Consider the following 56,197-nt stretch of genomic DNA (forward strand, 5'->3'; position numbering starts at 1 on the left):
AGGCCGGGGTATAAAATTGGCATTGAACATAGTGCACGCTGTTGAGTTCTCAAGAATCGGACACATCCCGCCTCCACACCAGAACGGTGCTTCACAACGAAAGTGATCGAAGTTTGCTGTACGAGGGCGTGAGCCACTCGATTTGTCTTGCTTGCCGAGACCGGTTAGGCTTGTCAGAACCGAAGTCCCGATCGCCTCCGTGGCAACTCGACTAACTTAGCACATCCGCAGGCCGTGTCAAGTCCGGCTTCTTCGTGGTGTTCGCTGCACGATCGAGGACCGCACCGCTGCACCGGGCTCGGCCGTGAGGCCTTGCAACGAAGCCGGGACCGTGTCCCGTGGAGGCTTTGCATCTTACGCTCGCGATCCCGCAGTCTTCAAGAGACGAATCTCTAACAGGCCTGGGAGCGAGGGGATGGTCCCCGCTTGAGGTGGGCCAGCTGGTCTCGACGCTCTGCGCCTGACTCCCGCTTGCCGCTCCTTTGGGGTGACGAGGAGTTACATTACGTCGGGCCTCGGCCGAGCGGCAAATCGCCTGCGTCCCGGGCGTGTCGCGATTCAGGGGCCGTGCGTCGCTGAGTGTCCGACTCGGTACCCGACACCGGCTACCTGCTACCGGCCACCGGCCACCGGCCACCGGCTACCGGCCACCGGCCACCGGCTACCGGCTACCGGCTACCGGCTACGGGACACGGGACACCGTGTTGATGAGACCGCCGACGCCGTCATCGTCCGCGTCCGCTCGAGGAGAGCGGGCACGCGGTCAGCGGACGAAGGCCCCGGCGAAGCTCTTCTTGCCGCGACGGAGGACGGCGATCCCGTCGATCAACGGGAGCTCGCCGAGCGTGACGGTCTCGGACGGGAGGGCGGTGTTGTTCACCGAGAGCCCGCCCTGGGCGAGAGCCCGCCGCGCCTCCCCCGTGCTGGCGACGAGTCCGGTCTCGACGAACGCCTGCAGCGCCGGCGTCTCCGGGGTCGCCTCCATCGAGGGCACCGCCTCGAGCGCGCCGCGGAGGATGACCGGGTCGATCCCCTCGAGCGAGCCCTTGCCGAAGAGCGCGGCCGAGGCGTCGATCACCGACCGCGTCGCCTCCGCTCCGTGCACCAGCGACGTAACCTCCCAGGCGAGCGCGCGCTGCGCCTCCCGGCGGAACGGCTCGTCGGCGGCGGCCTTCTCCAGGCGCTCGATCTCCGTGCGCGGCAGGAAGGTGAAGATCCGCAGGCGGTCGGCGACGTCACGGTCGTCCGTGTTGACCCAGAACTGGTAGAACGCGTACGGGCTGGTGAGCTCGGAGTCGAGCCAGACGGCGTTGCCCTCGCTCTTGCCGAACTTGGTGCCGTCGGAGTTCATCACCAGGGGTGTGCCGATCGCGTGGACCGACACGCCCTCCGTGCGGTGGATCAGGTCGGTCCCGCTCGTCAGGTTGCCCCACTGGTCGCTGCCGCCGGTCTGCAGGACGCACCCGTACTGCCGGTAGAGCTCCAGGTAGTCGAGTCCCTGCAGGATCTGGTAGCTGAACTCGGTGTAGCTGATCCCCGCGTCGGAGTTGAGACGGGCGCTGACCGCGTCCTTCTTGAGCATCGTCCCCACACGGAAGTGCTTCCCGATCTCCCGCAGGAAGTCGATCGCCGACAGCGGAGCGGTCCAGTCGAGGTTGTTGACCAGGCGCAGCCCGTTGTCGCCGCCCGCGGGAACGAACCGGGACACCTGCGCCTGGAGGCGCTCGACCCACGCCGTCACCGTCTCGCGCGAGTTCAGCGTCCGCTCGGCCGTTGGACGCGGATCCCCGATCAGCCCGGTCGAGCCGCCGACGAGCCCGAGCGGCCGATGCCCGGCCAGCTGGAGCCGGCGCATGACGATCAGCTGCACCAGGTTCCCGAGGTGGAGGCTGGGCGCGGTCGGGTCGAAACCGCAGTAGTAGGTGATCGGCTCCCCCGACAGCAGCTCGCGCAACGCTCCCGCATCGGTCGACACGTGCACCGAGCCTCGCCAGACCAGCTCGTCCCACACGGAGTCGAAGGCGGGGTCGAGCTGCGGGCTCGTCGCGGACCCGGGGAGGTGCTGGTCGATCACCCGACCAGGCTACCGCGGCAGGAAGGAGCCGGTCTCCGGGAGTCAAGCGCACAGGCTTGATCCCGGGCGATCAAGTGCCGATACTTGATCGAGGAGGTCCGATGTTCGTCATCACCGCGGATCAGCGCGACAGCAGGCACGACCACGACCGCGTGGACCAGGCGATCGCGCGCCTGATCGACGACGGTCGGGCGTCGTTCGTCCTGCCCCCGGAGCGGACGGCGGGCGACGAGTTCCAGTGCGTGCTCGACCGGGCCGATGCCGTCGTCGCGCTCGTGCTCGAGCTGCACCGGACCGGCCACTGGAGCATCGGCCTCGGGATCGGCCCCGTCGACCGGCCACTCCCCGCGACCACGAGAGCGGCGACCGGGGAGGCGTACTTCGCGGCGCGCCGGGCGGTCGAGGCGGCGAAGGGCCGGCCGACGCGCTTCTCCCTCGATCCGGACGCACCGGGAACGGCGGCGCCGGCACCGGCGGACGTCCAGGCGCTGATCGATCCGCTCCTCCTGCTGCGCGACGCGCGCTCCGAGGCCGGCTGGCAGATCGTCGACCTGCTCGAGAGCGGCCTCTCCCAGAAGGATGCGGCCGAGCGCCTCGCCGTCAGCCCGCAGGCGGTCAGCCTCCGGGTCCGCGCGGCGAGTGCTCGAGTCGACGCTCCCGCCCGTGATGCGCTCGCGCGCCTGCTGACGGTGGTCGACCGTACGCTCGACCCCACCGACGAGAGGACTCCCCGATGACGGCACCCCCCGGATCCCCCGCCCTGCTCCTCGCCTCCGCGCTGCAGTCCGCCTCGTGGACGGGCGTGGTGCTCGTGCTGCTCGCCGGACTCGCCGGTGCGATGCTGGCCGTGCGCCTGCGCCGTCCGCAGCTCGCCTGGATCCCCCTCGCGGCGGCGGCCGCCGCCTTCCTCCTCACGGCGGTCGCCGGACCGTCCGCGCCCCCGATCCACTCCGTCCTGGTGGCGGTGCTGGCCTTCGCGCTGGCGGTCGCGGGCGGCGGGCCGATCGTGCTGCTCACCCTCCGGCTCGCGACGGCCGATTCCCGCAGCGGCAGCCACGGCGGCATCATGGTCGCCGGATCCTCCCGCCCCGCCGCCGGGAGCGCGCCCTCGGCGATCGGCCAGCCGATCGAGGTGCTCCGCGGCGGGACGACGATAGGGGTCCTCGAGCGGATCGCGACGGCCGGCGCACTGATGAGCGGTCTCCCCGAGGGGATCGCGGTCGTGGTGGCGATCAAGGGCGTCGGCCGCTTCAGCGAGCTCGCCTCCCCGGAGGCGCGCGAGCGGTTCATCATCGGCACGCTGGCGAGCCTCGCCTGGTCGGCGGCTCTCGGCGTGCTCGCCCGGCTCTACCTCGCGGGCTGAGCTCCGGGCCGCCGCCGGGGCACTGCTCTCCGGTAGGGCGAGACGGTGGGGTCGCCCGGGATGCTGAAGCGCCACGGGAAGTCGTCCCCGCCACCCGGGCCCGAGACGCCGGTGCGCGGGCCCGCCGCCACGGAGGACGGCCTCTTCCCCGGCAGCAGCTCGAACGCCGCCTCGAGCGGGTCGCCCGACTCGGTGAGACGGACTCCGAGGGCCTTCGCCAGCCGTGCGGGTCCGCGGGCCAGATCCCGGCTGCGAACGGGTCCGCGCCGGATCATCGCGAGATCCTCCCCCGATACGACCTCGCCGGCGCGCAGCAGCACCGCCGACGCCGTGCCCGCCGGGGAGCAGACGATGTTCACGCAGGTGTGCATCCCGTAGGTGAAGTACGCGTACACGGACCCGGGCGGACCGAACATGGGAGCCGTCCGGGGTGTCGGTCCGCGGTGCGCATGCGAGCCCGGATCCTCACCGGTTCCGAGGTACGCCTCGACCTCGGTCAGCCGGACGCCGACCACGCCCTCCGGCGTGCGGTGCAGGAGGACGCGGCCGAGCAGCTCCGGTGCCACCTCGAGGGCCGAGCGCGCGAGGTCGGGGAGGTCGGCGCTCAGAAGAAGCTCTGGCCCGACACGAGGGTGATCACGATCACCGCGACGATGACGACTGCGGCGACGAGCACCAGAGTCCGCTGCTGCCAGGGGCGCAGCGGCGGACGGCCGTCGTCGCCCGGCGCTCCTCGAAGAGTCACGGGCGTTCCCCTCGGAGGGATCCGCGCACGACCCGGACGCGCTCGGTCAGCCGGGCGAGCTGCTCCGCGACGCGGTCGGGAGCCGTGCCGCCGACACCGTCCCGGCTCGCCACCGATCCCTCGATGCTGAGGACGGACCGCACGTCTGGAGTGAGCAGCGGCGACACCGAGGCGAGCGCGGCGTCGTCGAGATCCTCGAGCCCCCTCCCCTGCGACTCCGCCAGCTTGACCAGCTCACCGGTGATCTCGTGGGCGTCCCGGAAGGGCACGTGCTTCTTCACGAGCCACTCGGCCACGTCGGTCGCGAGGGAGAAGCCCTGGGGCGCGAGCTCCGCCATCCGGTCGGTGTGGAAGGTGAGGGTCGCGATCATGCCGCTGAACGCGGGCAGCAGCACCTCGAGGGTCGTCACCGAGTCGAAGACCGGCTCCTTGTCCTCCTGCAGGTCGCGGTTGTAGGCGAGCGGCAGCGCCTTGAGGGTCGCGAGCAGCCCGGTGAGGTTGCCGATCAAGCGGCCGGACTTCCCCCGGGCGAGCTCGGCGATGTCGGGGTTCTTCTTCTGCGGCATGATCGAGGACCCGGTCGAGTAGCCGTCGTCGAGCGTGACGAAGGCGAACTCCCGCGTGTTCCAGAGGATGACCTCCTCCGCGATGCGCGAGACGTCGATCCCGATCATGGCGGTGACGAAGGCGAACTCGGCGACGAGGTCGCGGCTGGCCGTCCCGTCGATCGAGTTCGGCACGCTCGACGCGAAGCCGAGATCGCGGGCGACCGCCTCGGCGTCGAGGCCGAGGGTCGAGCCGGCGAGAGCGCCCGAGCCGTAGGGCGAGACGTCCGCCCGGACGGCCCAGTCCCGCAGGCGCTCCAGATCGCGCAGCAGCGCCCAGCCGTGGGCGAGCAGATGGTGCGCGAGGAGCACGGGCTGAGCGTGCTGGAGGTGGGTGCGCCCGGGCATGATCGCCGTCGGGTGCGCCGACGCCTGCGCGGCGAGGGCGTCGATGAGCTGCACCACCAGCTCCGAGACGAGCGCCGCGTGGTCGCGGAGGTACATCCGGACGAAGGTGGCGATCTGGTCGTTGCGCGAGCGCCCCGCGCGGAGCTTGCCGCCGAGCTCGGGACCGGCTTCGAGCATCAGGCCGCGCTCGAGGGCGCCGTGCACGTCCTCGTCCGACTCGTCGGCGGCGAAGCTCCCGTCGGCGACGGCAGCCTCGAGCCGGTCGAGCGCCGCGAGCATCGCGGTGAGCTCGGCGTCGTCGAGGTAGCCCGCTCCGGCGAGCGCCCGGGCGTGGGCGCGGGAGCCGGCGAGGTCGTAGGGGGCGAGCTGCCAGTCGAAGTGGGTCGACCTCGAGAGCGCGGCGAGCTCGGGCGAGGGGCCGCCGGCGAAGCGGCCGCCCCAGAGGGCTCCGGCCTCGCCCGCGCGGGCGGAGGGTCGTTCCGTCATGGTTCTCCTCGGGTTCGGCTGTCGAGTCTACTGAGCGGCGTCGGCGGTGCCGGCGCGCTCCAGGAGCCACACGAGCAGGGCCTTCTGCGCGTGCAGGCGGTTCTCCGCCTCGTCCCAGATCACGCTCTGCGGGCCGTCGATCACGTCGGCGGTCACCTCGTAGCCGCGATCCGCGGGCAGGCAGTGCAGGAACAGCGCATCGGGAGCGGCGGCGGTCATCGTGGCCGCGTCGACCCGGTAGGCGCCGAAGGTCGCGACGCGCGCCGCCTTCTCGTCCTCCTTGCCCATCGACACCCACGTGTCCGTGATCACGATGTCGGAGCCGGCCGCGCCCTCGTCGGGGTCGGTTGTGGTGATCGCCGATCCGCCGGTGGTCGCGGCGATGCGCTGCGCATCGGCCAGGACCGCCGCGTCCGGCGAGTACGACTCCGGAGAGACGATGCGGACGTGCATGCCGGCCGTGGCCCCCGCCAGGAGGTACGAGTGCGCCATGTTGCTCGCTCCGTCGCCGAAGAACGTGAGCGTGAGGCCGGCGAGGTGACCGCGGTGCTCGCGGATGGTCAGCAGGTCGGCGAGGAGCTGGCACGGGTGGAACTCGTCCGAGAGCGCGTTGACGACCGGCACGCGAGTGCTGCGTGCCATCTCCTCCAGGCCCGACTGCGCGTAGGTGCGCCACACGATGGCGGCGACCTGGCGCTCCAGCACCCGCGCCGTGTCGGAGGCGGTCTCCTTGCCGCCGAGCTGGCTGCTCGCGGTCGAGATGATCAGGGGGCTGCCGCCGAGATCGGCGATGCCGACCGCGAAGGAGACACGGGTGCGCGTGGAGGACTTGTCGAAGATCACGGCGACGGTCTGCGGCCCGGCGAGGGGCTTCCGGGAGAAGCGGTCGCGCTTGAGATCGAGGGCGAGGTCGAGGATCTCGGCCTGCTCGGCGGGAGTGATGTCGTCGTCGCGGAGGAAGTGGCGGGTCACGGTGCTGGTCGCTTTCGGTGGAGGTACGGGGTCAGAGGGTCTGCAGTGCGCGGCCGAAGCGCTCGGCGAACTCGGCGACGTCGGCGGCGGTCACCACGAGCGGAGGCGCGAGCCGGATGCTCGAGTCGTTCGCCGCGTTCACGATCAGGCCGGCGTCGAGGCAGGCGGCGGCGAGCTCGGCGGCGACCGGCCGGGTCAGGGCGATGCCCAGGAGGAGGCCCGCGCCGCGGACCCCTCCGATCAGGGGCGAGTCGAGAGCGGTCAGCGCGTCGACGATCTGCGCCCCGCGCTCCCGCGCGTTGCCGAGAAGGTCGGCGCGCTCGATCTCGGCGAGCACGGCTCCGGCCACGGCGGTCGCGAGCGGATTGCCGCCGAAGGTGCTGCCGTGGTGGCCCTTCTGCAGGAGGTCGGACGCCTCGCCGAAGGTCACCAGCGCTCCGACGGGGAAGCCTCCGCCGAGCCCCTTGGCCAGGGTGACGGCGTCGGGCAGGATCCCCGCCTCCTGGTAGGCGAACCAGCGTCCGGTCCGCCCGACCCCGGTCTGGATCTCGTCGACGATGAGCAGCGCGCCGTGCTCGCGGGTGAGCTCCCGCGCGCGCTCGAGGTAGCCGGCCGGCAGCGGGATGACGCCCGCCTCCCCCTGGATGGGCTCGACGATCAGCGCGGCGACGGACTCGTCGAGAGCCGCCTCGAGGGCCTCGATTCTCGCCTCGAGGTGCTCGACCCCTCCCGGCATCGGCTCGAACGGCGCGCGCATGGCCGCCTTGCCGGTCAGAGCGAGCGCGCCCATCGTCCGCCCGTGGAACGCGTTCTGCAGCGCCAGGACGCGGTGCCGGCCGCCGGCCGCGTTCAGCCGCGCCAGCTTGAAGGCCGCCTCGTTGGCCTCGGTGCCCGAGTTGGCGAAGTAGACGCGGCCCGTCTCCCCGGCCCCGGTGAGGCGGCGCAGGGTCTCGGCGAGCTCGATCTGCGGGGCGGTCGCGAAGTAGTTGGAGACGTGGGCGAGCGCACCGGCCTGGCGCGTCACGGCCTCGACGAACACGGGATGCGCATGGCCGAGCGAGTTGACGGCGATGCCGCCGAGGAAGTCGAGGTACTCCCGCCCGTCGACGTCCCAGACCCGGCAGCCCTCGCCGCGCTCGAGCACGGCGAGCGGCGGCGCGAAGGTCTGCATCATCGCGGCGGAGTAGCGGTCGCGCGCCGAGCCGGTGCGGGACGCGGTCGTGGGGATGGACATGGTGGCCTTTCGATCGGAGCGGTCCGGCCGCGAGGGCCGACGGTGCGCGCGTCCCGGACGGGACGGGCGCTCGGAGCCGGGGCCGCTGAGGATCAGCGGCCCGACATTCGCTCCCGGTCGCGGGGGTCGAGCGAGGCGACGACCTCGGTGCCGATGCCCTCCGAGGTGAACACCTCGAGCAGGATCGAGTGCGGGATGCGGCCGTCGATGATGGCGGCCTTGGGCACTCCCCCGCGCACGGCGTCGAGGCAGGCGGTCATCTTGGGGATCATGCCCGATTCGAGCGAGGGCAGCAGAGCCGCGAGGTCGTCCGAGCGGATGTGCGAGACGAGCGACTCGCGGTCGGGCCAGTCGGAGTAGAGGCCGGCCACGTCGGTGAGGACGACGAGCTTCTCGGCGCCGAGCGCGACGGCCAGCGCGGCGGCGGCGGCGTCGGCGTTGACGTTCAGCGACTGCGTGGGGTCGTCCGAGTCGGGGGCGATCGAGGACACGACCGGGATCCGGCCGGCCTCGAGCTGAGCGAGGACGGCGGCGGGGTCCACGGCGATCACGTCTCCGACGAGTCCGAGGTCGTGCTCCTCGCCGTCGATCACGACACCGCGGCGGCGGCCGACGAAGAGGCCCGCGTCCTCACCGGAGATGCCGGCGGCGAGGGGGCCGTGCTCGTTGATCCGGCGGACGATGTCGCGGCTGATGCTGCCGGTGAGCACCATCCGCACCACCTCCATCGCCTCGGGGCTCGTGACCCGGTAGCCGCCCCGGAACTCGCTCTCGATCCCGAGCCGGTCGAGCATCCGCGAGATCTGGGGCCCGCCGCCGTGGACGACCACGGGGCGGATCCCGGCGTAGCGCAGGTAGACCATGTCCTGGGCGAAGGAGCGCTGCAGCTCCTCCGACACCATCGCGTTGCCGCCGAACTTGATCACCATCGTGCGCCCGTGGAAGCTCTGCAGCCAGGGCAGCGACTCGATGAGCGTCGCGGCCTTCCCGGGCGCGGCGTCGCGCTCGGCGCGGCTCTCGGCCGAGAGGGTGGTGTCGTCACTCATGGCCGCCTCAGCTCGAGTACGCGGAGTTCTCGTGCACGTAGTCGTGCGTGAGGTCGTTGGTCCAGATCGTGGCCGTCGCGTCGCCGGCGTGCAGGTCGATGTCGACGGCGACCTCCCGAGGGGCGAGGTCGACGAGGTCGCGGCTCTCGTGCGGCTCGCCCGCGAGGCAGACCTGCACCCCGTTCATCGCGACGTCGATGCCGTACGGGTCGAACTGCGCATCGGTCGTGCCCACGGCGGCGAGGACGCGGCCCCAGTTGGGATCCTTGCCGAAGATCGCGGCCTTGAACAGGTTGCTGCGGGAGACGGCGCGGGCGACGACCACGGCCTCGTCCTCGGTCGCGGCGTTCAGCACGCGGATCGCGACGTCGTGGGCGGCGCCCTCCGCGTCGGCCTGCAGCTGCAGGGTGAGGTCGCGGCAGACCGCGGTCAGGGCCGCGGTGAACTCGTCGGCGTCGGCCTCGACGCCGCTGGCGCCGCTCGCGAGCAGTGCGACGGTGTCGTTCGTCGACATGCAGCCGTCCGAGTCGAGGCGGTCGAAGGTGACGCGGGTCGCGGCACGCAGGGCGGTGTCGAGAGCGGCGGACTCGAGGGCCGCGTCAGTCGTGATCACGACCAGCATCGTCGCCAGACCCGGCGCGAGCATCCCGGCGCCCTTGGCCATGCCGCCGATGCTCCAGCCCTGCTCGGAGCGGACCACCGCCTGCTTCGGGACCGTGTCGGTGGTCATGATCGCGCGGGCGGCCGCCTCGCCCGCCTCGGGTCCCCCGGCGAGCTCGGCGGAGGCGCCGGTCACGCCGGTGGTGAGCTTCGCGAGGTCGAGCTGGTCGCCGATCAGCCCGGTGGAGCACACCAGCACGTCGCCGGCGGACACCTCGAGGCTCTCGCCCACGAGCTCCGCGGTGCGGTGGGTGACCTGGAAGCCCTGAGCACCCGTGTAGCAGTTGGCGCCGCCGGAGTTGAGGACGATCGCCGAGACGACGCCGTCGCGCATCACCTGCTCGCTCCAGAGGACGGGGTTCGCCTTGCAGCGGTTGCTCGTGAAGACCGCGGCAGCGCTCTGCAGCGGGCCGAGGTTCTGCACGAGCGCGACGTCGCGCGCTCCGGTCGACTTCAGCCCGGCGACGACTCCGGCCGCCCGGAACCCTGCGGCTGCGGTGACGCTCACGGCGCGACTCCGTTCACGCTCAGGCCGAGGGACTCCGGGAGTCCCAGGGCGATGTTGGTGGACTGGACGGCCGCGCCCGCGGTGCCCTTGACCAGGTTGTCGATGGCCGAGACGACCACGACGCGGCGGGCCCGCTCGTCCACGGCGAGTCCGATCAGAGCGGTGTTCGCCCCCACCACGTCGGCCGTCCGGGGGAAGGAGCCCTCCGGGAGCAGCTGGACGAAGGTCTCGTCGCCGTAGGCGGTCTCCCACGCGGCGCGCACGTCCTGCGCCGAGACGCCGGGGGCGAGGCGCGCGGTCGAGGTCGCCAGGATGCCCCGGGACATCGGCACGAGGACCGGCGTGAACGAGATCGAGACGGGTCCGGCTCCGGCGAGCAGGAGATTCTGCCGGATCTCGGGATTGTGACGGTGCGCTCCGCCGAGGCCGTAGGCGTGCGCGGAGCCGAGGAGCTCGCTGGCGAGGAGGTCGGTCCGCAGGCTCTTGCCCGCACCCGAGGGGCCGACGGCGAGGACCGCGACGAGGTCCGACGACTCGATCACTCCGGCGTGCAGACCGGGGGCCAGGCCGAGCGTGATCGCCGTGACGTTGCAGCCGGGGACGGCGATGCGCCGCACTCCGGCGAGCGCCTCGCGCTGCTTGCGTCCGCCGCCGCCGATCAGCAGCTCCGGGAGCCCGTAGGGCCAGGCCCCGGCGAAGTCGCCCCCGTAGAAGTCGGCCCAGTCCTGCGGGTCGGTCAGGCGGTGGTCGGCGCCGCAGTCGACGACGAGGACGTCCTCGGGGAGGGTCGCGGTGATCTCGCCCGACTTCCCGTGCGGGAGGGCGAGGAAGACGACGTCGTGCCCGGCGAGGTTCCCGGTCGTCGTGTCGACGAGGACGAGGTCGCGGAGCGAGCGGAGGTGCGGGTGCACGGCGATGAGGGGCTGACCCGCGTTGGCGTGCGCCGTCACCGTGCGCACCTCGAACTCGGGGTGGTCGGCGAGCAGTCGCAGCAGCTCGCCGCCCGCGTAGCCGCTCGCACCGGCCACCGCCACGGAGAAAGTCATGCCCGAGAGCCTAGCCGGTGCGGGTGCGGGGCCCCGCCCGGCCGAGCCGGACGGGACCCCCGGCCTCACTCGCGGAGTCGGGCGCCGAAGCGCTCCGCCGCGACGGCCACGCCGCTCTCCTTCGCGGCCGTCGCCTCGGCCGCGGTGAGCGTGCGGTCCGGCGCACGGAAGCGCAGCGCGAACGTCAGCGACTTCGTCCCCTCGGCGAGCCCGGTGCCGCGGTAGTCGTCGACCAGGCGGATCGCCTCGAGCAGCTCGCCCGCCCCCTCGGCGACGGCGGCGCGCACCTCGGCGGCCGCGGTGCCGACCGGCACGACGAGCGAGAGGTCCTGGGTCGCGGCGGGCAGCGCGCCCACCGGACGGGCCACGACGACCCTCCCGGCCCGCGCGAGCAGCGGCTCCAGGTCGAGCTCGACCACGGCGACGCGGCGCGGGAGGTCGAGCTCCTCGGCGAGCGCCGGGAGCAGCTCCCCCGCGTGGCCGATGACCGCGCCGTCGAGGACGACCTCTGCGGTGCGGCCCGGGTGCAGCGCGGCGTGGGCCCCCTGGCGCAGCACCAGCTCGGTGCCGGTCGCCGCGGAGACCTCGCGGACCACGTCGAGGGCGTCGCGCCAGTCGACGTCACGGCCGGCGACACCTGGCTGGCGCACGACGGCGGCGCCCGTGAGCAGCGCCGCGAGGTGCCGCGGCTGCGGTGGGATGCCCGCGTTCAGCTCGGCCTCGACCTCCGCGGACGGACGCGCCCCGCCCGCAGGGAGCGTCCCGGACCCGAACGGGCGGCCGGCGACCGGGAGGAAGACGGAGCCGAGCTCGTAGACCGCGAGATCCGTCAGGCCGCGCGAGCGGTTGCGGGCCGCGACCTGCACGAGACCCGGCAGCAGCGAGATGCGCAGCTGGCCCGCGGTCGCGTCGAGCGGGTTCGCGAGCGTGATCTGCTCCTTTGGCTCCCCGTCGACCGAGCCGAGCCGGTCGTTGATCGAGCGCGAGAGGAACGGGTACGAGAGCACCTCGGTCAGGCCCGCGGCGGCGAGCGCCTGGGCGAGAGTGCGGCGCAGCCTCTGGCCCGGGGTCAGACCGCGGCCGGGAGGCGCGACGGGCAGGATCGCCGGGATGCGGTCGTACCCGGTGATGCGGGCGACCTCCTCCGCGAGCGAGGCGCGGTCGACGAGGTCCGGGCGCCAGCTCGGCGGAGTCACCAGCAGGCCCGCTCCGCCGGCCTCGACGGAGGCGCCGATCTCGACGAGCGCGCCGCGGATCTCCTCCGGGGTGTACTCCACCCCGATGAGGCCTGCGACGTAGCCGTCCGGCAGCTCGACCGGCTCCGCCGTGCGCGGGTCGGCCAGGACCGAGCCGAGCTCGTCCGCCGTGCCGCCGGCGAGCTCCACCAGCAGCTGCACCGCGCGGGCCGCGGCGACCGAGGCCACCTCGGGGTCGACGCCGCGCTCGAAGCGCCGCGACGCCTCGCTCGGCAGCTTGTGCCGGCGAGCCGTCCGGGCGATCGAGACCGGGTCGAAGTTCGCCGCCTCGAGCAGGACGTCGGACGTGGCGTCCGAGATCTCGGTGCGCGCGCCCCCCATCACTCCGGCGAGGCCGATCGCCCCGCCGTCGTCGGCGATGACGAGGTCCTCCGCGTGCAGGCGCCGGGTCTGGCCGTCGAGCGTCTCGAGGGTCTCCCCCGGTGCGGCGCGGCGCACCACGATGCCTCCCTGCAGGGTCGCCAGGTCGTAGCCGTGCAGCGGCTGGCCGAGCTCGAACATCACGTAGTTGGTGATGTCCACGACGAGCGAGATCGAGCGGACGCCGGCCAGGCGCAGTCGCGCGAGCATCCACGGCGGCGTCGGTCGCGAGACGTCGACGCCCCGGACGACGCGCGTGACGAACACGGAGGCGCCGACACGGCCGCGGATCGGCGCCTCGTCGGCCACGGACACGGGGAAGACGGGCGCCGTCTCCGTGCGCTCGTGCGGAGGGAGCGCCTGAGCGGGGTCGCGGAAGGCGGCTCCGGTGGCGTGGGCGTACTCGCGGGCGATGCCGCGGATCGAGAAGGCGTAGCCGCGGTCGGGCGTCACGTTGACCTCGACCGCGGCGTCGTCGAGACCGAGGAGCGCGACGGCGTCCGTGCCCGGATCCGGGTCGAGCCCGAGTGAGGCGAGGCGGAGGATGCCGTCGTGGTCGTCCCCGAGGCCGAGCTCGCGGCTCGAGGCGATCATCCCGTCGGACACGTGCCCGTAGGTCTTCCGCGCGGAGATCGGGAACGGCCCGGGCAGGACCGCGCCCGGCAGTGACACGACGACCTTGTCGCCGGCCGCGAAGTTGTGGGCTCCGCAGACGATGCCGCGGACGTCCTCTCCGCCGTCGGCGGCACGCCCGCCCTCCGGGGCCACGCGGACGTGGCACCAGTTGATGGTCTTGCCGTTCTTCTGCGGCTCCGGAGCGAGGTCGAGCACCTCACCGACGACGACGGGGCCGGTCACCTCGAAGCGGTGGACGTCCTCCTCCTCCAGGCCGACCGACACCAGGGCCGCGTGCACGGACTCCGTCGTGACGTCCTGCTCGAGGTCGACGTACTCCCCCAGCCAGCTCAGCGGGATGCGCATCAGATCACCATCCCGTACTGCTCGCTGAAGCGGACGTCGCCCTCGACCATGTCGCGCATGTCCTTCACGTCGTTGCGGAACATCAGGGTCCGCTCGATCCCCATGCCGAAGGCGAACCCGGAGTACTCCTCCGGGTCGATCCCGGCCGCGCGCAGCACGTTCGGATTGACCATGCCGCAGCCGCCCCACTCGATCCAGCGGGCACCGCCGACGAAGGTCGGGTGCCAGACGTCCAGCTCGGCGCTGGGCTCGGTGAAGGGGAAGTAGTTCGGGCGCAGGCGGATGCGCGCGTCGTCGCCGAAGAGGATCCGCGCGACGTGCTCGAGGGTGCCCCGCAGGTGCGCCATGGTCAGGCCGCGGTCGACGGCGAGACCCTCGAACTGCGTGAACACGGGCGTGTGCGTCGCGTCGAGCTCGTCGGTGCGGTACACCCGTCCGGGAGCGATCACGTAGAGCGGCAGCGGGCGCTCGAGCATCGAGCGGATCTGCACCGGCGAGGTGTGCGTGCGCAGCACCAGGTGCGAGTCGACGGGGTCGACGAAGAAGGTGTCCTGCATGGCGCGGGCCGGGTGGTCCTCGTCGAAGTTCAGGGCGTCGAAGTTGAACCACTCGTTCTCGAGCTCCGGCCCCTCCGCGATCTCCCAGCCCATCCCGACGAACACGTCGGAGATCGACTCCTGGAGGAGCGAGAGGGGGTGGCGGGCGCCGCGGCGCACGAAGCTGGCGCCGGCGGTGACGTCCACGCGCTCGGCCTCGAGCGCGGCCGCGTCCTCCGCCTCGACGAGCTCGGCCTCGCGGGCGGCGTAGGCGTCGCCCACCTGCTTGCGGGCACCGCCGACGAGCTTGCCGGACGCCGCCTTGTGCTCGGGCGGGACGGAGCGCATCTGCGCGTTGAGGCGGGCGAGGGCGGACCCCTCGCCGAGGTGGGCGGCTCGGGCGGACTTCAGAGCGGTGGAGTCGCCCGCCGCGCCGATGGCGGCGAGGGCGTCGGCGACCGCCGCGGAGACGGCCTCGTCGGTGATCGGGTTGCTGTCTGACACGATCCCCCAGTGTAGGCGAGGGCCTCCGCCCCCTCCCGCCGCCCGCGCGCGGTGCTCGTCGCGCTCGCCCGCGGCCGGCCCCCGTCTGCGCCGACGGCTGTCGAAGCCCCGCCACCGGCGCTGCTCGACCAGCAGGGGCGGGTTCTCGCTACGCCGGGGTCGGAGGCCGCTCCACCGGCAGGAAGCTGGGCGCCGCCGGACGGGAAGACGAGAAGACGCCCGGATCGATCGCGGCTCCCCGATCACCACCGCCTCCGCGTCGACGACGCCGGAGCGGAGCACCACCGCTCGATGCGCTGAGCGATCGCCGGACCCTCGAGGCGAACAGGAGAATCGCGTGTCAGCGATTCTCCGTAGCCGGACGCAGGACGCTCTGCGGAACCCGACCCCGTCAGGAAGCCGACCGCGGTGAGGATCGCCCTCGGGCGATCCTCACAGTTCAGTCCTGCACAGCGATCAGCTGCGTGTCCGTCTGCGCGCGGGCTGCGGGGTGGCCGCCGATGGCGCGGCCGCCGCGTCCGCCGCTCTTGGTGCGGATCTCGATCCACTTCGCCAGCCCCGAGAGGAGGAGGCAGATGCCGATGTAGATCGCTCCGATGACGATCGCCGCCGGGATGATCGGGCTGTCGAGGCTCGACTGGTTGCCCAGGTAGCGCGCGTAGTACAGCAGCTCGTTGTAGGTGATGATCGAGCCGAGCGCCGTGTCCTTGAGGGCGACGACGAGCTGGGCGATGATCACGGGCAGCATCGAGCGGATCGCCTGGGGGAACAGGATGAGCCGCATCACGCCGGACTTGCGCAGGCCGATCGCGTAGCCCGCCTCCTTCTGTCCTCGCGGGAGGGCTTCGATGCCGGCGCGGAAGATCTCGGAGAAGACGGAGCCGTTGTAGAGGGTCAGGGCGATGACGACGGCGAGGTAGGGGCTGAGCTTGAGGCCCGCGAACGGCAGGCCGTAGTACATCAGCATCATCAGGATCAGGACGGGGATCGCCCGGAACAGCTCGATGAAGAGCGTGACGGGGACGTTGATCCAGCGCCGGTCCGAGAGCCGGCCGATCGCCAGGAGGAGGCCGAGGACGAGGCTGGCGACGCCCGCCGTGGCGAAGGCCGCGAGCGTGCGGCCGAGGGCGCCGCCGATGCTCTGCCAGACCAGCGGGTAGCCGAACGCGCGCCACTTGGAGGCGTCGAACTGGCCGGACTCCGCGAAGCGCCAGACCACGAAGCCGAGGAAGGCCGCGATCAGCAGGACGACGACGACGCCGATGACGCGGTTGCGCACGACGGCCCGGGGGCCGGGGTTGTCGAAGAGGACGGAGCTCATCGGGCGACCCTCCACTTCTTCTCGAGCTGACGTTGGACGAGCGAGAGCAGGGTGACCAGGACCACGAAGACCAGGGCCACCCAGAGGACGACGATGAGGCTGTTCTCGCCGCGCTCGTTGAGCACGCGGACGATGGTGCCCGCCTCCGCGACCGAGAAGCCGGCGGCGACGGTGGTGTTCTTCAGCAGCGCGATCAGGACGCTCATGAGCGGCGGGATCACGGAGCGGAAGGCCTGGGGCAGGACGACCTGCGTCATCGTGAGGCCGAAGTCGAGGCCGATCGCGCGGGCCGCCTCGGCCTGGCCGATCGGCACAGTGTTGATGCCCGACCGCAGCACCTCCGCGACGTAGGTCGCGGTGTAGAGGCTGAGGGCGCAGATCGCGAGGTTCGTATAGTCCACCTGCGGCAGGTCGAGCTTGGGGTAGCCGAAGGCGAAGAAGAACATCACCAGCGTGAGCGGGGTGTTCCGGATGGTGTTCACGTACACCGTGCCGACCGCGCGGGCGATCGGGACGGGCGAGACGCGCATCGCGCCGACCACCGTGCCGATCAGCAGGGCGAACACGAGCGAGGCGCTGAAGAGGATCAGGGTGTTGCCGAAGGCCGGGACGTAGACGTCGAGGTTGTTCAACAGGACATCCATGCGGCTGGCCCTTCTGTCGGAGCGGTGGTGGTGGTCGAGGAGAGGGGACCCCCGGGCGGCGGTCGGGCCGCCCGGGGCGCCTCCTAGTAGTCGTTCACCGCCGGCTGGGTGACGGTCGTGCCGGACTGGCCGAGCGTCTCGTCGTAGATGGCGCTCCAGGTCTCGCCGCCGTCGGTCAGCATGCCGTTGACGAAGTGGCGCAGGGCGTCGTCGTCCTTCGGCAGGCCGATGCCGTAGAGCTCGGTGCTGAAGGGCTCTCCGACGACCTTGAGCTCGTCGGGCTTCTGAGCGGCGTAGCCGATCAGGATCGCGCCGTCGGTGGTGACGGCGTCGACGGTGCCGTCGGAGAGGGCGTCCACGCACTGCGAGTACGTGTCGAACTCCTCGGTCTTCACCTCGGGGTAGTTGGTGCGGATGTTCTGGATCGGGGTGGAGCCGGTGGCCGAGCACACGGTGGTGTCGGCGGTGAGGTCGTCCGGTCCGGTGATCGTGTCGTTGTCGGCCGCGACGAGCAGCTGCTGGCCGGTCTCGAAGTAGGGTCCGGCGAAGCCGACCTGCTCCTTGCGCTTGTCGGTGATCGAGTAGGTGCCGACGTAGTAGTCGATGTCGCCGTTCACGATCGACGCCTCGCGGTTGGCCGACGGGATCGCCTTGAACTCGATGGCGTCGGCCGCGAAGCCGAGCGAGGCCGCGGTCCACTTCGCGATCTCGATGTCGAAGCCGGAGCGCTCGCCGGTCGCCGCGTCGAGGTAGCCCAGCCCGGGCTGGTCCTCCTTGACGCCGATGACGACCTTGCCGTCCGCGGTCATCGCGTCGAAGGTCGGGCTGCCCTCGAGAGTGACGTCGGAGGCGACCTCGTACGCGGAGGTCCCTCCCTCGGAGCCTCCACCGGCGCCGCCGCCGGCGGTTCCGGAGTCGCCGGAGCAGCCGGCGAGGGCGAGGGTCGCTGCCGCGAGTCCCGCGGTCATGAACATGAGCCTGGTGCGCATGATCGTCCTTCCTGGGGTTCGGCCCGCCGGAGCGGGCGATGTCGGGTCGGCTCCCGGGTCACGGGTCCGACCTGCCTGGTGGCTGCTGATCGCGCTTCTAGTGCGTGATGAGCTTGGAGAGGAAGTCCTTGGCCCGGTCGGTGCGGGGCGCGGTGAAGAACGACTCCGGGTCGGTGTCCTCGAGGATCTCGCCGTCGGCCATGAACACGACGCGGTCGGCGGCCTTCCGGGCGAAGCCCATCTCGTGGGTCACGACGATCATCGTCATCCCGTCCTTGGCGAGCCCGACCATCACGTCCAGGACCTCGTTGATCATCTCGGGGTCGAGCGCCGAGGTCGGCTCGTCGAACAGCATCACCTTGGGCTTCATCGCCAGCGCCCGCGCGATCGCGACGCGCTGCTGCTGCCCGCCGGAGAGCTGGGCCGGCGTCTTGGCCGCCTGGTGGCCGACGCCGACCCGGTCGAGCAGCGCCGTGGCCTGGGCCTCCGCGTCCTTGCGGGAGAGCCCGCGGACCTTGATCGGGCCGAGGGTGACGTTCTCGAGGATCGTCTTGTGCGCGAACAGGTTGAACGACTGGAAGACCATCCCGACGTCGGCGCGGAGCGCGGCGAGGCCCTTGCCCTCCTCCGGGAGCTTCTGCCCGTCGATGGTGATGGTGCCGCCCGAGATCGTCTCGAGCCGGTTGACCGTGCGGCAGAGCGTCGACTTGCCGGACCCGGAGGGGCCGAGGACCACGACGACCTCGCCCCGGTGCACCGTCAGATCGATGTCCTTCAGAGCCTGGAAGTCGCCGTAGTGCTTCTGCACCCCGGAGAGGACGACGAGGGGTTCACCGGCGGGAGCGGCGGCGCGCTCGTCTTGCGGGGCTGTGACCATGCCGTCAGAGAAGCACACGGGGATGGGCCGGTCAAATCATGAGGGAATTCTTAACCGAAGGGTAACAACGCGCCCTGTTCTCCAGGTTCGCGGCACCCTCGGCCCGGTTCCTCTCAGGAACGCAGCGCGAAGGCGCTCTCGTACAGGCAGACGGAGGCCGCGGTCGCGAGGTTGAGCGACTCCGCCGCCCCGTAGATGGGCACCGCGACCACGCCGTCGACGAGGGCGAGCGACTCGTCCTCGAGGCCGCGCGCCTCGTTGCCGAAGACCCAGACGGTCGGCTGGGCGAGGTCCCCGCGTGCGCGGACGTCGAGCAGGTCCTCCCCCTTCACGTCGGCCGCGACGGAGCGGAGGCCCACGCCGCGGAGCCGGCCCAGCACGTCGGCGAGGTCGGCGCCGACCGCGACCGGGAGGTGGAAGAGCGAGCCGGTCGTGGAGCGCACGACCTTGGGATTGTAGAGGTCGACCGAGCGGCCGGACAGCACGACCGCGTCAGCACCGGCGGCGTCGGCGGCACGGATGATCGTGCCGAGGTTGCCCGGGTCGCGGACCTCCTCGAGCACCGCCACGAGACGCGGCTCGGAGGCGACGACGTCCTTGAGCGACGTGGGGAACTGACGGCAGACCGCGACGAAGCCCTGCGGAGTGACGGTGTCGGCCATCGCGTCGAGGACGTCCTCGGTCACGTACTCGATCTCCACCTCCGCCTCGGCGGCGGCGGCGACGATCTCGGGGTGGCGCTCCAGAGCTGTCGGAGTCGCGAACGACTCGACGATCAGCTCCGGGCGGTACTGCAGCGCCTCGGAGAGAGCCTGCGGGCCCTCGAGGAGGAAGAGCCCCGTCTCGAGCCGGGCCGGGCGGCGGGTGAGCTTCGCCACGGAGCGGACACGGGGAGAGCGGGGGTTGTCGAGCATGCGGCGAGCCTATCGGCGCGGTGATCGCCGCCCCCGCAGACACGGCGCGGGAGGGCCTGCGGACGACGGAGGGGGCCGCGACCTCTCGGTCGCGACCCCCTCCGGGAAGCCGTGCTGACTACGCTGCGGCCTTGGGCGCCGAGGTGTCGGCGGGCAGCGCGCTCTTCGCGGTCGCGACGAGCGAGGCGAACGTGGCCGGCTCGGTGATCGCGAGGTCCGCGAGGATGCGGCGGTCGACCTGGACGCCGGCCAGGGCGAGGCCCTGGATGAAGCGGTTGTAGGTCAGGCCGTTCGCGCGGGACGCGGCGTTGATGCGCTGGATCCAGAGACGACGGAACTCGCCCTTCTTGGCGCGGCGGTCGCGGTACGAGTAGACGAGGGAGTGGGTGACCTGCTCCTTCGCCTTGCGGTAGAGGCGCGACCGCTGGCCGCGGTAGCCCGAGGCGCGCTCGAGGATGACGCGACGCTTCTTGTGGGCGTTGACGGCCCTCTTCACTCTTGCCATTGCTGTTTCTTCCTATCGATCCGTGTCGGCTGAGTAGCGACCACGCGGCGCAGCGGGCTGCGCCGGCGGTGGGCTACAGACCGAGAAGCTTCTTGGCGACCTTGGCGTCCTGCGGGGCGAGGACCTGGTCCTGGTTGAGGCGGCGCGTGCGAACGCTGGACTTGGACTCCAGGTTGTGACGCATGCCGGCCTGCTGCTTCATGACCTTGCCGGAGCCGGTCACCTTGAAGCGCTTCTTGGCACCCGAGTGGGTCTTCATCTTGGGCATGTTCTCTCCTTGTGAACGTCACTCCGCGCTCGGCGGGGCGAAACCGGTGCCCCGCGAGCGGGGCGTCCACCGGCCCCGAGGCCGGGGCGGCGAAGTACTAGACGGACTCGGCCTCGGCCGTGTCCTCGGGGGTGTTGGCCTCGCGACGAGCGGCGCGGACCGCATTGGCCTCGGCCTTCGCCTCGGACTTGTTCTTCAGCGGGCCGATGACCATCACCATGTTGCGACCGTCGATGGTCGGGGTGGACTCGACCTGGCCGAACTCGGCGACGTCCTCCGCGAAGCGCTGGAGCAGGCGGACGCCCATCTCGGGGCGCGACTGCTCGCGACCGCGGAAGAGGATCATCGCCTTGACCTTGTCGCCGGCCTTGAGGAAGCCCTCGGCGCGCTTGCGCTTGGTCTCGTAGTCGTGCTTGTCGATCTTCAGGCGGAAACGGACCTCCTTGAGGATCGTGTTCGCCTGGTTGCGACGGGCTTCCTTGAGCTTCTGAGCCTGCTCGTACTTGAACTTCCCGTAGTCCATGATCTTGGCCACGGGCGGCTTGGAGTTGGGGGCGACCTCGACCAGGTCCAGGTCTGCGTCCTGCGCGAGTCGCAGGGCGACCTCGATCTTGACGACGCCGACCTGTTCTCCTGCGGGACCCACGAGGCGGACCTCGGGGACGCGGATACGGTCGTTGGTACGGGGATCGCTGATTGCGTTTCTCCTCTGATCTCGGTGAGTGCAGCTGCGCTGCCGGAGTCTTCTCCAGCGCACCCGAGAGAGGTGATCGTCCCGTCCACGTCGTGCCTGCAGCACGGCGCTCGCACCCTGTGACGCGGTTCCCGAGGCGGACCTCGAGAGCCGCAGCCCTGCCTCCGGTGGTCTGATGACCCTCGGGGGCGGAGTGCTTCTGACCCGGTAACCTTGTGAAGCGGTCAAGCGCGGGTGGGAGAATCTCCACTTTCGAACCGAGGACATGCCTCGGAGCCCGGACAACCATAGCAGACCGGCGGCCCGCCCGACAGAGCGAATCCGGCCGCCCTCGATCCTCTGCTGCGGCGACCGCGCCCCTCCACCACGGACGACGAACGAAGGACCCATGGCCCAGTACGACGACGACTACACGCGACGATTCGGCGAGGACGGCGGAGCCTCCGACGTGGAGGCCGCGCGCGACATCGCGGAGGTCCCGGCGGTGGAGATCATCACCACCGCCGCCGTGCACCTGATGAGCGCGGCCGCCGTCAAGTGCGGGCTCGCCGACGAGCCCGGAGCGCAGGTCGACCTCGACGAGGCGCGCAAGCTCATCAGCGCGCTCGCGGGCCTGGTCACGGCCGGGGCGCCCGACATCAGCGACATGCACGCCCGGAGCCTGCGCGACGGCCTCCGCACCCTCCAGCTCGCGTTCCGTGAGGCGTCCCCCATCGCCGACCCGATCGGCAAGGGCCCGGGCGAGAAGTGGACCGGCCCGGTCACCTGATCGGGGGTCAGTGGGCGGCGGCGAGCTGCAACGTCATCGAGTCGACGCGCTGCGCGACGGTCTCGTCGGCCGCCCACCGCTCCCCCAGGCGCGCGACGAGGGCGCCGAGCGCGTCCTGATCGAGCCCCGGGCGCAGGCTCAGGACCACCACGAGCTCGGGGCCCGCGAGGCGCTGCTCCGGGTCTCCCGCGCGCACCTCGAGCGAGGCGACCGCCCGCTCCCCCTCCGCAGCCGCGCGCAGAGCCCGGAGCACCTCCGCATCGGCGGGGGCCGGCCGCCAGTCGCCGCCCTCCGCGATCGCCCAGAGCGCCGGGCGCCGGACCGCGAACTCCCGCTCGGACGCGGGGTCGAGGACCATCACCTCGGTGCCCTCCGCGACGGCCGCCAGTGCCGCACGGCGCCCGTCGACCGGGACGGGACGGGCGGCCGGGTCCCATCGGCGCATGCTCTCGACGCCGCTGAAGACGGGGAGCACCGTGCGGCCGTCGGGTCCGGCGACCGTGACGATCGCGAGCTCCTGCGTCTTGTCCGCCCGGAGTCCCCCGACCCCCTCCGCCTCCTCGCCGAGGCGGGCGACCAGCGGGATGAGCAGGCGGGACGTGCGGATCGCGTCGACCACGGCCTCCGGGCCGCGAGTGCCACCGGCGAAGGACTCGAGCGCGGCGACCAGCGCCTCCGGGGCGCTTCCGTCGTCCTCCGGCGCTGCGCTCGGCTCGAAGTGCCGGCCCGCCCAGGGGGTGCCGGCCGAGTCGGTCAGATGCGCCGGGAGCGGGCGGGGCTCACTCGGATGCGACATCCAGGGCCTCCGCGAGCGTGAATGCGCCCGCGTACAGCGCCTTGCCGACGATCGCGCCCTCGAGCCCCTGGGGCACGAGGTCGCGCAGAGCGGCGATGTCGTCGAGGTTCGAGATGCCGCCCGAGGCGATCACGGGGCGGTGGGTGCGGGCCATGACCTGCTCGAGGAGCTCGAGGTTCGGGCCCTTGAGCGTGCCGTCCTTCGTGACGTCGGTGACGACGTAGCGGGTGCAGCCGGCCTCCTCCAGGCGGTCGAGGACCTGCCAGAGGTCGCCGCCCTCCTTGGTCCAGCCGCGCGCGGCGAGCGTGGTGCCCCGGACGTCGAGACCGACGGCGATCTGGTCGCCGTACTGCGCGATGACGCTCGCGGCCCACTCGGGGTTCTCGAGCGCCGCGGTGCCGAGGTTGATGCGCTTCGCGCCGGCGCTCAGCGCGGACTCGAGGCTGCGGTCGTCGCGGATCCCGCCGGAGAGCTCGACGTTGACGCCCTTCACCTGCCGGATGACCTTCTTCATGATGCCGTGGTTGTCGCCGCGGCCGAAGGCGGCGTCGAGGTCGACGAGGTGGATCCACTCCGCGCCCTGGTCGGCCCAGTCGCCCGCGGCGTCGATCGGGTCGCCGTAGTTGGTCTCGGTCCCGGCCTCGCCCTGCGTGAGCCGCACGGCCCTGCCGCCCGCCACGTCGATCGCGGGCAGGAGGACCAGGCCCGGGGCCTTGGTGAACTCGCTCATCGTCATCCTCAGTCTCGGAGCCGGTGCCGGCCCCTGGAGGCGCCGACCACCGGCCGATCCTAGTTCGTGCGGAGGGCGCCCAGCCAATTGGCCAGCAGCCGGAGCCCGGCGGCCCCCGACTTCTCGGGGTGGAACTGCGTGGCCGAGAGCGGCCCGTTCTCGACCGCGGCGATGAAGGGGCCTCCGTGATCGGCCCAGGTGACCGCGGGACGCGGGAACGGGGGCATCACGTCGAGCGACCACTCGCGGGCGCCGTAGGAGTGCACGAAGTAGAAGCGCTCCTCGGCGATGCCGTCGAAGAGCACCGAGCCCTCGGGAGCGGAGACGGTGTTCCAGCCCATGTGCGGGACGACCTCGGCCGGGAGTAGGTCCACCGTCCCCGGCCACTCGCCCAGGCCCTCGCTCTCGACCCCGCGCTCGACGCCGCGCTCGAAGAGCACCTGCATCCCGACGCAGATGCCCAGGACGGGGCGCCCGCCGGCGAGGCGCTTCTCGATGATCTCGCCGCCGCGGGCGCGGGTCAGCGCCGACATCACGGCGTCGAAGGCACCGACGCCGGGCACGAGGAGGCCGTCCGCCTCCAGCGCCCGCTGCCGGTCCCCCGTCAGCTCGACGTCGGCCCCGGCGAGCTCGAGCGCCTTGACGGCGGAGTGCACGTTCCCCGAGCCGTAGTCGTAGACCACGACGGAGGGGCGGGCCGAGCTCACAGCGCGCCCTTCGTCGACGGCACGCCGGAGACGAGCGGGTCGAGGGCCTTGGCCTGACGGAAGGCGCGGGCGAACGCCTTGAACTCCGCTTCGGCGATGTGGTGCGGGTCCCTGCCGCCGAGCACCGTGACGTGCACGGTGAGGCCGGCGTTGAACGCGATCGCCTCGAAGACGTGACGCACCATCGACCCGGTGAAGTGGCCGCCGATCAGGTGCAGCGCGAAGCCCTCCGGCTCGCCGGTGTGCACGAGGTAGGGGCGCCCCGAGATGTCGACGACGGCCTGCACGAGCGCCTCGTCGAGGGGGACGAGCGCGTCGCCGAAGCGGGAGATCCCGGCCTTGTCGCCGAGCGCCTGTCGGATGGCCGTGCCGAGCACGATGCCGATGTCCTCCGCGGTGTGGTGGATGTCGATCTCGATGTCGCCGCGGGCCCGGACGTGCAGGTCCGTGAGCGAGTGCTTCGCGAACGCCGTCAGCAGGTGGTCGAAGAAAGGCACGCCGGTCTCGAGATCGGCGACGCCCGTGCCGTCGAGGTCGAGGGAGAGCTCGATGCTCGACTCGCTGGTGGCACGGCTGAGGGAGGCGGTGCGCCCGGGTGCGGCGCTCGGGGAGGTCATGCCTCCCAGTCTATTCGCGCCGCGTCGCCGCCCCCGGGCGGAGCTCACTCGCGCGAGAGCGCCACCGTGGCGTCGGCCGACGGTGCGGGGAGGGAGGCGAGCGCCTCGAGGAACGCGGTCGTCTCCTCCTCGGTGCCGGCGCTGACACGGAGGTGGTTCGGGATGCCGACGTCGCGGATGAGGACGCCGTGGGCGAGCAGGCCCTCGAACACGGCGGCCGGATCCGCGACACCGCCGAAGAGGACGAAGTTGCTGCCGGTCGCGTACGGGCGGTAGCCGAGGGCGCGCAGGCCGTCGATCATCCGGTCGCGCTGCACGATGATCTCGCCGACCATGGCGAGCATCTCGTCGGCGTGAGCGAGGGCGGCGGTCGCGGCGGCCTGGGTGAGGGCCGACAGGTGGTACGGGAGGCGGACGAGGCGGAGCGCGTCGATCACCGCGGGGTCGGCGGCGAGGTAGCCCAGGCGGACGCCGGCGAAGGCGAAGGCCTTGCTCATGGTGCGGGACACGAGCAGGCGCGGTCGCCCGGGGAGGAGGCTCAGCGCGGTGGGCGCGCCCCTGCCCGCGAACTCGGCGTACGCCTCGTCGACGACGACTATGCCGTCGGTCGCGTCGTAGACCGCCTCGACCACGGCGAGGTCGAGCGGCGTCCCGGTCGGGTTGTTCGGAGCGCAGAGGAAGACGATGTCGGGCCGGGCCCGGCGCACCTGCTCCGCGGCGTACTCGGCTCCGATCTCGAACTCCGCCTCGCGCGGAGCGGGGATCCACTCCGTTCCGCTCCCCGACGCGAGGATCGAGTACATCGAATAGGTGGGCGCGAACCCCAGCAGCGAGCGCCCGGGACCGCCGAACGCCTGAAGGACGTGCTGGAGCACCTCGTTCGATCCGTTCGCAGCCCACACGCCGTCCGCGGTGAGCCCGTGACCGAGGTAGCCGGCGAGGGAGTCGCGCAGCTCTCGGAACTCGCGGTCGGGATACCGGTTGACGGTGCGCAGCGCCTCCGTGACCCGCCCGACGATGTCGGCGATCACGTCGACCGGGACCGGGTGGGTGTTCTCGTTGACGTTGAGGGCGACGGGCACGACCGCCTGGGGTGCACCGTACGGGTGCCTGCCTCGGAGGTCGTCGCGGAGGGGCAGGTCATCGAGAGTCGTCACCAGGGAATGGTAGCGAAGCACCCGGCGCGGACGTCCGGGCAGCCCGGCTCAGCGAGCGGTGTCGTACTCGGCCGGGACCGCGAGGCGCTGCCCGGGCTCGACGCCCGCGCTCGAGAGCTGGTTGAGGGAGAGGATGTCGTCGACCACGTCGCGCGGGTCCGCCTGCGGGGCGAGCTCCTCGGCGAGCGACCAGAGCGACTCGCCCGCGTGAACGGTGACGTACTGGAACTCGACCGCAGCGGCGTCGCTCGACGCGACCGCTCCACCGCCGTTGAGCCCGAAGGCGAAGGCGCCCGCCACGATCGGCAGGGCCCCCAGAGCGGCCACCACGGCGCGGCCGCGGCGCGTGAGGCGCAGACGGGTGCGGACGATCCGCGCTTCGCCGAACGCGCTCATCGGCTCGGGAGCGGACGGCAGTACCTCGACGGGCCGAGCCGCGGACGAGCGCTGGAGCGGGCGGGAGGTGAGCTGTGCGGTCATGGGATCGCTCCTTTCAACAGGGATTCGGGGAGGCCCTCGGCCGGGAGGGCCGCCCCGAACGCCTGTACCGAACATATCTTCGAATGACGGAGCGGTCAAGGGACCGTTCCGGCTGATCCGCGGGCGGACTCGCGCGCGACACACTCGAACGAATGTTCCGAGTCGTGAGTTCCGGCGGATACAGTTTCGAGAGCCTGGTCGTAGTAGAGCAGCGACCACCGACATTCCTTGTCGGGTCGCGACCGGGCGGGCGCGCACGCGGCGTGCGCACCGGGAAGAGGGAGCATCGTGAGCGACGCGCAGAGGGCCGGGACCCCGGCCGCCAAGACGAAGGCGGCCGCAGGCCGGCGCCGGAAGAGCCTGAGCGCCAAGCAGCTCGCGATCCTCGACGCGATCCAGCGCTCGGTGTCGAGCCGCGGCTACCCGCCGAGCATGCGCGAGATCGGCGACGCGGTCGGCCTCGCCTCGCTGTCGAGCGTCACCCACCAGCTCAACCAGCTCGAGCTCAGCGGCTACCTGCGCCGCGACCCGAACCGGCCCCGCGCCCTCGAGATCCTCATCGACATCCCCAGCTCGACGGAGGACGACGGGTCGTTCGAGTCGACCGCGACGGTCGGCGACGCGGCGATGGTCCCCCTCGTCGGCCGGATCGCGGCGGGCGTGCCGATCATGGCCGACCAGCAGATCGACGAGGTGTTCCCGCTTCCCCGGCAGCTCGTCGGCAAGGGCGAGCTCTTCATGCTCAAGGTCGTCGGCGAGTCGATGATCGACGCCGCGATCTGCGACGGCGACTGGGTCGTGGTCCGCTCGCAGCGCACCGCCGAGAACGGCGAGATCGTGGCGGCCATGCTCGACGGCGAGGCAACCGTCAAGGTGCTGCGCCAGCGCGACGGCCACACCTGGCTGCTGCCCCGCAACTCCAACTTCGAGCCGATCCTCGGCGACGAGGCAGAGGTGCTCGGGAAGATCGTGGCGGTCCTCCGCTCGGTCTGACACCGGGCGTGCAGGAGGGGCCCGACCAGCGTGCAGCCGGTCGGGCCCCTCCTGCATTCGACGGGCACGGGCGATCGGGGCGCGCGCCCCTCCGTCGCGGTCACGGGAAGGCGGAGGAGAGCTGCCGACACGAGATCGCCAAACCCTCCGACCTCCGGAGCGGGTCGATGATGCGGGACGCCGCACCCCCTCCCGGATGCGCCGAGCGCCCGCCGCCCGGACGGGGAGACAGGCGCTCGGGTGGTGGCGATCAGGCCTGGACGGCCCCGCGCGGAACCGCGAACTCGGTGAGCGAGCCCGCCAGGTCGGCGTGCACGAGGGCGACCACGTGGGTGCCGCCCTCGACGTACTGCGTCGACAGGATCCGGCCGCTGCGGTGCAGATGCGAGATCACGTCGCCCCGGTCGTACGGCACGAGCAGGTCGATCTCGACGTCCGGCTCGGGCAGGATCTCGGCGATCCGCGCCTCCAGCTCGTCGATGCCCTCGCCGCTGCGCGCCGACACGAAGACCGCGTCGGGAGCGAGACCGCGCAGCACCAGCCGCGTGCCCTCGTCCACCAGATCGGCCTTGTTGAAGGCGATGATCTCGGGGATGCTTCGGGCGCCCACCTCGCCGATCACGTCGCGCACGGTGGCGATCTGCCCGGCCGGATCGGGGTGGGAGGCGTCCACGACGTGGACGATCACATCGGAGTCCGCGACCTCCTCGAGCGTCGACCGGAAGGCCTCGACGAGCTGGTGCGGAAGCGCTCGCACGAAGCCGACCGTGTCGGCGAGCGTGTAGAGGCGCCCGTCCTTCGTCTGGGCCTTGCGGACGGTGGCGTCGAGGGTCGCGAAGAGCGAGTTCTCGACGAGGACGCCCGCGTGCGTCATCCGGTTCAGCAGGCTCGACTTGCCGGCGTTCGTGTACCCCGCGATCGCCACCGAGGGGACGGCGTTGCGCTTGCGGTTCGCGCGCTTGGCCTCGCGGGCGGGCTTCATCGCCGTGATCTGCTTGCGCAGGCGCGCCATGCGGGTGTGGATGCGGCGACGATCGAGCTCGATCTTCGTCTCACCCGGACCGCGCGAGCCCATTCCGGCTCCCGCGCCCACCTGACCGCCGGCCTGGCGGGACATCGACTCGCCCCAGCCGCGCAGTCGCGGGAGCAGGTACTCGAGCTGCGCGAGCTCGACCTGCGCCTTGCCCTCGCGGCTCTTCGCGTGCTGGCTGAAGATGTCGAGGATCACCGCGGTGCGGTCGATCACCTTGACCTTCACCACGTCCTCCAGCGCGCGGCGCTGGCTCGGTGCGAGCTCGGTGTCGGCGACGACCGTGTCCGCACCGAGGGCCGCGACGAGCCCCGCGAGCTCCTGGGCCTTGCCCTTGCCGAGGTAGGTGCTCGGATCGGGGTGCGGGCGGCGCTGGAGCAGGCCGTCGAGGACCGTCGCTCCCGCCGTCTCCGCGAGCGCTGCGAGCTCGTGCAGCGAGTTCTCCGCGTCCTCCAGAGAGTTCTGCGAGTACACGCCGATGAGCACGACGTTCTCCAGGCGCAGCTGGCGGTACTCGACCTCCGTCACGTCCTCGAGCTCGGTCGAGAGGCCGGCGACGCGTCGCAGCGCCTGCCGGTCGTCGCGGTCGAACTGCTCGCCGTCGCTGTTCTCGCCCTCGTGGCCGGCGCTCTGCAGCGCCTGGGCTCCACCCGCGACGAAGCGCGAGTACCCCGCCGAACGCGACTGCGCGTTCGCCAGGACCCTCGAGACGACGTCCACGGCCTCGGTCGTGTCGGTCTCGTTCAGGTCTTCCGTCATCCGGATAACACTAACTCCTCAGGTCTTGATAGGTTCACTTCTCATGGCCGCCGAGCACTACTTCTCGAGTACTCCCGACGGCGACCTCCGGCCCCGCAGGATCCAGGCCCGCCTGGCCGGCCGCGACCTCGAGGTCACGACGGCAGGAGGGGTGTTCAGCCCCGGTCACGTCGATCTCGGCACACGCGTCCTGCTGGACGCGGTGCCCGACGCCCCCGCTGACGGGGACCTGCTGGACCTCGGCTGCGGCTGGGGCCCGATCGCCCTCGCGCTCGCCCTCGCCTCCCCCGACGCCCGGGTGTGGGCGGTCGACGTCAACCAGCGGGCGCTCGAGCTGGTCCGTCGCAACTGCGAGGAACTCGGCGTCCTCAATGTCAACGCCGTGCTGCCCGAGGATGTTCCCGACGACGTCCGCTTCCGCACCGTGTGGTCGAACCCGCCGATCCGCATCGGCAAGGAGGAGCTGCACCTCCTGCTCGAACGCTGGCTGCCGCGGCTCGAGGAGGGCGCGGACGCCTGGCTCGTCGTGCAGCGCAACCTCGGCTCCGACTCGCTCCAGACCTGGCTGGGCGCCGCGTTCGCCGGGCGGCTCGACGTGGAGCGCGTCTCCTCGGCGAAGGGCTTCCGCGTGCTGCGGACGACCCGCCTGGCCTGACCGGGTCCTCAGTCGATCCGGATCGTCCCGGTGAAGACGAGGTCGGCCGGGCCGGAGAGCCCGACGTGCTCGCCCTCCTCCGCCGCGAACATCGTCACGCCGAGCGTGCCGCCCGGGACCTCCACGCGCCAGGCCTGCGGAGCGCGCGCTCCCGCCCAGTAGCGCACCGCCAGTGCCGCCGCCGCGGCACCCGTGCCGCAACTCAGGGTCTCGCCGCTGCCGCGCTCGTGCACGCGCATCCGGATCCGCCCGATCCCGTCGTGGACCAGGGGCTCGCCGGGAACCACGAACTCGACGTTCGCGCCGTCCTCGAGCTCCGGGTCGAGCTGCGGGATGTAGGAGAGGTCGGCGGAGTCGAGCTCCTCGTCGTTGCTGAGGGCGACGACCACGTGCGGATTGCCGAGGTCGATCCCGAGACCGGGGCGCGCGACCTTGAGCTCCTTCGCCCGCACCAGGGGCTCGCCGCCCGCCAGCTCCCAGCGGCCGAGGTCGACCTGGAACCCGGCACCGCTGCGGGTGACGTCGCGGACGCCGGCGCGGGTGCCGATCGGCAGGGTGTCGCCGGGCTCGAGCGCCGCGAGGCCGCCCGCGAGCAGGAACGCGGCGTAGACGCGGATGCCGTTGCCGCACATCTCGGCGATCGAGCCGTCGGCGTTGCGGTAGTCCATGAACCACTCCGCCTCGCTCTCCTCGGCCAGAGCCGCGGCGCCCTCCGGGATCGCGCGGGAGCGGACGGCACGGATGACGCCGTCGGCGCCGACGCCGAAGTGGCGGTCGCAGATCATCGCGATCTGCGCGGGCGAGAGGTCGACCTCACCGTCCGGGTCGCTGAAGAGCACGAAGTCGTTGCCGGTGCCCTGGCCCTTGGTGAAGTGCAGCTCGATCGTCATGGCGCACAGCCTAGCGAGGAGCGGGAGCGGCGGCCTGGGCGGCGGCGTGCGCCCGCGACACAAGGTCCGGCGCGTCGTACGGGAGCCGGTGGGCGCCGGCGTAGCGCCGGAACCAGCTGTTCTGCCGACGTGCGTAGCGGCGCGTGAGCGCCTGCGTCGCCGCGATCGCCTCCTCCTCGCGGAGGACGCCGGCACGCTGGGCGAGCGCCTGGGCGTACCCGATGGCCCGCCCGGCTGTGACGCCGCGCTCCAGGCCGAAGGGGACGAGCCGCTCGACCTCGTCGAGCATCCCGGTCGCCCACATCCGCTCCACCCGCCGGTCGAGGCGCTGCACCAGCTCCTCCCGCGGAGCCTCGAGGAACAGGATCGAGGCGGGGCGCCACCGAACCGGCTCGTCGGACATCAGCGCGCTGTGCGTGCTCCCGCCGGTGAGCTCCGCGATCTCGAGCGCGCGGACGATGCGCCGGGCGTTGTGCGGACCGATCCGCTCGGCCACTCCGGCGTCGATCCGGCGCAACCGCTCGACGAGGGCGCCCAGGCCCTCCCGCTCGGCGGTCTCCTCGAGCCGGCGCCGGACGGCCGGGTCGGTGCCCGCGAACGAGAACTCGAAGACGACGCTGGAGACGTACAGACCGGAGCCCCCGACGAGGATCGGCGTCGCCCCGCGCGCCAGCACGCTCTCGATCACGCGCCGCGCCTCGCTCTGGTAGCGGGCGACCGACGCCTCCTCCGTCACGTCGAGGACGTCGAGCAGGTGGTGCGGGACGCCCCGACGCTCGTCGGCGGGCAGCTTCGCGGTGCCGATGTCCATCCCGCGGTAGAGCTGCATCGCGTCGGCGTTCACGATCTCAGCGGCGCCGCCGTCCTGCCGGATCGCCTCGGCGAGCTCGAGCGAGAGGTCGGACTTGCCCGTGCCGGTCGCGCCGACGACCGCGATGAGCTCCGGCGCGGTATCGGGGGCTCCGGTCTCAGCGCTCGCCATCGAGGGCGTCGTAGATCGGCGTCGTCAGCGTGCCGGCGTCGCGCACGCGCAGCGACGGCAGGCCCAGCGAGACCCGGGGCGCCCCGCTCGCGCCCGGGGCGGCCGGAACTCCGCAGGACTCGGTCTGCGCCCGGTCCCAGGCGTCGCCCGCGCGGGTGCGGCGGATGCGGAGCGGCGCGCCGTCGGGCGAATCCGCCAGGAGGTAGAAGGGCGCGGCACGGGTGACCCGGACCGAGACCACGTCTCCGGGACGCGGCTGCTCGGAGCCCTCGGGCACGTCGAAGTGCACCAGACGGCTGTCCTCGGCGCGTCCGCTCAGCCGGTGCGTCTCCGTGTCGCGGCGGCCCTCGCCGGTCGCGACGAGGACCTCGACCTCGCGGCCGACGACCGTGCGGTTCTCCTGCTCGCTGATCGCATCCTGCAGGGCGACGAGCCGCTCGTAGCGCTCCTGGACGACCGCCTTGGGGATCTGGTCGGGCAGCGTCGCGGCCGGGGTGCCGGGTCGGATGGAGTACTGGAAGGTGAAGGCGGAGGCGAAGCGGGCCGCCTCGACCACCCGCAGGGTCTCCTGGAAGTCGGCCTCGGTCTCGCCGGGGAAGCCCACGATGATGTCGGTGCTGATCGCCGCGTGCGGGATGCGATCGCGGACCCGGTCGAGGATCCCGAGGAACTTCTCGGAGCGGTAGGAGCGGCGCATCGCCTTGAGGATGCGGTCGGAGCCGGACTGGAGCGGCATGTGCAGCTGCGGCATCACCGCCGGCGTCTCGGCCATGGCGTCGATCACGTCGTCGGTGAAGGCCGCGGGATGGGGGCTCGTGAAGCGGATCCGCTCGAGCCCGTCGATGGTGCCCGCCGCGCGGAGCAGCTTCGAGAACGCCTGGCGGTCGCCGAACTCGACGCCGTAGGAGTTCACGTTCTGGCCGAGAAGGGTGACCTCGATCGCGCCGTCGTCCACGAGCGCCTGGATCTCGGCGAGCACGTCGCCGGGACGCCGGTCCTTCTCCTTGCCGCGGAGCGAGGGGACGATGCAGAAGGTGCAGGTGTTGTTGCAGCCGACCGAGATCGAGACCCAGCCGCTGTAGGTCGAGTCGCGCTTCGTGGGGAGCGTGGAGGGGAAGACATCGAGCGATTCGAGGATCTCGAGCTGCGCCTCGTCGTTGTGGCGGGCGCGCTCGAGCAGGCTCGGGAGGGCGCCCATGTTGTGCGTGCCGAAGACGACGTCGACCCACGGGGCGCGGTCGAGGATGACGTTCTTGTCCTTCTGCGCGAGGCAGCCGCCGACCGCGATCTGCATCCCCTCGTGTCGGCGCTTCACCGACGCGAGGTGGCCGAGGTTGCCGTAGAGCTTGTTGTCGGCGTTCTCGCGCACCGCGCAGGTGTTGATCACGACGACGTCGGCCTCGGCTCCATCGGCGGACACGTAGCCCGCCGCCTCGAGCGAACCGCTCAGCCGCTCGGAGTCGTGCACGTTCATCTGGCACCCGAACGTACGGACCTCGTAGGTCCTCGGCCGGGTCTCGGCGACGGGCGACGGGGCGGTACCGAGCGTGCTCATGGTGTGGGATTCTACGCTCCGGTCGGACCGCTCCCGGCCCGCCGTGTCAGCGGAAGCGGACGCCCGACCCCGGCTTGCGGATCGTCTCGCGGACGACGCGCTGCACGAGTCCGCCGGCGTAGCCGCGGCGCGCGAGGAATCCCGTGAGCCGGCGCTCGGCGACCTCGTCGGAGAGCGAGCGCAGGCTCGGCAGGCGCTTGCGCGCGAGCTCGAGCGCCGTGCGGTACTCGTCGTCGCCGTCCAGCTCGTCGAGCGCTGACGCGATCGCCTCGGGGTCGATCTTCCGCGCGCGCAGCTCCTGCTGGATGGAGGAGCGGCCGAGCTTCTTGCGGTCACGGAGCGAGACGACCAGCTGCTCCGCCATGCGGAGGTCGTCGAGGTAGCCGAAGCGCGTGAAGCGCTCGAGGATCTCGAGGGCGTCCTTCTCGGCGACGCCCTCCGTGTAGAGGCGCGCCTCGACCTCGGCGACCGAGAGGCTCTTGCGGGAGAGCCCCCGTACGATCCGATCCGCGACCTGCTCGGGATCGATCTCCTCCGGGATCTCGATCGCGTCGTCGTCGTCCTCGTCCTCCGCGTTCTCGACGAACGCCGGCGCGCGCCGGGCGACATGAGCCGAGAGCTCGGCGATCCGCTCGGAGGCCGGAGACGCGGCGCCCCCGACGGCGGAGCCTCCCGACTCGCCTGCGGCCGCCCCGGGAGCACTGGTACGCGGCGTTCCGGCTCCGGACGGATCCGGAAGCGACCCGGCCCCGTCGGCGTCCGGCGCCGCCGGAGCCCAGCCCTCGTCGCCCGCCGCACTCCGGTCGACCCAGGGCAGGAAGGCCACGGGGCGGCCCTTCGCCCCCTCCGCGGCCTTCTCCGCCACGGGCTAGGCGCCCTTGCGCACGGGCTGCTTGGTCTCGATCGCGACCGGCGCGGCCTCGACGGCCGCGTTCGGGTCGACGATCACGCCGAGCTTCACCAGGATGCGCTTCTCGATCTCAGCGGCCACATCGGCGTTGTCGATGAGGAACTGGCGCGCCTTCTCCTTGCCCTGGCCGAGCTGGTCGCCGTCGTAGGTGTACCAGGCGCCCGACTTGCGGACGATCTCGTGCTCGACACCGAAGTCGATCAGGCTGCCCTCGCGGGAGATGCCGACGCCGTAGAGGATGTCGAACTCGGCCTGCTTGAAGGGCGGGGCCATCTTGTTCTTCACGACCTTGACGCGGGTGCGGTTGCCGACCGCGTCGGTGCCGTCCTTCAGCGTCTCGATGCGGCGGATGTCGAGGCGGACCGACGCGTAGAACTTGAGCGCCTTGCCGCCCGCCGTGGTCTCGGGGCTTCCGAAGAAGACGCCGATCTTCTCGCGCAGCTGGTTGATGAAGATCATCGTGGTGTTCGTGGTGTTCAGTCCGCCGGTCAGCTTGCGCAGCGCCTGGGACATGAGGCGGGCCTGCAGGCCGACGTGGGAGTCGCCCATCTCGCCCTCGATCTCGGCACGCGGCACGAGGGCCGCGACGGAGTCGATCACGATGAGGTCGATCGAGCCCGAGCGCACGAGCATGTCGGCGATCTCGAGCGCCTGCTCTCCGGTGTCGGGCTGCGACACGAGGAGGGAGTCGATGTCGACGCCGAGCTTCTTGGCGTACTCGGGGTCGAGCGCGTGCTCCGCGTCGATGAAGGCGGCGATGCCGCCGTTGCGCTGCGCGTTCGCGATCGCGTGCAGCGTGAGGGTGGTCTTTCCGGAGGACTCGGGGCCGTAGATCTCGACGATGCGGCCGCGGGGGAGCCCGCCGATCCCGAGCGCGACGTCGAGCGCGATCGAACCGGTCTGGATCACCTCGACGGGAGCGCGGTCGTCGCTGCCGAGGCGCATGACGGCGCCCTTGCCGAACTGGCGGTCGATCTGGGCGAGTGCGGTCTCGAGGGACTTCTCGCGGTCGGAGGAACTGGGCATGGCCGTCTCGCTCTCGTGTTCGTGGTGGTGTCGCCTACAGGCTGTCGCGACATGCCGGTGGCTGTCGGAGTGACAGTGCCGGCCGGCTGCGACAAGGCGGTGAAGCAGGTCCGTTCAGGTGTCTCCGACGGTACGCCCGACCACCGACATCGGGGCCGAGCGAGAGCGACTCCGTGGAGACGGGGCCGTTCCTGCTTCTGTGGAGGAGCCTAGTCCCGTTCGAACACGGATTCGAGCACGAGCCGTCGGCGTGTCGAACACGACTTCGGCGACGGGAGCGTCAGCGGTGGCGCTTTCGCGGATCCACGCCGTGCCACCGGGCCTCCGGGACGTCGTTGGCGCGGCAGAGGGCGAGCCAGACCTCGCGCGGCTCCGCTCCGTCCGCGAGGGCGCGCTCGGCGGTGCGGCCCCCGAGCTCGGTCAGCACGAGGTCCGAGACCAGGACACGGGCGTAGGCGCCGCCGAACTCGTCGTCCACCAGCTGCCGGAACTCGCTCAAGCGCATGCGTCCACGGTAGCCGCTGCCCGGAGGCCGCACTCCCCCGGGAACGCCGAAGGGCGCCCGGCCGGAGCCTGGGCGCCCTTCGCGTGGAACGGGTGCGGTGAGTGGAGGGGACGGGGGCCGACTACTGCGTGACGAGGTCCGCGTCGAAGCCGGCGACCATGTCGGCCGGAATGGTGTCGGGGATGGTGTCGATGCCCTCGATGACGGCGAGACGATCGCCGACCTCGCGCATGATCACCGAGATGGGGGTGTCGAGGGCGTCGGCGACAGAGGCGAGGATCTCCGAGGAGGCCTCCTTCTGACCGCGTTCGACCTCGCTCAGGTAGCCGAGCGCAACGCTCGCCTTGCTCGCCACCTGACGGAGCGTACGACCTTTCTGCAGGCGAAAGTCCCTGAGGACATCGCCGATCTCCTGACGAACTAGAACCACTGGACCCTCCTTCTCCACGTCAACCGCATGTCGTGCACCTGCACCGCGAGCACGAGCGCCGGAGATTCCGGAGCGGGTGATCGGGGGGCTGGGACGAGAGAACCGGATAGCTGTTCACTACCCGGTTCGTATGGTGTCGACTCTAATACCGGATGACTGGACTTTGCGTGTGAGCGACACCAGTTGTAACCGGGCCGCAATGCGGCGCATTCCGATTCCCGGAGGGCCCTCGCTGGGTATCCGCCTCATGCGCCGCGGGAGATCAGCTCCGCGCCGAGGGCGAGAGCCGCGTCGACCGAGGCGGCGCGGATCGCGGCGCGGTCGCCGTCGAACCGGTGCTCACGGACGAGCTCGTCCTCGCCGAGGACGGCCGCCACGAAGACGGTGCCGACGGCCGCATCCCCCTGCGGATCCGGACCGGCGACCCCCGTCGTCGCCAGGCCGAGCGTCGGACGCCCGTCGGCTGCGAGCCGCGAGGACGCTCCGCGCGCCATCTGCACGGCGACTCCGGGATCGACGGGCCCCCGCTCGCCGAGGACGCGCGCGTCGACCCCGAGGAGCCGGTCCTTGAGGTCGGTGGCATAGCTCACCACTCCCCCGCGGTACACGGCGGAGGCGCCGGGCACCTCCACGAGGGCGGAGCTGAGCGCGCCGCCGGTGAGCGACTCCGCGACGGCGAGGTCGACACCCCGCCGCCGGAGCTCGGCGATCAGCTGCGCGGCCGTCACCGCGTCGACCGGGCGGCCCGGCTCTGGCGGGCGGCGTCGGCGAGGTAGTCGATCCCGGTGGCGACCGTGAGCACCACCGCGGCCGTCATCGTGATCCCGTTCAGCCAGTGGACCCAATCGCCGAGGACGGCCCAGAGCGGCAGCAGAGCGAGGGAGATCGCGATCGACTGCACGATCGTCTTGAGCTTGCCGCCCCGTGACGCCGGGATCACCCGGTCCGAGAGCACGGCCATCCGGAAGACGGTGATGCCGATCTCGCGCACCAGGATGACGATCGTCACCCACCACGGCAGCTCCGCGAGGATCGAGAGCCCGACGAGCGCCGCACCGGTCAGCACCTTGTCGGCGATCGGATCCAGGAGCTTGCCGAGATCGGTCACGAGGCCCCGGCTCCGGGCGATGTGCCCGTCGATGCCGTCCGTGGCGATCGCGACGATGAAGAGGAGCGCCGCGGCGATCCGGATCCCGCCGTCCTGCCCCCCGTCGGCCAGCAGGAGCCAGAAGAAGACGGGCGCCAGCAGGATCCGAACGACCGTGATCGCGTTCGGCAGGTTCCAGTTGCCCGACGCGGCCGGAGCCGGTGCGGTGGGGTGGGTCATCGTGCTCCGCCGTTCCTCGCAGTGCGGGCGACCGGGACGGTCACTCGCGTCCCGTCAGCGTCCAGGCGTCCTCGCCGGACCCCTCGTCGTCGTCGTGGTAGTCGGTGGCGGCGGGCCCCGTCGGCTCGGCCAGCGGATCCGCGTACGGGTCCGGGGCGACCGAGGACGGCGCGGCCGGCCCCTCACCCGGGTCCTCGCCGCGCATGCGCGCGAGGACGCCCGGCAGCTGCTCGGCGGTGACCAGCACGTCGCGAGCCTTCGACCCCTCGGAGGGGCCGACGACCTCGCGCGACTCGAGCAGGTCCATCAGCCGGCCGGCCTTGGCGAAGCCGACGCGGAGCTTGCGCTGCAGCATCGAGGTCGAGCCGAACTGCGTGCTGACGACGAGCTCGGCCGCCGCGACCAGCAGCTCGAGGTCGTCCCCGATGTCGGAGTCGATCTCCTTGCGCTGCGCCTGCACGGTGATGTCCTGGCGGTACTCGGGCTGCGCCTGACGGGTGACGTGCTCGACGACCTTCGCGATCTCGTCCTCGCGGACCCAGGCGCCCTGGACGCGCATCGGCTTGTTGGTGCCCATGGGGAGGAAGAGGCCGTCGCCCTGCCCGATGAGCTTGTCGGCTCCCGGCTGGTCGAGGATGACCCGCGAGTCCGTCACGCTGGTCACCGCGAAGGCGAGGCGGCTGGGCACGTTCGCCTTGATGAGGCCGGTCACCACGTCGACGCTCGGCCGCTGCGTGGCCAGCACGAGGTGGATGCCCGAGGCGCGCGCGAGCTGGGTGATGCGCACGATCGAGTCCTCGACGTCGCGCGGGGCGACCATCATCAGGTCGGCGAGCTCGTCGACCACCACGAGGAGGTACGGGTACGGCTTGAGGACGCGGCTGCTGCCCGCGGGGAGCTTGATCTCGTCCGCGCGGACGGCCGCGTTGAAGTCGTCGATGTGACGGAACCCGAACGACGCCAGGTCGTCGTAGCGCATGTCCATCTCCTTCACGACCCACTGCAGCGCCTCGGCGGCCTTCTTGGGGTTCGTGATGATCGGAGTGATCAGGTGCGGCACTCCGCCGTAGATGGTGAGCTCCACGCGCTTGGGGTCGATCAGGACCATCCGCACGTCCTGCGGGCGCGCGCGCATCAGCAGGCTCGTGATCATCGAGTTGACGAAGCTGGACTTGCCGGAGCCGGTGGAGCCGGCGACCAGGAGGTGCGGCATCTTGGCGAGGTTCGCCACGACGTAGCCGCCCTCGACGTCCTTGCCGACGCCGATGGTCATCGGGTGCGTGGACGTCGTCGAGGCCGGCGAGCGGAGGACGTCGCCCAGCGAGACGATCTCGCGGTCCGTGTTGGGGATCTCGACGCCGATCGCGCTCTTGCCCGGGATCGGGGAGAGGATCCGGACCTCGTTGCTGGCGACGGCGTAGGAGAGGTTCTTGCTGAGCGCGGTGACGCGCTCGACCTTGACGCCGGGGCCGAGCTCGATCTCGTAGCGGGTGACGGTCGGGCCGCGGGAGAAGCCGGTGACCGTCGCGTCCACGTTGAACTGCTGCAGCACCTCGGTGATGGCGCGGACCATCTCGTCGTTGGCCGCCGAGCGCGCCTTGGAGGGCGTGCCCGTCGAGAGGGCGGCCGCCGAGGGGAGGCGGTACGGCGCGTCGTCCTCGAACGAGGAGTCGAAACCGGCGGTCGGGTCCTCCTCGGCGAGGGGCGCGATCGGGCCGGTCTCGATGACGGGCGGGATCGGGACGGCGGGCGCCACGTCGAGGCGGTCGAGCCGGATGACCTCGGTCGCGTCGTCGTCGACCACGCCGGTCGCACCGCGGGGAGCGCCCGTCTGCTCGAAGCGGGCGAGCGCGGCCTCGGCGGTCTCGGCCTCGTCCAGCACCTCGGTGGCGTAGGAGCGGGTCGGCGGGTGGGCCTCGTCGTCGCGCTCCTCGAGCGCGGTGTCGAAGCCCTTCGCGCGGCCGCGGGCGGGAGCGGTGCCCTCGAGCACCTCGGTGAAGGAGTCGATCGGGAGCTCGGTCTGCGCGGTCGGCTCGTCCTCGCGCCCGGACTCGGTGCGCCGCCACCAGGGCAGCTCTCCGCCGTCCTGCTGCGCGTCCTCCTCCTGCTCGGCCTCCGCCTTCGCCGCGGCCTTGGCGGCGGCCCGCTCGGCCTTGAGGCGGGCGCGCTCCTCGTCGTCGAGCACGGGGGCGCCGAAGAGGTAGCCGTAGAGCTCCCGCGAGCGCGCGCCGATGCGGTTCGGCGGGGTCTTGGTGATGATGAACAGCGACAGCAGGATCACGAGCGACAGCAGCACGGTCGCGCCGGGGACGGTGGCGATCGCCGCGAGCGGGGCGCCCACCAGCCAGCCGAGGACGCCTCCCGCGGCCGCCATGGTCGCGATGCCCTGGCCGGGCTGCGGCAGGCCGAGGTGCGCGTGGCAGATGCCGGCGGAGGCGACGAGCAGCGTGATGACGCCCACGCCGATCCGCCCGTTGTCGTCGACGGACCGGGGGTGCCGAAAGAGCCAGAGGGAGAAGAGGAGAAGGACGACCGGCAGCACGTAGGCGACCCGGCCGAAGAAGCCGCCGAAGCTCCACGCGTCGAGCACCAGGGCGACCGGGTCGGTCGCGAGGAACCACTCGACCACCGCGCCCGCGACGGCCAGCAGCAGCAGCAGGAAGGGGACGCCGTCGCGGCGCTCCTCCTTCGCCAGCCGCTCGGGACCGAGGGCGCGGGCGGCGCCGCCCGCGAGGTGGGCCAGCGCCATCCAGAGCCGCACGGCGGGGTTGGTGCGCGGGGCGGACTCGAAGGCCACCGTCTTCGTCTCGGCGGCCGCCTTGCCCGAGCCCCGTCCGGATCGCGGCGCGCCGGAGCGCGGAGTCGCGCTGCCGCGCCCGCGCGAGGTCGTCTTGGTACTGGTCGCCATGAGGCCACCGTACCCGCCGCCCCCGTCAGGGCCGGTGACCCGCGCCGCGACGGCCGGCGCCGATCCGCCGCCGGCCGGGAGGCTCAGGCCTCGATGACGAGCGGCACGATCATGGGCCGGCGGCGGTAGGAGGTGTTGACCCAGCGGCCGACGACGCGACGGACGGCCTGCGAGAGCGCGTGCTGATCGCTCGCCCCGTTCCGCACCGCCTCCTCGAGCGCGGCCGCGATCCGCGGCTTGACCTCGTCGAAGACGCTGTCGTCCTCCGCGAAGCCCTTCGCGTGGATCTCGGGGCCGACGACGATCCGCCCCGTGCCCGCCTCGACCACCACGATGATCGAGATGAAGCCCTCCTCGCCGAGGATCCGCCGGTCCTTGAGGTCGGCGTCGGTGATCTCGCCCACCGACGATCCGTCGACGTAGACGAACCCCAGGTCGAGCCGTCCGACGACGGTCGCCCTGCCGTCGAGCAGGTCGATCACGGTGCCGTCCTCGGCGATGATCGTGTTCTCCTCCGCGATCCCGGTCTCACGCGCGAGCTGCGCGTTCGCGACCAGGTGCCGGTACTCGCCGTGCACCGGCATCACGTTCAGCGGCTTGAGGATGTTGTAGCAGTAGAGGAGCTCGCCGGCCGCGGCGTGCCCGGACACGTGCACCTTCGCGTTGCCCTTGTGCACGACGGTCGCTCCGAGCCGCGTGAGCCCGTTGATGACCCGGTACACCGCGTTCTCATTGCCGGGGATGAGGCTGGAGGCGAGGATCACGGTGTCGCCCTCCCCCGGCTCGATCTGGTGATCGAGGTTGGCCATCCGGCTGAGGACGGCCATCGGCTCGCCCTGCGACCCGGTGGACATGTAGACGATCCTGTCCTCGGGGACGTCGCCCGACTTCTTCATGTCGACCAGGACTCCCGGAGGGACGTGCAGGTAGCCGAGATCCGCGGCGATGCGCATGTTGCGGACCATGGAGCGGCCGAGCAGCGCCACGCGGCGGCCCGTGGCGTGAGCCGCGTCGAGCACCTGCTGCACCCGGTGCACGTGGCTGGAGAAGCTCGCGACGATGACGCGGCGGGTCGCCCTGGCCATGACGCTCTCGATGACCGGGCCGATGTCGCGCTCGCTCGGCGTGAAGCCGGGGACGTCGGCGTTGGTGGAGTCGACCATGAACAGGTCGACTCCCTCCTCGCCGAGGCGGGCGAAGGCGCGCAGGTCGGTGATCCGGCCGTCGAGCGGCAGCTGGTCCATCTTGAAGTCGCCGGTGTGCAGCACCGAGCCCGCGTCGGTGACGATCGACACGGCCAGCGCGTCCGGGATCGAGTGGTTCACGGCGACGAACTCGAGCTCGAAGGGCCCGAGGTTCTCGACGTCGCCCTCCTTCACCGTGAGCGTGTACGGCGTGATCCGGTGCTCCTTGAGCTTCGCCTCGACGAGGGCGAGCGTGAGGGTGGAGCCGATCAGCGGGATGTCGCGCTTCAGCCGGAGCAGGTAGGGGACGGCGCCGATGTGGTCCTCGTGGCCATGGGTGAGGACCACTCCGACGATGTCGTCGAGCCGGTCCCGGATGGGCGTGAAGTCCGGGAGGATCAGGTCGACGCCCGGCTGGTCCTCCTCCGGGAAGAGCACGCCGCAGTCGACGATCAGGAGCCTGCCGTCGATCTCGAAGACGGTCATGTTGCGGCCGATCTCGCCGAGGCCGCCGAGGGGGATGATCCGGAGCGTTCCCGGAGCGAGCGGGGCGGGGATGATCACGGGACCGGGCATGCGCCCTCCTTCTCCAGCGGTGCTTTCTCGGGACGTGCCGCTCGGGCTCAGCGGGTGGTGCCGGCGACCTTCGGGAGGGCGCCGCCGGCCGCGGCGTTGCGGTCGGGCCGGAAGTTGCGGAAGTCGACGCCCGGGATGTCGCGGACCAGGCCGAGCTCGTCCTCGATGAGCGCCGCCTCCGACTCCTCCGGGCCGACCAGGGGCAGCCGCACGCGCGGCGAGGAGATGCGGCCGAGGCCGTGCAGGATGTACTTCGCGGCGACGGTCCCGGGGACGTGCGTCATCACGGCGCGCACGAGCGGCTCGAGCTGCTGGTGCGCACGGGTGGCCGCGTGGAGGTCGCCCGCGTTCACGGCGTCGACGATCGTGCGATACGGCGCGGCGGCGATGTTCGCGGTGACGCCGATGAGCCCCGTGGCGCCGATGGCGAGCTCGGGCAGCACGTTCGCGTCGTCGCCGCAGAAGTACATCAGGTCGGTCTGGTTGAGCACGCGGCTGACCTCGGAGAGATCTCCCTTCGCGTCCTTCACGGCCAGGATGTTCGGGTGCTTGGCCGCCCGCAGGATCGTCTCGTAGCGGATCGGCACGCCGGTGCGGCCGGGGATGTCGTAGAGGATCACCGGCAGGTCCGTCGCATCCGCGATCATCCGGAAGTGGGTGAGCACGCCCGCCTGCGTGGGCTTGTTGTAGTAGGGGGTGACGATCATGTTGCCGTCGGCGCCGGCCTTCTCGCTCTGACGGGCGAGCTGCATGGCGTGGGCGGTCTCGTTCGAGCCGCCTCCCGTGATGATCTTCGCGCGGCCCCCGGCGACCGAGCGGCCGACCTCGACGAGGCGGATCTTCTCCGGGTCGGTCAGGGTGCTGGTCTCGCCCGTGGTCCCGGTGACCACGATGCCGTCCGCGCCCGCTGCGATGCAGTCGTCGATGTGCTTCTCGACACCGGGCCAGTCGACCTCGCCGTCGGCGGTGAACGGGGTGACCAGGGCGACCAGGACCTGGCCGAAGGGATTCTCCGGAGTTGACACGCTGCCAGGGTAGCGGGTCGCCGCCGCGCCGCCGGGAGGAGCTTCCCGGAGCCGCCCGCGCGGACGGCAGCAGGCGATCGGGCGGGACGGCCCGCTCGTCCTCGCCGGGCGGCGGGCTACGGGGCGACGCGGCCGTTCGCTGTGAAGGCGGCGGCCGTGAGGGGCATCAGCTCCTGGAAGTGCGTCTCCATCTGCTCGGCCGCCATCTCGATCTCGCGCTGCGGGAAGGAGGGGAACGTCGAGTCCTCGCGCTTGGTGCGCAGGGAGAGGAAGTTCATCAGCGAGCGGGCGTTGAGCGTGACGTACATCGACGAGTAGATGTTCAGCGGGAGGACGATCCGGGCGACCTCGCGGGCGACGCCCTCGCCGAGCATCCGCCGGTACGACTCGTAGGCCTGCGTGCTGACGCGGCGCGTCTCCTCGGCGACGAGCTCGGCCTGCTCGGGGGTGCCCGGCTCGAAGGAGTAGGCGCCGGGCTTGCCGACCTGCACGAGGTTGCGGCGGGGGCCGGGCACGTAGAAGACCGGACGGAGCTCGCGGTAACGGCCCGACTCCTCGTTGTAGGAGGCGATGCGGTGCCGCATGAACTCGCGGAAGACGAAGATCGGCGCCTGCACGTAGAAGGTCATCGAGTTGTGCTCGAACGGCGAGCCGTGGCGGTCGCGCATGAGGTAGTTGATCAGGCCGCGGTCGCGCTTGCGCTGCAGCTCGGCGTCGGACTCCTCGCCGTCGAGCGCCTCGGCGAGTGTCTTCTCGCCCTGGGTCGAGACGCGGGCCGCGAACAGCACGTCGGAGTCGTGGGCGCTCGCGCGGACCAGCTCGACGACGACATCGCTGCGGAAGACGGGACTGCTCGGGTCTGCGCTGAGGCTGCTCTGTTCGGTCACGGATCGAACCTAGACCACGCTTTGACCGCGGCCGTCGTCACATCCCGAAACAGTCGTCCGCGCAGCGCCTGCGCCGACCTACGCTTCCCGGATGGAGCCCGTGACGATCCTCGCCGCACTGCTCGGCCTCGTCGTGCTGGGCGTCGTCCTCGGGGCTGTCCATCGGGCCCGCTCCGGGCGCGTCGCGGGCGTCCCCTCGCGCCAGGGCCCCGCGATCGACCCCGGCGAGCTCGTCCCCGGCGCAGTGCTCGGGACCCGGGCCACAGTCGTGCAGTTCTCGACCGACGTCTGCACGCGGTGCCCTGCAGTGCGACGGATGGTCGGGGAGCTCGCCCAGCAGCGGCCCGGGCTGGCGCACCTCGACGTCGATCTGACGCACCGCCCCGACCTCGCGGCGCGCTTCCGCGTCCGGCAGACGCCCACGCTCCTCCTGCTCGATCGAGACGGAGTGCCGCGCAGCCGCGTCGGCGGCGCTCCGACCCGCGCCGCCCTGACCATCGAGCTCGACCGACTCCAGGAGACATGATGAGCACCCGCTCCCCCTCCACCACCGGCGCCACTCCCCCGTCCGGCACCGTCGATCCCCGCGGCCCGAGGGTCGCCGCCGGAGTCACCGCCGCACTCCTCCTCACGGCCGTGGGCCTCGGGCTCGCGGCCGCGGCCCGGGCCGACCTCGACGGCCGGCTCTCCCAGCCCGGCTTCCTCCTGCTGCTGGCGCTCGCCGCCCTCTTCGCCTGGTCGGCCGCGCGCGGCGTCGGCTCCGGCCCCTGGGCGGTGCTGTTCCGCCGGGTGGTCCGGCCGCACCTGGCACCGCCGCGCGAGTGGGAGGACGCCCGCCCGCCGCGCTTCGCCCAGCTGATCGGCCTGGTGGTGACCGGCGCCGGCGTCCTCCTGCACGTCGCCGGCGTCCCGGGATCGGTTCCGGTCGCCGCGGCCGTCGCCTTCCTCGCCGCCTTCCTCAACGCCGTGTTCGGCCTCTGCCTGGGCTGCGAGCTCTACCTCGTGCTCGCGCGGGCCGGCCTGGTCGGGCGCTCGGCCGGCTCCCGGGCGTGAGGCTCTAGGCTGAGTCCGCTTCGCGGGCGGCCCGCGACCGGCTCCGGGAGGCACCATGAGCGACTCATCCGCACGGCACTCCGACCACGACGGGATCACGGACTCCGGCTCGCCGCGGCGCGCCGCGCGCACGCCGGGCGAGCACGTGTCGACGCCGTCCGAGCTGCCCTCGGCCCGGCCGGATGCGTCCGCTCCCCGGCTCCGCGTCCTGATCTCGGGCGCCAGCGGGATGATCGGCTCCGAGCTGACCCGCCAGCTGCGCGCCGAGGGGCACGAGATCCTGCGCCTGGTGCGCCACGCGCCGTCGAGCCCGGACGAGTTCCACTGGGCGCCCACCTCGCACATGCTCGACTTCAGCGTGCTCGACCGCGTCGACGCCGTGATCAACCTCTCCGGCGCCTCGATCAGCCGCCTGCCGTGGACCGCGTCCTACAAGCGGGAGATCCTCGACTCGCGGATCCAGTCCACGCAGACCCTCACCGACGCGATGCGGATGTCCTCGACCCCGCCGACGACGCTGATCAACGCCTCCGCGGTCGGCTACTACGGAGACCGCCCGGGCGAGGAGCTCACCGAGCAGTCCTCGCGCGGCGACGGGTTCCTCGCCGACGTCGTCGACCGCTGGGAGAAGGCCGCCCACCTCGCGCCCGAGGCCACGCGGGTGGTCACCGCTCGCACCGGGCTCGTCCTCGGCGACGGCGGCGCGCTCAAGCCGCTCCTGCCCCTGACGAAGCTCGGCCTCAGCGGACCCCTCGGCAGCGGCAACCAGGCCTGGCCCTGGATCAGCCTCTACGACGAGGCCGCGGCGATCCGCCACCTGCTCACGTCCTCGCTCTCGGGCCCGGTGAACCTCGCCGGACCGGTGCCGGCGACCGCGAACGACGTGATGCGCACCCTCGCCGAGCAGCTGCACCGCCCGTTCAAGCTGGCCGTCCCCGAGAAGATCATCGAGCTCGCGCTGCGCGACGCCGGGCACGAGCTCCTGCTCTCGAGCCAGCGCCTGGTCCCCCAGCGGCTGCTCGACGACGGCTTCGAGTTCCGCCACCGCACGGTCGGCGCGGCGCTGGAGTGGGTGCTCGCCTGATCCCGGCCGCCCGAGCGGTTCTCGCCCGGAGAGCCGCGCTCGAGTCGCGGCCGAGCGGTCAGGCCGGAGCCTCGTGCTCCAGCGCGATGGCCCGGCGGATGGCGCCTCGGGCACGCTTGCGGTCGCCACTGGCGTCGTAGGCGAGGCCGAGGCGGTACCAGGCACGCCAGCTCCCGGGCTGCGCGTCGACCTCCTCCGCGTACTGCGGGAACAGCGCGTCCGCCTCCTCCCGGAGCGGACGCCCGCTGGCCCGCGAGTCGAGGACCTCCTGCGGCAGCGCGTTCTCGCCCTCCAGCCGACGGGCCAGCTTCTCGGCGCGGAGCCCGAACAGCAGCTCGCGCACGAGCCCCCAGACGCCGACGGCGCCGAGGATCAGCAGGCCGACGCCCATCACGATGCCGGGCACCGTCGCCGCGGCGAAGGCGACGACGGAGTACTGCAGGCAGACGAACAGGTAGAGGGCGAGCAGGACCGCCATCAGGACGACGCCGATGCGGGTCCTCACGGGGTGCTCGTCGCTGCGGCGGCCTGGCCGGACGGAGCCCGGTCGATGACGGGCTGCTCGTCGACCGGCCGCTCGTCGAGAGGCGCGGCGTCGAAGGCGGCGCGCAGGTCGATCAGCGCGTCGAGGCCCACCACCACGCCCGTGGTCGTCCGGACCGCGTCGAGAGCGCGCAGGACGCCCTGCTCGTAGGACGCCTGCGAGGTGGTGTCGTGCCGGATGGTGACCGTCTCGCCGGTGCCGCCGAAGACGACCTCCTGGCGCGCCTCCACTCCGGGCAGGCGGAGGCTGTGGACCGGGACGCTCGCGACCTGCTGGCCGCGGGCCCGCTGGTCGGTGTGCGGAGCCTGCACCGGACCGAGCTCGGCCCGGGCGCGCAGCAGCAGCTCGGCCGTGCGGACCGCGGTCCCGGAGGGCGAGTCGACCTTGCGGGCGCCGTGGGTCTCGACGATCTCGGCGGCGTCGAAGAAGCGCGCGGCCACGGTGGCCAGCGCGGTCGCGAGCACCGAGCCCAGCGAGAAGTTGGGGATGATCACGACGCCGGCCTCCGGCTGCTCGGCGACGCTGCGCCGGAGGGCCGCGATCCGGTCGCCGGTCCAGCCGGAGGTGCCGACGAGCACCTTCCTCCCGTTGGCCACGGCGAAGTCGACGATCTGCTGGCTGACGGCCGGCACGGTCATGTCGACGACGACGTCGGCCGCGAGCATCTCGGCGGGATCGCTCCGCGAGCCGAGCCGCGCGACGAGCGAGAACTCGCTCGACGCCTCGATGAGCGAGCAGGTGAACGAGCCGAGTCGGCCGGACGCGCCGACCACGGCGACGGAGGTAGTCACCGACTCAGCGTAGCCCGCGGCTCAGTACGGCTGGGCCTCGGGCAGGCCGGTGCGCAGCTCCACGGGCAGGTGCGAGAGGTCGTTGTGCACGACGAGCACCGGCGGCTTGCGGGAGCGGACGCGGATGATCGTCAGCCCGCAGTTGGCCTGGTTGAGGCCCAGCCACCGCCAGTCGGGAGCGTCGAACACGTGGCGGACGAACCAGCCGATCACGAAGTTGTGGGTGATGAGGAGGTCGTGGCGGTCCTCGCGCGACGGCGCCAGGAACTCGGCCACCGCGTCCTGCATCTGCGCGTGCCCCGCCTCGATCTCGGCCGCGGTGACGCTGCCGAAGAAGGGCTCGAAAGCCTTGGGCATGTCCGGGGTCGGCCCCGAGGGGATGCAGTCGAACAGCAGCGAGGACGGCTGGAGCGGCAGGCTCGGCAGGAGCGTCTGGAAGCGCGCGGCCGTCTCCTCGGCCCGGCGCAGCGGCGAGTGCCACGCTCCGGTGAAGGGGACTCCGCCGAGCCGCTCGGCGATGAGCCTCGCCTGGCGCTCGCCACGGGCCGAGAGCGGGCCGTCCGGCATGCCGTGCTCGGCGTCCTGCTGCTCGCCGTGGCGGACGAGGTAGATGTAGTGGGACACGGGGTCCTCCCTGGTGCGGCGCGGCGGTGCGCGGTCAGCGGGCGTTCGACGATCGGATCAGATCGCGGAGGCGCTCTCGATCCCGGCGATCCCGGCGAAGGCCGACTCGTCGACCGCGCCGACGGCCGAGATCGACGACGGCCCCCGGCTCAAGTCTGCCGCGAGTGCCTGGACGTCCTCCGCGCCGACGAGGGCGAGTCGGCGCAGGCTCTCGTCGAGGTCGACGAACTCGCCGAAGGTCAGCTCGGCGCGTCCGAGGCGCGACATCCGGGTGTCGGAGTCCTCCAGCGCGAGCGCCGCCGCTCCCGAGAGCTGGCCGCGGGCGCGCGCGAGCTCGTCGTCGGTGACGCCGTCCTCGGCGAGGCGGTGGAACTCGGTGAGCAGGAGCTCGGCGACCGTCCCCGCCTTCGCCGGGGTGCACGCGGCGTAGAGCCCGAAGAGGCCCGCGTCCGAGTAGGACGGGGCGAAGGAGTAGACGGAGTAGGCCAGGCCGCGCTTCTCGCGCACCTCCTGGAACAACCGCGAGGACATGCCGCCGCCGAGGATCGAGTTGAGGACGCCCATCGTCATCCGCCGCTCGTCGCCCGCGGCGAGACCGGGGAAGCCGACCAGCAGGTTCGCCTGCTCGGTGGGGCGGTGCACCACCGACAGGGCGCTGCCGCGGGTGTAGGACGCACGGCCGCCGACGCGCCGCTCGACGGGCGGGGCCGCCGTGCCGAGGTCCCAGCCGTCGGCGACGAGGACCCGCTGGAGCAGCGCGACGAGCGCCTCGTGGTCGACGGCGCCGGCGACGGTGATCACCACGTCTCGCGGGCGGTAGGCGGCGCGGTAGTGCGCCCAGACCGCGTCCCGGGTGGCCTCGCCGATGGTCGCGGCGGCGCCCCCGATCGGGCGGCCCAGCGGGTGGTCGCCGAACACGGCCTCGAACAGCTTCTCGCCCGCCACGTCGGCCGGATCGTCGTCCGCCATCGCCAGCTCCTCGAGGATGACCCCGCGCTCGGTCTCGAACTCGTCCGGATCGATCAGGCTCGAGGTCACCATGTCGGCGATCACCTCGACCGCCATCGGGAGGTCGCGGTCCTGGATCTTGGCGTAGTAGCAGGTGTACTCCTTGGCGGTGAGAGCGTTGTGCTCCCCGCCCACGGAGTCGAAGGACACGGCGATGTCGAGGGCGGACCGCTTCTGCGTGCCCTTGAACAGCAGGTGCTCGAGGAAGTGCGTCGAGCCGACGTTGGAGGGCACGGCGGGCTCGCCCGCGGTCGCGGGGCGGCCGGGCCGCTCGTCGCGAGAACCCGCGGCGACCCAGAAGCCGATCGTGGCGCTGCGGGCGCCGGGCACCGATTCGCTGAGGATGCGGACACCGCTCGGGAGGACGGAGCGGCGGACCGTGGATCCGCCTGCGGCCCGGACTGACGTCTCCGGCTGGTCGAGGGGCAGTGCGACTCCGTGGTTCATCGTGCCCACCCTAGGCCACCGCGACGGCGGCCCGAGCCGGGCTGTCGCGCCGTGGCGGGAGAGGTGCCCGGGGCGTCGCGGACGGGCGCGGTCAGCGGCGCGCGCGCTCCAGCGCGGCCAGGTGTCCGGGGTCGAGCTCGAGCGAGACCGCGCGCACCAGCGCGTCCACGTCGGCGGGTGAGCGCGGGGCGACCGTCGCGGCGGTCAGCCGCGGCCGGCCGAGCAGCCAGGCCAGGGCGACGGCGGCGGGAGCGGCCGAGAGCTCGGCGCCGATCGCGTCGAGGACGGCGAGGACCCGGCGTCCGCGGCGCCCGAGGTGGGCGGCGGCGAGTGCCCCGTCGGGCAGGCGGCCGAGCTCGCGGCGGGTGCGCTCGGCGCCGCGGAGGAACCCGTGGGCGAGGGGGACGGTCGCGAGCAGGGCGAGTCCCTGGCCGGCGGCGACGAGGCCGAGATCGCCCTCCGAGCCGGGCCGCTCCAGCAGGTTCCAGCGGACCTCCGCGCCGGCGAGGCGGGGCAGCCCGTGGGCGGCCAGGACGCGCGCCTCGAACAGCTCCTCCGGGGAGAATCCGGAGGCGACCACCGACCGCACCAGCCCGCGCGCCAGCAGCACGTCGACAGCGCTGAGGAGCTCGTCGAGGCGCCCGGCCCCGTCGGGGCGGACCGCCAGCACATCGAGGCGATCGGTGCGGAGGCGGCGCAGCGCCCCCTCGACACGGTCCACGAGCGCACGCGGCGTCGCGGGCGCGCCGACCGGAGCGGCGAAGCGGCCGATCAGGAGGAAGCGGTCCCGGTCGCGGTGTCCGGCGGGCCAGCCGCCGTCGCCCTCCGCGAGGCTCGAGTCGGTGACGACGACGCCGTTGCCGCCCCACGCCGCGTAGCGCTCGAGCAGCGCGGCACCGTCGTCGCGGCCGAGCGCCGCCGCGTCGAGCACGAAGGGGAAGAGATCGTGGCCGGAGTCGCCCATCGGCCGGCGGTGCGAGGGTGCGACGGCGGTCGGCTCGACGGGGCCGGTCTCGGCGAGGACGCCGCTCGAGGAGGCTGCGCGGGAGGCCGCGGGCGGGAGCGGGACGGCACTGTGACGGGGAGCCCGCACGACGGCGCCGGTCCTGTCCCTGGGCACGCCACCACTCTCCCTGCGGCGGCTCGGGTCCCGCCAGGGGAGAGAGTATCCGAGCGCCGGAGCCGCCACTCCGCCGGGTCGCGCACGGTTCACCAGATCGTTACACGGGCGCCGCCGGCGGGGTCGACTCGCGCCGGCGAGCGGTGCGGCGGGCCCCTCCGTGTCGGCCGTCCGGGCTAGATTCGCGACCATGGACTCCACCGCCCCGACCCCCTCCGAGACCGCCGCCCCGACCCCCGGCTCCCCCGAGCGGGAGACGTCAGCGCCCTGGTGGACGAGCGCCGTCGTCTACCAGATCTACCCGCGCTCGTTCGCGGACTCGAACGGCGACGGCATCGGCGACCTGGGCGGCATCCGCTCGAAGCTCGACCACCTCGCCGACCTGGGGGTCGACGTGATCTGGCTCTCGCCGGTCTACCCGTCGCCGCAGCACGACAACGGCTACGACATCTCGGACTACGAGGACATCGACCCGCGGTTCGGGACGCTGGAGGAGTTCGACCTGCTCCTCGCGGAGGCCCACGAGCGCGGCATCCGCATCGTGATGGACCTCGTGGTCAACCACACGAGCGACGAGCACGCCTGGTTCGTCGAGTCCCGCTCCTCGCAGGAGGACCCGAAGCGCGACTGGTACTGGTGGCGCCGCGGGCGCCGCTCGGCCGAGCCCGGCCGCGAGCTCGAGGCGGCCGCCGGCGCCGGCCTCGACGTCGCCGAGCCGAACGGCTGGCGCTCCTACTTCTCCGGCCCGGCCTGGACGCTCGACCCGGCGACGGACGAGTACTTCCTCCACCTCTTCGCGGTGCAGCAGCCGGACCTCAACTGGGAGAACCCCGAGGTGCGGCACGCGGTGCACGCGATGATGAACCGCTGGCTCGACCGCGGAGTGGACGGCTTCCGGATGGACGTGATCAACCTCGTCTCGAAGGACGTCGGAGCCGTCGACGGCGAGCAGGGCGGCGCGGGCATCGTCGGAGGGGTGGGTCCACGGCTCCACGAGTACCTCCGCGAGATGCACGAGGCCGTGTTCGCGCACCGCGAGGGCTCCTTCCTCACCGTCGGCGAGATGCCCGGGGTCACCCTCGAGGAGGCGGTGCTCGTGACCGATCCCGAGCGGCGTGAGCTCGACATGGTCTTCCAGTTCGAGCACGTCGGCATCGACCACGGAGTCGACAAGTTCCACCCGGTGCCGCTGGACCTGGTCGCCTTGAAGGCCAACCTCGCGCGCTGGCAGGACGGCCTGGCCGAGCGCGGCTGGAACAGCCTGTACCTCGGCAACCACGACCAGCCGCGTCTCGTCTCGCGCTTCGGGGACGACGGCGCGCACCGCTACGAGTCCGCGACCCTCTGGGCGACGCTCCTCCACCTCCAGCGCGGCACGCCGTACATCTACCAGGGCGACGAGATCGGGATGACGAACGTCCCGTTCGCCGGCATCGAGGACTTCCGCGACGTCGAGTCCCTGAACTACTGGGCCGAGGCCGTCGGCGAGCGCGGCGAGGACCCGGCGACCGTGCTCGCCGGGCTGCGCGCGCAGAGCCGCGACAACGCCCGCACGCCGGTGCAGTGGGACGACAGCCTCCAGGCCGGCTTCACGACCGGCGAGCCGTGGATCGCGGTCAACCCGAACGCCGCCGAGGTGAACGTCGCCGCCGATCGGGCCGCCGAGCGGTCGGTCTTCGAGTACTACCGGGCGCTGATCGCGCTGCGGCACGCCGACGAGACGGTGCAGCTGGGCCGCTTCGCGCTGCTGGAGCCCGAGCACCCCGCGCTCTTCGCCTTCACGCGCACCGGACCGGGCGAGCTGCTCGTCGTCGGGAACGTGTCCGGTGAGCCGCTCGAGGTGCCGCTGCTCGAGGAGTGGGCGGCTGCCGAGACGGTCCTCGGCAACGTCGCCGGTGCGACCGGGTCGACGCTCGGCCCGTGGGAGGCGCGCATCCTGCGCCGCTGAACCTCGCCGCGCCCCGCTCCGAGCCCGGCGCGGGGCGCGGCGCCCGACGGCGGTGGACCAGCGGGCGAGGGCCTCAGGCGGAGACGCGGTCCAGCTGAGCGACGTCGCTGCGGGTCAGCGGGAGCGCGGCCGCCACGAACAGCGACTCGAGCTCCGCGGCGTTCCGCGCCCGGACGATCGCCGCCGAGACCTCCTGGTGCGAGAGCACCCAGGCGAGCGCGACCACGCCGGGCTCCGTGCCGTGGGCCCCGGCGATCTCGTCGAGGGCAGCGAGCACGCGGGAGCCGTGGCGGCCGACGTAGTCCAGGCCCGCCTCGAACAGGGCCGACTCCGGCTCGTCCGCGCGGCTGCGCAGGGCGCCGGTGAGGTAGCCGCTCGCCAGGGGCAGCCGCGCGAGGGTGCCGAGCTCGAGCCGCACCACCTCGGGGGCGACGTCGGTCTCGTAGGTCCGGCGCTCCATCAGGCTGTACTCCGACACGACGGCCGAGAGCGACGGCAGCGCGAACGCGGTCGCCGTCTCGTGCAGCGCCGTGATCGCGGCTCCGCTGAAGTGCGCGGCGCCCAGGGCGCCGACCGAGCCGTCCGCCAGGAACGGCGCGACCGCCGCCAGGCTGTCGGCGATGGGGATCCCGGGGTCCTCGCTGTCGAACGAGAGCAGGTCGATCCGGGTGCCGAGCCGCTCGAGGCTCCCCTCGATCGCGATGCGGACGTCCTCCGGGGCGAGGCCCGGCGCGTCCGGGTGCCGGCCGACCTTCGTCGCGACCAGCATCCGCTCGCGCAGCCCGCTCTGCTCGAGCCAGCGGCCGATCATGTACTCGCTCCGACCGGTCGCGTAGTGGTCCGCGGTCGAGATCAGGGTGCCGCCGAGACGGCCGAACGCGTCGAGCACCTCGGTGGTGTCGTCGATCCCGGCGGCCCAGCCGAAGACGGAGCCGTCGAGGGCGAGCGGATGCACGGGGAGGCCGGTCCGACCCAGGGTGCGTGAGAGGAGGGGCGTCTCCGGCTCGGTGGCCAGGGGCGTCGGGTCGGTCACGGAGTCCTCCGGTCGGGGCGGTGCGGCGCGGTCCCGCCACCGTACCCCATGCCCCCGCCGACGACGGACGCCCGCCCCACCGGAGTGGGACGGGCGTCACGGTCGTGCAGGAGGGATCAGCTCTCGGCGGGAGCCTCTGCCTCGGCCTCCTCGGCCACGACGGGCGCGAGGGACAGCTTGCCGCGGTCGTCGATCTTGGTGATCTGGACGAGCAGCTTCTGACCGACTCCGAGGACGTCCTCGACGTTCTCGACGCGCTTGCCGCCGGCGAGCTTGCGGACCTCGCTGATGTGCAGCAGTCCGTCCTTGCCGGGGAGGAGCGAGACGAACGCGCCGAACGTCGCGAGCTTGACGACGGTTCCGAGGAACTGCTCGCCGACCTCGGGGTTGGTCGGGTTCGCGATGGCGTTGACCTGCGCACGCGCGGCCTCAGCCGACGGGCCGTCGACGGCTCCGATGTAGACGGTGCCGTCCTCCTCGATGGAGATGTCGGCGCCGGTCTCGTCCTGGATCGCGTTGATCGTCTTGCCCTTGGGGCCGATCAGCTCGCCGATCTTGTCGACGGGGATCTGCACCGAGATCACGCGGGGCGCGGTCGGGGCCATCTCGTCGGGCTGGTCGATGGCCGCCGTGAGCACCGCGAGGATCGTGGTGCGGGCGTCCTTGGCCTGCTTGAGCGCGGCGTCGAGCACCGACGACGGGATGCCGTCGAGCTTCGTGTCGAGCTGGATGGCCGTGACGAACTCGGCGGTTCCGGCGACCTTGAAGTCCATGTCGCCGAGCGCGTCCTCGGCGCCCAGGATGTCGGTCAGCGCCGCGTAGCGGGTCTGGCCGTCGACGACGTCGGACACGAGGCCCATCGCGATGCCCGCGACCGGGGCGCGCAGCGGCACTCCGGCGTTGAGGAGCGACAGGGTCGACGCGCAGACCGAGCCCATCGAGGTCGAGCCGTTGGAGCTCAGCGCCTCGGAGACCTGGCGGATCGCGTAGGGGAACTCCTCGCGGCTCGGCAGCACCGGCACGAGGGCGCGCTCGGCGAGGAAGCCGTGCCCGATCTCGCGACGCTTCGGCGATCCGACTCGGCCGGTCTCACCGGTCGAGTAGGGCGGGAAGTTGTAGTGGTGCAGGTACCGCTTCTTGGTGACGGGCGACAGCGAGTCGATCTGCTGCTCCATCTTGAGCATGTTCAGCGTGGTGACACCCAGGATCTGGGTCTCGCCGCGCTGGAAGATGGCCGAGCCGTGGACGCGCGGGATGACCTGCACCTCGGCGTCGAGCGGGCGGATGTCGGCCAGGCCGCGTCCGTCGATGCGCACGCCGTCGCGGAGGATGCGGCCGCGGACGACCACCTTCGTGACGGACTTGTACGCCGCGCCGACCTGGTTGTAGGCCTCGGCAGAGAGCTGGCCCGAGGCGATGCGCTCGGCGATCTGCTCCTTGACGCGCGCCTTGAGGGCGTCGTCGGCGTCCTGCCGCTCGACCTTGTCGGCGATCTGGTACACGCGGACGAGCTCGTCGTAGCTGAGCTCGGCGACGTTGTCGTAGGTCTCCTGCGCGTAGGGCAGGAACACCGGGTAGTCCTTGACCGGCTTCGCGGTCTCGGCGGCGAGCTTCGCCTGCGCCTCGACGAGTGCGCGGAGGAAGGGCTTGGCGGCCTCGAGGCCCTCGGCGACGACGTCCTCGCTGGGCTTGGTCGCACCCGCCTTGATGAGGTTCCAGGAGGACTCCGTGGCCTCGGCCTCGACCATCATGATGGCGACGTCCGAGGAGCCGTCCTCGTTGGTGACGACGCGGCCCGCGACGGTGAGGTCGAAGACGGCGTTCTCCAGCTGGGAGGCCTTGGGGAAGGCGACCCACTGGTCGTTGCCGGAGCCGTCGGACATGAGCGCCAGGCGGACGCCGGCGACCGGGCCGGAGAACGGCAGGCCGGAGATCTGCGTGGACGCGCTCGCGGCGTTGATCGCGAGGGCGTCGTAGAACTCGTCCGGCGCGATGCTGAGGACCGTGATGACGATCTGGACCTCGTTGCGCAGGCCCTCGACGAACGAGGGGCGCAGCGGCCGGTCGATCAGACGGCAGACCAGGATCGCCTCGGTGGAGGGGCGGCCCTCGCGGCGGAAGAACGAGCCGGGGATCTTGCCGGCGGCGTAGGAGCGCTCCTCGACGTCGACGGTCAGCGGGAAGAAGTCGAAGTTGTCCTTCGGGTTCTTCGAGGCCGACGTGGCCGAGAGGAGCATGGTGTCCTCGTCGAGGTAGGCGGCGACGGCGCCCTGAGCCTGCTGCGCGAGGCGGCCGGTCTCGAAGCGGACGGTGCGGGTGCCGTACGAGCCGTTGTCGAGAACGGCTTCGGCGAATGTGATTTCAGGACCTTCCAAGAGGTCTGTCTCCTTAACGTCTGCAGCGGCGCCCCTTCTGGGCGCCGGCGTTCGTCGGAGCAGCGGTCCGGTCAGGAATCGAGACGATCCCACGGCAGGGCTTCGCGCCGTGCCGTCGTGTGGAGGGCGTTCGTGCTGGCCACCAGTAGAAGAGCTCCGGGCTGTCGCGACCTGTGCCGCGAGCGGAACGTGCCGCCTGCGACTCGTGCCGCGGCGGCCCGTGCTCTGTCGCACGCTACCGCCGTCCGGGACTCCACCACCGAGGACCAGCTTCCTGCCGGCCTGCTCCGTGGCTCGAATCCTGGGTCGACCGGCGGTCGCTTTCGGATTCGGAAC

The 56,197-nt window shown here is 72.2% G+C and carries 55 protein-coding genes; 9 read left to right on the forward strand and 46 right to left on the reverse strand.

Annotation, left to right across the window (positions count from 1 at the left end; translation table 11 throughout):
- Positions 1-763: 763 nt before the first annotated feature.
- Entirely contained in the window at positions 764-2,074 is a 1,311-nt protein-coding gene (gene tyrS / locus C5B98_RS05310; protein WP_104250196.1) for a tyrosine--tRNA ligase, read from the reverse strand.
- 101 nt (positions 2,075-2,175) lie between these two features.
- On the opposite strand from tyrS, the gene C5B98_RS05315 reads away from it, so the two are divergent.
- On the forward strand, positions 2,176-2,811 hold the full coding sequence (locus C5B98_RS05315) for a DNA-binding protein (RefSeq protein ID WP_104327404.1): 636 nt from the start codon (positions 2,176-2,178) through the stop codon (positions 2,809-2,811).
- Positions 2,808-3,437, forward strand: coding sequence for a hypothetical protein (locus C5B98_RS05320; RefSeq protein WP_104327405.1), 630 nt, complete (start codon positions 2,808-2,810; stop codon positions 3,435-3,437). The genes C5B98_RS05315 and C5B98_RS05320 overlap by 4 nt, the downstream gene beginning before the upstream one ends.
- Here the strand turns inward: C5B98_RS05320 and C5B98_RS05325 are convergent.
- The 18 genes from C5B98_RS05325 to infC form a co-directional block, all read right to left on the reverse strand.
- Complete coding sequence (locus C5B98_RS05325) at positions 3,422-4,045, reverse strand: DNA-3-methyladenine glycosylase (protein ID WP_104327406.1); 624 nt, start codon at positions 4,043-4,045, stop codon at positions 3,422-3,424. The two genes, C5B98_RS05320 and C5B98_RS05325, sit on opposite strands and share 16 nt — an antisense overlap.
- Complete coding sequence (locus tag C5B98_RS16850) at positions 4,042-4,182, reverse strand: hypothetical protein (protein ID WP_160034127.1); 141 nt, start codon at positions 4,180-4,182, stop codon at positions 4,042-4,044. Before C5B98_RS16850 ends, C5B98_RS05325 begins: the two co-directional genes overlap by 4 nt.
- A complete protein-coding gene (gene argH, locus C5B98_RS05330; RefSeq protein WP_104250193.1) occupies positions 4,179-5,621 on the reverse strand; it encodes an argininosuccinate lyase in 1,443 nt (480 codons plus the stop codon). The genes C5B98_RS16850 and argH overlap by 4 nt, the downstream gene beginning before the upstream one ends.
- Positions 5,622-5,648: 27 nt before the next feature.
- On the reverse strand, positions 5,649-6,593 hold the full coding sequence (argF, locus tag C5B98_RS05335) for an ornithine carbamoyltransferase (protein WP_104327407.1): 945 nt from the start codon (positions 6,591-6,593) through the stop codon (positions 5,649-5,651).
- Positions 6,594-6,624: 31 nt separating this feature from the next.
- The gene (locus tag C5B98_RS05340) at positions 6,625-7,827 is read right to left on the reverse strand and encodes an acetylornithine transaminase (protein WP_104327408.1); all 1,203 of its coding nucleotides are present in this window, start codon (positions 7,825-7,827) and stop codon (positions 6,625-6,627) included.
- A 92-nt stretch (positions 7,828-7,919) separates the two neighbouring features.
- On the reverse strand, positions 7,920-8,873 hold the full coding sequence (gene argB / locus C5B98_RS05345) for an acetylglutamate kinase (protein WP_104224497.1): 954 nt from the start codon (positions 8,871-8,873) through the stop codon (positions 7,920-7,922).
- A gap of 7 nt (positions 8,874-8,880) precedes the next feature.
- Positions 8,881-10,041 (reverse strand): bifunctional glutamate N-acetyltransferase/amino-acid acetyltransferase ArgJ, encoded by a 1,161-nt coding sequence (argJ, locus tag C5B98_RS05350; RefSeq protein ID WP_104292057.1) that lies wholly within the window; start codon positions 10,039-10,041, stop codon positions 8,881-8,883.
- On the reverse strand, positions 10,038-11,087 hold the full coding sequence (argC, locus tag C5B98_RS05355; protein WP_104226315.1) for an N-acetyl-gamma-glutamyl-phosphate reductase: 1,050 nt from the start codon (positions 11,085-11,087) through the stop codon (positions 10,038-10,040). The genes argJ and argC overlap by 4 nt, the downstream gene beginning before the upstream one ends.
- 65 nt (positions 11,088-11,152) lie before the next feature.
- Complete coding sequence (gene pheT, locus C5B98_RS05360) at positions 11,153-13,684, reverse strand: phenylalanine--tRNA ligase subunit beta (RefSeq protein ID WP_104327409.1); 2,532 nt, start codon at positions 13,682-13,684, stop codon at positions 11,153-11,155.
- Positions 13,684-14,724: a phenylalanine--tRNA ligase subunit alpha gene (gene pheS, locus C5B98_RS05365; RefSeq protein WP_104327410.1), complete on the reverse strand. Its 1,041-nt coding sequence runs from the start codon at positions 14,722-14,724 to the stop codon at positions 13,684-13,686. The genes pheT and pheS overlap by 1 nt, the downstream gene beginning before the upstream one ends.
- 439 nt (positions 14,725-15,163) lie before the next feature.
- A complete protein-coding gene (locus C5B98_RS05370; protein ID WP_104250187.1) occupies positions 15,164-16,045 on the reverse strand; it encodes an amino acid ABC transporter permease in 882 nt (293 codons plus the stop codon).
- The gene (locus C5B98_RS05375) at positions 16,042-16,689 is read right to left on the reverse strand and encodes an amino acid ABC transporter permease (protein WP_104327411.1); all 648 of its coding nucleotides are present in this window, start codon (positions 16,687-16,689) and stop codon (positions 16,042-16,044) included. The genes C5B98_RS05370 and C5B98_RS05375 overlap by 4 nt, the downstream gene beginning before the upstream one ends.
- A gap of 83 nt (positions 16,690-16,772) precedes the next feature.
- Complete coding sequence (locus tag C5B98_RS05380) at positions 16,773-17,678, reverse strand: glutamate ABC transporter substrate-binding protein (RefSeq protein ID WP_159913628.1); 906 nt, start codon at positions 17,676-17,678, stop codon at positions 16,773-16,775.
- A gap of 97 nt (positions 17,679-17,775) precedes the next feature.
- Complete coding sequence (locus C5B98_RS05385; protein WP_104224489.1) at positions 17,776-18,555, reverse strand: amino acid ABC transporter ATP-binding protein; 780 nt, start codon at positions 18,553-18,555, stop codon at positions 17,776-17,778.
- A gap of 113 nt (positions 18,556-18,668) precedes the next feature.
- Positions 18,669-19,469 carry an RNA methyltransferase gene (locus C5B98_RS05390; RefSeq protein ID WP_104224488.1) on the reverse strand — a complete coding sequence of 267 codons (801 nt, stop codon included), beginning with the start codon at positions 19,467-19,469 and terminating at the stop codon, positions 18,669-18,671.
- Between the two features lie 118 nt (positions 19,470-19,587).
- Positions 19,588-19,974, reverse strand: coding sequence for a 50S ribosomal protein L20 (rplT, locus tag C5B98_RS05395; protein WP_104224487.1), 387 nt, complete (start codon positions 19,972-19,974; stop codon positions 19,588-19,590).
- Between the two features lie 73 nt (positions 19,975-20,047).
- Positions 20,048-20,242 (reverse strand): 50S ribosomal protein L35, encoded by a 195-nt coding sequence (rpmI, locus tag C5B98_RS05400; RefSeq protein WP_055793295.1) that lies wholly within the window; start codon positions 20,240-20,242, stop codon positions 20,048-20,050.
- Between the two features lie 97 nt (positions 20,243-20,339).
- Complete coding sequence (gene infC / locus C5B98_RS05405; RefSeq protein WP_374952931.1) at positions 20,340-20,888, reverse strand: translation initiation factor IF-3; 549 nt, start codon at positions 20,886-20,888, stop codon at positions 20,340-20,342.
- 436 nt (positions 20,889-21,324) lie between these two features.
- Here infC and C5B98_RS05410 point away from each other — a divergent pair, with 436 nt between their 5' ends.
- Entirely contained in the window at positions 21,325-21,705 is a 381-nt protein-coding gene (locus C5B98_RS05410) for a DUF1844 domain-containing protein (RefSeq protein WP_219814428.1), read from the forward strand.
- Positions 21,706-21,712: 7 nt separating this feature from the next.
- Here C5B98_RS05410 and C5B98_RS05415 read toward each other — a convergent pair whose 3' ends face one another.
- Genes C5B98_RS05415 through C5B98_RS05440 form a run of 6 tightly spaced genes read right to left on the reverse strand, consistent with a single transcriptional unit; the run spans position 21,713 to position 26,192 of the window.
- A complete protein-coding gene (locus tag C5B98_RS05415) occupies positions 21,713-22,501 on the reverse strand; it encodes an SseB family protein (protein WP_104224486.1) in 789 nt (262 codons plus the stop codon).
- Positions 22,485-23,231: a bifunctional 1-(5-phosphoribosyl)-5-((5-phosphoribosylamino)methylideneamino)imidazole-4-carboxamide isomerase/phosphoribosylanthranilate isomerase PriA gene (gene priA / locus C5B98_RS05420; RefSeq protein WP_104224506.1), complete on the reverse strand. Its 747-nt coding sequence runs from the start codon at positions 23,229-23,231 to the stop codon at positions 22,485-22,487. The genes C5B98_RS05415 and priA overlap by 17 nt, the downstream gene beginning before the upstream one ends.
- Positions 23,232-23,290: 59 nt before the next feature.
- Positions 23,291-23,938 carry an imidazole glycerol phosphate synthase subunit HisH gene (hisH, locus tag C5B98_RS05425; RefSeq protein WP_104327412.1) on the reverse strand — a complete coding sequence of 216 codons (648 nt, stop codon included), beginning with the start codon at positions 23,936-23,938 and terminating at the stop codon, positions 23,291-23,293.
- Positions 23,935-24,555: an imidazoleglycerol-phosphate dehydratase HisB gene (hisB, locus tag C5B98_RS05430; RefSeq protein WP_104233277.1), complete on the reverse strand. Its 621-nt coding sequence runs from the start codon at positions 24,553-24,555 to the stop codon at positions 23,935-23,937. The genes hisH and hisB overlap by 4 nt, the downstream gene beginning before the upstream one ends.
- Before the next feature lie 44 nt (positions 24,556-24,599).
- Positions 24,600-25,712 carry a histidinol-phosphate transaminase gene (locus tag C5B98_RS05435; protein WP_181065460.1) on the reverse strand — a complete coding sequence of 371 codons (1,113 nt, stop codon included), beginning with the start codon at positions 25,710-25,712 and terminating at the stop codon, positions 24,600-24,602.
- Between the two features lie 48 nt (positions 25,713-25,760).
- On the reverse strand, positions 25,761-26,192 hold the full coding sequence (locus C5B98_RS05440) for a LysM peptidoglycan-binding domain-containing protein (protein ID WP_308470716.1): 432 nt from the start codon (positions 26,190-26,192) through the stop codon (positions 25,761-25,763).
- 288 nt (positions 26,193-26,480) lie between these two features.
- On the opposite strand from C5B98_RS05440, the gene lexA reads away from it, so the two are divergent.
- Positions 26,481-27,185: a transcriptional repressor LexA gene (gene lexA / locus C5B98_RS05445; RefSeq protein WP_104327413.1), complete on the forward strand. Its 705-nt coding sequence runs from the start codon at positions 26,481-26,483 to the stop codon at positions 27,183-27,185.
- Positions 27,186-27,435: 250 nt separating this feature from the next.
- Here lexA and hflX read toward each other — a convergent pair whose 3' ends face one another.
- Positions 27,436-28,974, reverse strand: a complete 1,539-nt coding sequence (gene hflX / locus C5B98_RS05450; RefSeq protein ID WP_104327414.1) for a GTPase HflX — start codon at positions 28,972-28,974, stop codon at positions 27,436-27,438.
- A gap of 43 nt (positions 28,975-29,017) precedes the next feature.
- Between hflX and C5B98_RS05455 the strand changes: the two genes are divergently transcribed.
- The gene (locus C5B98_RS05455) at positions 29,018-29,629 is read left to right on the forward strand and encodes a class I SAM-dependent methyltransferase (RefSeq protein ID WP_104224480.1); all 612 of its coding nucleotides are present in this window, start codon (positions 29,018-29,020) and stop codon (positions 29,627-29,629) included.
- Positions 29,630-29,637: 8 nt separating this feature from the next.
- On the opposite strand, the gene dapF is transcribed toward C5B98_RS05455, so the two are convergent.
- The 13 genes from dapF to thyX all read right to left on the reverse strand — a co-directional run bounded on the left by dapF (position 29,638) and on the right by thyX (position 43,834).
- Positions 29,638-30,519 carry a diaminopimelate epimerase gene (gene dapF, locus C5B98_RS05460; protein ID WP_104250184.1) on the reverse strand — a complete coding sequence of 294 codons (882 nt, stop codon included), beginning with the start codon at positions 30,517-30,519 and terminating at the stop codon, positions 29,638-29,640.
- A 10-nt stretch (positions 30,520-30,529) separates the two neighbouring features.
- The gene (gene miaA / locus C5B98_RS05465) at positions 30,530-31,501 is read right to left on the reverse strand and encodes a tRNA (adenosine(37)-N6)-dimethylallyltransferase MiaA (RefSeq protein WP_104262716.1); all 972 of its coding nucleotides are present in this window, start codon (positions 31,499-31,501) and stop codon (positions 30,530-30,532) included.
- Positions 31,488-33,056 carry a tRNA (N6-isopentenyl adenosine(37)-C2)-methylthiotransferase MiaB gene (gene miaB / locus C5B98_RS05470; RefSeq protein ID WP_104327415.1) on the reverse strand — a complete coding sequence of 523 codons (1,569 nt, stop codon included), beginning with the start codon at positions 33,054-33,056 and terminating at the stop codon, positions 31,488-31,490. The genes miaA and miaB overlap by 14 nt, the downstream gene beginning before the upstream one ends.
- A gap of 46 nt (positions 33,057-33,102) precedes the next feature.
- A complete protein-coding gene (locus C5B98_RS05475; RefSeq protein ID WP_146076892.1) occupies positions 33,103-33,882 on the reverse strand; it encodes a regulatory protein RecX in 780 nt (259 codons plus the stop codon).
- 42 nt (positions 33,883-33,924) lie between these two features.
- The gene (gene recA / locus C5B98_RS05480; protein ID WP_104262713.1) at positions 33,925-34,992 is read right to left on the reverse strand and encodes a recombinase RecA; all 1,068 of its coding nucleotides are present in this window, start codon (positions 34,990-34,992) and stop codon (positions 33,925-33,927) included.
- Between the two features lie 280 nt (positions 34,993-35,272).
- Positions 35,273-35,497: a DUF3046 domain-containing protein gene (locus tag C5B98_RS05485; protein ID WP_104224474.1), complete on the reverse strand. Its 225-nt coding sequence runs from the start codon at positions 35,495-35,497 to the stop codon at positions 35,273-35,275.
- A 121-nt stretch (positions 35,498-35,618) separates the two neighbouring features.
- Positions 35,619-35,927 carry a helix-turn-helix domain-containing protein gene (locus tag C5B98_RS05490; RefSeq protein WP_068207524.1) on the reverse strand — a complete coding sequence of 103 codons (309 nt, stop codon included), beginning with the start codon at positions 35,925-35,927 and terminating at the stop codon, positions 35,619-35,621.
- Between the two features lie 245 nt (positions 35,928-36,172).
- Positions 36,173-36,655, reverse strand: a complete 483-nt coding sequence (locus tag C5B98_RS05495) for a CinA family protein (protein WP_104224473.1) — start codon at positions 36,653-36,655, stop codon at positions 36,173-36,175.
- Positions 36,652-37,254 (reverse strand): CDP-diacylglycerol--glycerol-3-phosphate 3-phosphatidyltransferase, encoded by a 603-nt coding sequence (pgsA, locus tag C5B98_RS05500; protein ID WP_104327417.1) that lies wholly within the window; start codon positions 37,252-37,254, stop codon positions 36,652-36,654. Before pgsA ends, C5B98_RS05495 begins: the two co-directional genes overlap by 4 nt.
- A gap of 40 nt (positions 37,255-37,294) precedes the next feature.
- Entirely contained in the window at positions 37,295-40,162 is a 2,868-nt protein-coding gene (locus tag C5B98_RS05505) for a DNA translocase FtsK (RefSeq protein WP_104327418.1), read from the reverse strand.
- An 83-nt stretch (positions 40,163-40,245) separates the two neighbouring features.
- A complete protein-coding gene (locus tag C5B98_RS05510) occupies positions 40,246-41,922 on the reverse strand; it encodes a ribonuclease J (protein WP_104276117.1) in 1,677 nt (558 codons plus the stop codon).
- A 47-nt stretch (positions 41,923-41,969) separates the two neighbouring features.
- Positions 41,970-42,947: a 4-hydroxy-tetrahydrodipicolinate synthase gene (gene dapA / locus C5B98_RS05515; RefSeq protein ID WP_104224469.1), complete on the reverse strand. Its 978-nt coding sequence runs from the start codon at positions 42,945-42,947 to the stop codon at positions 41,970-41,972.
- Between the two features lie 116 nt (positions 42,948-43,063).
- Complete coding sequence (gene thyX / locus C5B98_RS05520; RefSeq protein ID WP_104224468.1) at positions 43,064-43,834, reverse strand: FAD-dependent thymidylate synthase; 771 nt, start codon at positions 43,832-43,834, stop codon at positions 43,064-43,066.
- Positions 43,835-43,925: 91 nt separating this feature from the next.
- Between thyX and C5B98_RS05525 the strand changes: the two genes are divergently transcribed.
- Genes C5B98_RS05525 through C5B98_RS05535 form a run of 3 tightly spaced genes read left to right on the forward strand, consistent with a single transcriptional unit; the run spans position 43,926 to position 45,971 of the window.
- A complete protein-coding gene (locus tag C5B98_RS05525) occupies positions 43,926-44,360 on the forward strand; it encodes a thioredoxin family protein (RefSeq protein WP_104250178.1) in 435 nt (144 codons plus the stop codon).
- Positions 44,360-44,887, forward strand: coding sequence for a DUF4395 domain-containing protein (locus C5B98_RS05530; RefSeq protein WP_104233265.1), 528 nt, complete (start codon positions 44,360-44,362; stop codon positions 44,885-44,887). The genes C5B98_RS05525 and C5B98_RS05530 overlap by 1 nt, the downstream gene beginning before the upstream one ends.
- A gap of 55 nt (positions 44,888-44,942) precedes the next feature.
- A complete protein-coding gene (locus C5B98_RS05535) occupies positions 44,943-45,971 on the forward strand; it encodes a TIGR01777 family oxidoreductase (RefSeq protein ID WP_104250176.1) in 1,029 nt (342 codons plus the stop codon).
- A 58-nt stretch (positions 45,972-46,029) separates the two neighbouring features.
- On the opposite strand, the gene C5B98_RS05540 is transcribed toward C5B98_RS05535, so the two are convergent.
- The 5 genes from C5B98_RS05540 to C5B98_RS05560 form a co-directional block, all read right to left on the reverse strand.
- Entirely contained in the window at positions 46,030-46,476 is a 447-nt protein-coding gene (locus C5B98_RS05540; RefSeq protein ID WP_104250175.1) for a hypothetical protein, read from the reverse strand.
- A complete protein-coding gene (gene dapB, locus C5B98_RS05545) occupies positions 46,473-47,306 on the reverse strand; it encodes a 4-hydroxy-tetrahydrodipicolinate reductase (protein WP_104250174.1) in 834 nt (277 codons plus the stop codon). Before dapB ends, C5B98_RS05540 begins: the two co-directional genes overlap by 4 nt.
- 21 nt (positions 47,307-47,327) lie before the next feature.
- Positions 47,328-47,930, reverse strand: coding sequence for a histidine phosphatase family protein (locus tag C5B98_RS05550; protein ID WP_104224462.1), 603 nt, complete (start codon positions 47,928-47,930; stop codon positions 47,328-47,330).
- A gap of 57 nt (positions 47,931-47,987) precedes the next feature.
- On the reverse strand, positions 47,988-49,385 hold the full coding sequence (locus C5B98_RS05555) for a pitrilysin family protein (protein WP_104327474.1): 1,398 nt from the start codon (positions 49,383-49,385) through the stop codon (positions 47,988-47,990).
- Between the two features lie 91 nt (positions 49,386-49,476).
- The gene (locus tag C5B98_RS05560; protein WP_146076893.1) at positions 49,477-50,505 is read right to left on the reverse strand and encodes an aldo/keto reductase; all 1,029 of its coding nucleotides are present in this window, start codon (positions 50,503-50,505) and stop codon (positions 49,477-49,479) included.
- 190 nt (positions 50,506-50,695) lie between these two features.
- Between C5B98_RS05560 and C5B98_RS05565 the strand changes: the two genes are divergently transcribed.
- Positions 50,696-52,453, forward strand: coding sequence for an alpha-glucosidase (locus tag C5B98_RS05565; protein ID WP_104327420.1), 1,758 nt, complete (start codon positions 50,696-50,698; stop codon positions 52,451-52,453).
- 73 nt (positions 52,454-52,526) lie between these two features.
- On the opposite strand, the gene C5B98_RS05570 is transcribed toward C5B98_RS05565, so the two are convergent.
- Together C5B98_RS05570 and C5B98_RS05575 are read right to left on the reverse strand one after the other, a co-directional pair.
- Positions 52,527-53,486: an aldo/keto reductase gene (locus tag C5B98_RS05570; RefSeq protein WP_104327421.1), complete on the reverse strand. Its 960-nt coding sequence runs from the start codon at positions 53,484-53,486 to the stop codon at positions 52,527-52,529.
- 116 nt (positions 53,487-53,602) lie between these two features.
- On the reverse strand, positions 53,603-55,861 hold the full coding sequence (locus C5B98_RS05575) for a polyribonucleotide nucleotidyltransferase (protein ID WP_104226293.1): 2,259 nt from the start codon (positions 55,859-55,861) through the stop codon (positions 53,603-53,605).
- Between the last annotated feature and the right edge of the window lie 336 nt (positions 55,862-56,197).

The organism is Rathayibacter sp. AY1A5 (assembly GCF_002930875.1).
GTDB lineage: Bacteria > Actinomycetota > Actinomycetes > Actinomycetales > Microbacteriaceae > Rathayibacter.

Coding starts and splice junctions, on each gene's coding strand:
- C5B98_RS05315 (WP_104327404.1), top strand. CDS start 2,176: ATGTTCGTCATCACCGCGGATCAGCGCGACAGCAGGCACGACCACGAC.
- C5B98_RS05320 (WP_104327405.1), top strand. CDS start 2,808: ATGACGGCACCCCCCGGATCCCCCGCCCTGCTCCTCGCCTCCGCGCTG.
- argH (WP_104250193.1), bottom strand. CDS start 5,621: ATGACGGAACGACCCTCCGCCCGCGCGGGCGAGGCCGGAGCCCTCTGG.
- C5B98_RS05340 (WP_104327408.1), bottom strand. CDS start 7,827: ATGTCCATCCCCACGACCGCGTCCCGCACCGGCTCGGCGCGCGACCGC.
- argB (WP_104224497.1), bottom strand. CDS start 8,873: ATGAGTGACGACACCACCCTCTCGGCCGAGAGCCGCGCCGAGCGCGAC.
- argC (WP_104226315.1), bottom strand. CDS start 11,087: ATGACTTTCTCCGTGGCGGTGGCCGGTGCGAGCGGCTACGCGGGCGGC.
- pheT (WP_104327409.1), bottom strand. CDS start 13,684: ATGCGCATCCCGCTGAGCTGGCTGGGGGAGTACGTCGACCTCGAGCAG.
- C5B98_RS05370 (WP_104250187.1), bottom strand. CDS start 16,045: ATGAGCTCCGTCCTCTTCGACAACCCCGGCCCCCGGGCCGTCGTGCGC.
- C5B98_RS05375 (WP_104327411.1), bottom strand. CDS start 16,689: ATGGATGTCCTGTTGAACAACCTCGACGTCTACGTCCCGGCCTTCGGC.
- C5B98_RS05380 (WP_159913628.1), bottom strand. CDS start 17,678: ATGCGCACCAGGCTCATGTTCATGACCGCGGGACTCGCGGCAGCGACC.
- C5B98_RS05385 (WP_104224489.1), bottom strand. CDS start 18,555: ATGGTCACAGCCCCGCAAGACGAGCGCGCCGCCGCTCCCGCCGGTGAA.
- C5B98_RS05390 (WP_104224488.1), bottom strand. CDS start 19,469: ATGCTCGACAACCCCCGCTCTCCCCGTGTCCGCTCCGTGGCGAAGCTC.
- rplT (WP_104224487.1), bottom strand. CDS start 19,974: ATGGCAAGAGTGAAGAGGGCCGTCAACGCCCACAAGAAGCGTCGCGTC.
- rpmI (WP_055793295.1), bottom strand. CDS start 20,242: ATGCCCAAGATGAAGACCCACTCGGGTGCCAAGAAGCGCTTCAAGGTG.
- C5B98_RS05410 (WP_219814428.1), top strand. CDS start 21,325: ATGGCCCAGTACGACGACGACTACACGCGACGATTCGGCGAGGACGGC.
- C5B98_RS05415 (WP_104224486.1), bottom strand. CDS start 22,501: ATGTCGCATCCGAGTGAGCCCCGCCCGCTCCCGGCGCATCTGACCGAC.
- priA (WP_104224506.1), bottom strand. CDS start 23,231: ATGAGCGAGTTCACCAAGGCCCCGGGCCTGGTCCTCCTGCCCGCGATC.
- hisB (WP_104233277.1), bottom strand. CDS start 24,555: ATGACCTCCCCGAGCGCCGCACCCGGGCGCACCGCCTCCCTCAGCCGT.
- C5B98_RS05440 (WP_308470716.1), bottom strand. CDS start 26,192: ATGACCGCACAGCTCACCTCCCGCCCGCTCCAGCGCTCGTCCGCGGCT.
- hflX (WP_104327414.1), bottom strand. CDS start 28,974: ATGACGGAAGACCTGAACGAGACCGACACGACCGAGGCCGTGGACGTC.
- C5B98_RS05455 (WP_104224480.1), top strand. CDS start 29,018: ATGGCCGCCGAGCACTACTTCTCGAGTACTCCCGACGGCGACCTCCGG.
- dapF (WP_104250184.1), bottom strand. CDS start 30,519: ATGACGATCGAGCTGCACTTCACCAAGGGCCAGGGCACCGGCAACGAC.
- miaA (WP_104262716.1), bottom strand. CDS start 31,501: ATGGCGAGCGCTGAGACCGGAGCCCCCGATACCGCGCCGGAGCTCATC.
- miaB (WP_104327415.1), bottom strand. CDS start 33,056: ATGAGCACGCTCGGTACCGCCCCGTCGCCCGTCGCCGAGACCCGGCCG.
- recA (WP_104262713.1), bottom strand. CDS start 34,992: ATGCCCAGTTCCTCCGACCGCGAGAAGTCCCTCGAGACCGCACTCGCC.
- C5B98_RS05485 (WP_104224474.1), bottom strand. CDS start 35,497: ATGCGCTTGAGCGAGTTCCGGCAGCTGGTGGACGACGAGTTCGGCGGC.
- pgsA (WP_104327417.1), bottom strand. CDS start 37,254: ATGACCCACCCCACCGCACCGGCTCCGGCCGCGTCGGGCAACTGGAAC.
- C5B98_RS05505 (WP_104327418.1), bottom strand. CDS start 40,162: ATGGCGACCAGTACCAAGACGACCTCGCGCGGGCGCGGCAGCGCGACT.
- C5B98_RS05510 (WP_104276117.1), bottom strand. CDS start 41,922: ATGCCCGGTCCCGTGATCATCCCCGCCCCGCTCGCTCCGGGAACGCTC.
- C5B98_RS05525 (WP_104250178.1), top strand. CDS start 43,926: ATGGAGCCCGTGACGATCCTCGCCGCACTGCTCGGCCTCGTCGTGCTG.
- C5B98_RS05530 (WP_104233265.1), top strand. CDS start 44,360: ATGAGCACCCGCTCCCCCTCCACCACCGGCGCCACTCCCCCGTCCGGC.
- C5B98_RS05535 (WP_104250176.1), top strand. CDS start 44,943: ATGAGCGACTCATCCGCACGGCACTCCGACCACGACGGGATCACGGAC.
- C5B98_RS05555 (WP_104327474.1), bottom strand. CDS start 49,385: ATGAACCACGGAGTCGCACTGCCCCTCGACCAGCCGGAGACGTCAGTC.
- C5B98_RS05565 (WP_104327420.1), top strand. CDS start 50,696: ATGGACTCCACCGCCCCGACCCCCTCCGAGACCGCCGCCCCGACCCCC.